Source organism: Paenibacillus sp. LHD-38 (assembly GCF_031157315.1).
GTDB lineage: Bacteria > Bacillota > Bacilli > Paenibacillales > Paenibacillaceae > Pristimantibacillus.
Window position 1 is genome coordinate 1 of record NZ_JAVIFU010000036.1, and the last position, 57,671, is coordinate 57,671.

Here is a 57,671-nt window from a genome sequence, read left to right on the forward strand (position 1 = left end):
TCACAATCACTATACCAAACCGAAGCGGTGTTTTCTATTTTGCAAGAGATTAATATTTTCTTGGTTTAGCTATACTTATCAAGGGTTTAAAGCCAATTTCGCTCTGCGAAGTTTGAGTTACAAATTAAAAACAGCCGTTCCCAAGCAAATGATTGCTTGGGAACGGCTGTTTATTTTAATATATAAGAATTTATATGTTTTCACATATAAATGTGCTTATATATCTCCGCTAAACGAGCTTTGCCGCCAAGGGCGGTGTCAGCCGTCTACGCTTATTTATAGCTAGGCAGCCAGCTGCCGTGCGCTTCGATGAGATCATCGCAAAGGGAGACGATATCATCCATAGAGAGTTCGGCAGAGGTATGAGGATCCAGAAGCGCTGCGTGATAAATATGATCGCGTTTGCCTGTAATGGCAGCTTCGATCGTGAGCAGCTGCGTATTAATGTTTGTGCGGTTTAATGCAGCCAGCTGCGGCGGCAGGTCGCCTACATAAGTAGGCGTGACGCCGTTAGCATCTACGAGGCACGGCACTTCAACACAGGCTTCCTTCGGCAGGTTAGTAATCAAGCCCGTATTCATCACATTGCCGCCGATTTTGAACGGATTGTTCGTTTCAATGGCTTCAAGAATATAGGAAGCATATTCATGGCTGCGGCAGTGCTCGAGATTGCTGTCGGTTACGAGCGAGTCGCGCATTGATTTCCAGCCTTCGATTTGATTCACGCAGCGGCGCGGATATTCATCGAGCGGGATATTGAAGCGTTCAATAAGCTCCGGATAATTGCGTTTAATGAAATACGGATGATATTCCGCGTTGTGCTCTGAGGATTCGGTTATATAGTAGCCGAATTTGAGCATGAGCTCATAGCGGACCATATCATGATGCTTTTCCTTTTGCTTCTCAGCGGCGCGCCGTTTGATTTCCGGATAAAGATCGACGCCGTCTTTGCTCGCTTCAAGCAGCCACGCCATATGGTTGATGCCTGCGATTTTGTATTTAACGCCAGTTGGATCGAGATCCAAATGTTCGAATAAATGCGGAACGCAAACCTGCACGCTATGGCATAACCCGACTGTTTTTACGCCGCCGTAGGTGTTCATCACATTGGTTAGAACAGCCATCGGATTGGTGTAATTGAGGAATAAGGCATCCGGGCAAACCTCGTTAATATCGCGGGCGAAATCGAGCATAACGGGAATGGTGCGAAGATTGCGGAAAATACCGCCGATGCCTACGGTATCCGCTATCGTTTGGCGCAAGCCGTATTTTTTGGGGATTTCAAAATCGGTAATCGTACAAGGATCGTAGCCGCCTACTTGAATGGCATTTACAATGTATTTGGCTCCTCGAAGCGCTTCTTTCCGATCGGAGTAAGCTTTAATCTGACAAGTGCTTCCGCTTGTTTTTTGGATATTGAGCAGCATCTGCTCGGAATCATGGAGACGCTCCCCATCAATATCAAATAAAGCGATTTCAAAGCCTTGAAGGGCAGGTGTCTGCATGACATCACCAAGGATATTTTTGGCGAAAACGGTGCTTCCTGCTCCGATAAAAGTAATTTTGGACATTTGACAATGGCCTCCTATTAAGTGAATGCTGGACTCCTTTAGTATAAAGAGGCTATCTATAAATGGATATGGAAGGAAGGGAGGTTTATATGGAGAAATGTAGCATCATTTAGTAAAATGAGTAGAGCTAGTTTAATGGAGGTGCAGCCATGGAAACACATCAGAGTTTCTCGCTCAGTTTAAATAGAGCTCCGCTTAAGGGAGAAATGTCTGTCTTATTCAGCGGAAAAGGAAGACCGGTTGGCGGCCATTTTATTGGACCAGCCGTTCATGATTACTTTTTAATTCATATCGTTTTGGACGGGGAGGGGACCTTCGAGACGTTGGGAAAAGCATATCCATGCAAGGCTGGCGATGCTTTCGTCATTTTCCCGGATATATTGGTTAAATATGAAGCAAGCATAAGCTGCCCTTGGTCGTATATGTGGGTGGCCTTCTCGGGCGAGATCGTAGAGTCGGCGCTCAGCTCGATCGGCATTACGCCTGATTTTTCAGTCATTAAGGGCTGTTCATTGCCTGCCATGCAAAAGCTGTTCAGAAGCATTAGAAAAAGCATGGAGAAAACGAATGTCCCTGCCCTTGGAAATATGGAGGCATCGGGCTGGCTCAGGCTACTGCTGCATGAGCTTGGAAGCATGTATCCTACTGGAAACAGCGCAGGGAGCACTCCGGAGTCTCATTCGTACCGTCAAATTGACCAAGCCGTCCGTCTGATGTCTCTCCAGTACGGACAGCAGCTGTCCATAGAAGGAATCGCTCGAACGCTCGGCTATCACCGCGCTCATCTGACTAGACTTTTCAAAGAGGCGACGGGCCTCCCGCCGATGCAGTTTTTATATAAAGTACGGATGAAGAAAGCGGAGGAGCTGCTGGAGGGGGAGCTAACGATCGCCCAAATTGCGGCTTCCGTAGGCTACAATGATCCATTGTTTTTTACGAAACAATTCCACAAATGGAGCGGCCAATCGCCTACGGATTTTCGCAGAGCGCTCCGCAGAAAAGAGTAGGTGCGGCGCTGCAGCTGCAACTGCAGCGCTGAAGCTGCATCACAGTGGCTCGGCCGGTGAGCTACAATGTACTTTATACACTGTATCTTCACCCTAACGTGCTTTTGCTCAGCTACAGTGTACTTTGTACAGCAGAAATGATCATTACTAGCTCGGAAACGGTGTTAGCGGGAGAAACTGCTGTACTTTCTGCAATGGAGCTCCACAGTTGAGTAGCTATGTTAGGTTTCTGCTGTACTTTCTGCAACGTAGGCAAGATGCTGCTCGATACTTGAAGAGTAGGTGCGGCGCTGCAGCGAAATCACGGTGGAGCAGCCATAGAGCGAGTTACAATGCACTTTATACAATGTACCTTTACCCAAACGTGCTTTTGCTCAGCTACAGTGTACTTTGTACAGCAGAAATGAGCATTACTAGCTCGGAAACGGTATTAGCGGGAGAAACTGCTGTACTTTCTGCAATGTAGCTCCACAGTTGAGTAGCTATGTTAGGTTTCTGCTGTATTTTCTGCAATGTAGGCCAACACCTCAACACCTCAACACCTCAACACCTCAACACCTCAACACCTCAACACCTCAACACCTCAACACCTCAACACCTCAACACCTCAACACCTCAACACCTCAACACCTCAACACCTCAAGGAACAATTCGTTGAAGCGACCCTAAACAAACAAGTGTGTACCAGCGGGCTGTTAATCTTTAGGTCGAGGCACGAGTCTGCATCGCACCGTCCCTTCATGCCCGTTACCTTGGCTTACTTTGCATCTTCCTCCATACTTTTTTCCTGATGCCCGGTCCTGTGCATCATCGTGGCGGTTTAAGCAAAGCCGCTGCTCACACCTCGAGGCTGCAAATCCCAAACAAAAAGACTGCTTACTTAGCCGGAATTGGCTGTAATAAGCAGTCTCTTTTTGGTTGACGGCAGTGAGCGTCGGCTAGGGTAAAGCTTTCACAGACCTGCGGATGATGAGATCGGCGGGTAGGACGATTTTTTTCCATGGCAGGACGGTTTCTCGCTCCTGAATGCGTTCAACTAGCATTTGCATGCCCATATAGCCAAATTGATAGGCCTGCTGGGCAGCAACGGTCAGGAACGGCTCTACCTCCGAATAAGGACCTAAATCGTCAAAGCAAACGATAGACATTTCATCCGGCACACTGATGCCGCGCTCGCGAAGCAGCCGCAACATTTCGACGGCAAGCACATTGTTCCCCGCAACGATTGCGGTTGGAGGCGGGTCTAACTGATCCAGCCATTGCCCCATTTCCGTCAAATCGCTCAAGGGACCGAAGCTGGTCTCGAAAACATACCTGTCGTCATATTTTAGATCATTGAGCTTCATGCCTTCTTGGTAGCCTTGCAGCCGCAGCCTTGCGCTGGAGATCGAAGGCGAGCCGTTTACAATCGCGATGCTGCGATGGCCTTTCGTAGCGAGATGCTCGACGAGTCTTTTTGCGCCGTCTTTGCTGTCACCCAGTACGATATCGCATTCGATGCCTGGAACCTCCCGATCGAGGAGCACGAACGGAACCTTATGCTTCCGCAGTGTTTCCAAATGGGGGAGCGACGGATCGCCGGCAGGAGCGACAAGGACCCCATCCACGCGCGTGGTCAAAATAGTCGTCACGTAATCGGATTCTTTCTCGATACTTTCATCACTATTACCAAACAACAGGCGGTAACCAGAGCGCTTTGCAGCATCTTCGGCACCTCGGGCAAGCGTGGTGTAAAACGGGTTCATAATATCGGTTATGAGCAGAAAGAGCAGCTTTGTTTGCTGGAGTACGAGGCTTCGGGCCGTCTGATTAGGCACATAACCAAGCTCCTCCATGACACGCTTTACCTTCGCTCTTGTTTTCTCGCTTATTTTGCCAGTGTTATTGATAACTCTGGAGACGGTCATAGCGGATACGCTTGCTTTAGCCGCTACATCATAAATCGTTACCATATTTTTGTCCCCTTATCGATAAATCATAGTTTCTATCATACAAAAAAATCATTGTTGACAGCAAGCCTTAATCTTGTTATTTTGAGGTTATCGATAACATTATTATAACCAAATGGAGGTTTTATTATGACGGATACAAGCACTCGTTTTCAAGCAGGATTTCCCAAAATCGGCATACGTCCGACGATCGACGGCAGACGGAAAGGCGTTCGCGAATCGTTAGAGGAGCAAACAATGAACATGGCAATCGCAACGGCAAAGCTGTTATCGGAGCATTTGCGGTATCCAAACGGCGAGCCAGTCGAGTGCGTAATCGCTGATTCTTGTATCGGCGGGGTGTCCGAGGCTGCGGCTTGCGCTGATAAATTTGTCAAATCCGGAGTAGGGGTATCGATAACGGTAACGCCTTGCTGGTGCTATGGCACTGAAACGATGGATATGGACCCATCCATTCCAAAAGCGGTATGGGGCTTTAACGGTACGGAACGTCCAGGAGCTGTATATCTGGCTGCGGTATTGTCGGGTTATGCTCAAAAAGGTCTTCCTGCTTTCGGTATTTACGGCGAGCATGTACAAGACTCAGGCGATACATCCATTCCGTTTGATGTGAAAGATAAGCTAATCGGCTTCGCAAAAGCGGGTCTTGCAGTTGCTTACATGCGCGGCAAATCCTACTTGTCGATGGGCTCGGTCTCCATGGGGATTGCCGGATCGATCGTTAACGATGCGTTTTTCCAGGAGTACTTGGGCATGCGTACGGAATATATCGACATGACTGAATTCGTTCGTCGTATGGAAGAAGGCATCTTTGATGGCGAGGAGTTCGAGAAAGCGCTTACGTGGGTAAAGGAAAACTGCATTGAGGGTCCGGACAACAATCCAGCTCATCTTCAAACCTCAAGAGAGCAGAAGAATGCGGACTGGGAAACGGTTGTGAAAATGACCCAAATTGCGCGTGACCTCATGGTCGGCAATCCAAGACTTGCCGAGCTTGGCTTCGGAGAGGAAGCGGGCGGCCATAACGCGATCGTTGCGGGTTTCCAAGGCCAGCGGCAATGGACGGATTATTTTCCAAACGGCGATTTCATGGAAACGCTTCTTAACTCCTCTTACGATTGGAACGGTATCCGCGCGCCTTACATGGTGGCGACGGAAAATGACAGCTTGAACGGCGTGGTGATGCTGTTTGGTTACTTGCTGACGAATACGGCTCAAATTTTCGCTGACGTCCGTACCTACTGGAGCCCGGAATCGGTCGAGCGCGTAACAGGCCACAAGCTGGCTGGCGCAGCGGAAAACGGAATTCTTCATTTGATTAATTCAGGCTCTGCGACGATGGACGGAACAGGCGAGCAAACGAAGGATGGCCAGCCGGCGATGAAGCCTTTCTGGGACATTTCCGAGGATGAAGCGCAAAAATGCCTCAATGCTACGTCGTGGCGTCCGGCTTCCGTCGAATACTTCCGCGGCGGCGGTTATTCATCGGATTACTTGACGCGCGGCGGCATGCCGATGACGATGTCCCGAATCAACCTAGTCAAAGGAATCGGTCCTGTTCTTCAAATCGCCGAAGGTTATTCGGTTGATTTGCCGCAGGATGTGCATGAAACGTTGGACAACCGTACGGACCCTACATGGCCGACGACTTGGTTTGCTCCAACGCTGACAGGCGAGGGCGCATTTCACTCCGTCTATGAAGTAATGGACAATTGGGGCGCGAATCACGGCTCCATAAGCTACGGACATATTGGAGCAGACTTGATTACGCTCGCTTCGATGCTTCGGATTCCGGTCAATATGCATAACGTTCCGGAAGAGCGCATTTTCCGTCCTAGAGCATGGGGATTGTTCGGAACCGCTAATGCGGAGAGCTCGGATTACCGCGCATGCCAAAATTTCGGTCCCATTTATAAATAAATTGGAGGTTTTACAATGAGCAGCACGGACATTCGCAACGAGCTTTGCAAATATGCGCGTAAAACGGTTACGAACAAACTGGTCGTCGGACCTGGCGGGAACATCAGCGCTAAATTCGAGGGTAAAATGTACCTTTCTCCAAGCGGTTTCGCGCTTGATGAGGTTGAACCGCATCAATGGGTAGAGGTGGATATCGAAACAGGGGAAATTACGGATATCGGTCTGCGTCCGTCCTCCGAGGTGCTGATGCATCTTTATGCTTACCGGGCTAATCCGGATATCGGTGCGATCGTCCATACGCATCCGCCGTATTGCATCGCTTTTACGCTGGTGGAACAGGAGCTTCCTATCATGTTCCCTGACCAAGCGGCGCTGGTTGGCAAAACGGTTTATGTTCCTTATGTACTGCCTACTACCGATAAGCTGGCCGATGCTTATGTGGCCAAAGTAAACGAAGCGAGCTCGGTGCTTCTCGGCAACCACGGCCTTGTTACTTCGGGACGCAATTTGCGCGAGGCTTATTACCGCACGGAGGTTGTGGAGGAGAGCACCAAAATCTACATGATTGCCAAGGCGATCCGTGAGCCAAAGGTGCTGACGAAGGAAGAATTTGAAGAGATCGCATCTCTCGAGAGCGAAGCGTACCGCATTGAATTGCTGCAAAAGATGAAATAAGCGGGCTTCAGGAGCCTTTAGGAAGGGAGGAGCGGAGCATGACGAAGCTTGCGACGGTGCTCGCTTTTGACCTTGGCGCCAGCAGCGGCAGGGCATTAATCGGCGAGCTGGTGCCGGATGAGGCAAGCGGGCAAAAACAGCTGAAGGTAACGGAGATCCATCGCTTTCCTAATCAGCCGGTCGCCGTTCAGGGGCATTTGCACTGGGATATCCTGCGCCTGCTGCAGGAGCTGAAAACGGGCATCCGCAAAGCGTTTCAGCTAGGCTACGCGCCCCAAACGTTCGGCATTGACACATGGGGCGTGGATTTCGGTCTGCTCGACGCAAATGGGGAACTGCTAGGAAATCCCTATCATTACCGCGATTCGCAGACGGAGGGAATCGTAGAGGAGCTTGATGCTCTGATAGGCAATGACCGTTTGTACGAGCAAGGTGGCCTGCAGTTTATGCCTTTTAATACGGTGAATCAGCTGTATGCCATGAAAAAGGCGGGATCGCCAAAGCTTGCAGCGGCCAGCACGCTGCTGCTAACGCCGGATTTGCTCGCTTATTTTCTGACAGGGGAGAAAATTTGCGAGTTTACGATGGCGACGACTACCCAGCTTTACCAGCCTAAGGAACAGCAGTGGAACAAGGCTTTAATGGAACAGCTTGGTATTCCAAGCAAGCTGTTTCTCGAGCCGACTCATCCTGGCACGCGGTTTGGCCGTTTAACCGATGAAGTTTGCGCGGAGCTGGATGTTCCGCCGATTGAAGCGGTCGCGGTTGGGACCCATGATACCGAATCCGCGGCTGCAGCCGTTCCCGCAAGCGGCGAGTCTTCGTTTGCCTATCTTGTGTGCGGCACTTGGTCGCTCCTCGGGACGGAGCTTGCGAGTCCGCTTGTCACCCCGGAGGCGCGAGCACTCGATTTCTCCAACGAGGGGGGAGTCGGCGGAACCTACCAGCTCCTAAAAAACATAATGGGGCTGTGGATTTTGCAGGAGTGCAAGCGGGAATGGGATGAGCAAGGCGAGCATGTATCCTTCGCCGAAATTGTCGCGCAGGCTGAAGCCGCAGAGCCTTTTCGGAGCTTTATAAATCCCGATGACGCTGCCTTTTATGCGCCATCGGGCATGATTGGCCGCATTCAAGCCTATTGCCAGGCAACCTCGCAGCCGGTCCCACAGTCAGTGGGAGAAATTGCACGGTGTATTCTGGAGAGCCTCGCGCTTAGGTATCGTCAGGCGCTTATTCAAATGGAGGCTTTGACGGAGCAGGCGTACCGCGGCTTGCATATGGTAGGCGGCGGTATTCAGAATGAACTGCTCTGCCGGTTGACCGCTGCTGCGATTGGCCGCCCCGTTTGGACAGGGCCCGTTGAAGCAAGCGCTGTAGGGAATATGCTGATGCAGCTTGTCGCGCTAGGCGAGTACAGTGGTCTAGAGGATGCGCGCCGCGTGGTGGCTGCCTCATTTCCGATTACTGAATATGCCCCGGTGCAATCGAATGATTGGAATCAAGCGTTTGAAATTTTTGAGCGCTTGCGTCCGGAAAAATAAAAGCATTTGATCAAACCGACAAAGTTGGTTTGCTGAAAGGAAGATCCTCCTATGCTGATAGGCATATCGAAACTGATTTCGCCCGAACTGCTTAAGGTGCTTAGCGAGATGGGACACAGCGACGAGATTGTTTTAGCGGATGCCAACTTTCCGGGGGCCAGCCACGCACAAAGGCTGATCCGAGTGGACGGTCATCCCATTCCCGAGCTGCTGGACGGTATATTAAGGCTGTTTCCGCTTGATCAGTATGTGGAAAAGCCAGCCGCACTAATGCAGGTCATGCCCGGAGATACGGTACAAACGCCCATCTGGGAGCAGTATCGCACCATAATTGAACAGCGCACAGGTTTGGCGGAGCCATTTGAGCAGGTAGAACGCTTCGCCTTTTATGAACGGGCGAAAAAGGCCTACGCTGTTATTGCAACAGGAGAGAGCGCGCTTTACGCCAACTTGATTTTGAAGAAGGGCGTTATTAAAGACAGTTAGTCAGGTTTGCGAATTTAGGTATATAAGCAAGGAGCTGCCGCCGCGGTTTATTATCCGGGGGCAGCTTTTTTTTGTTCGCATCTGCTTGCATACGTCAGCACCGGGCAAACCGGCGATTTGGCAGCCATGCTTCTGTAATGCACAGGCTGCTCGCGACTTGGCGCAGACTCGAATAGGATCATAAATACTGCCCGTAGACAGCGAGCGAAGCATTGATTATGATTTGAATATGAAAACGCTATCATAAATTATTCCTATTTTGTTGGCAGGAGGCAAAAGGGCTTGCGCAAATCAATTATCATTAGTTTATTTGCAGGCTGTTTAGTGATTTTATTTTTTACGCTGACCTCGATGATTAAGGTTTTCTCCTCCGATTTGAATGAGCCCGTCATGATGGCTGAGCAGCATAACAGCTATAGGCTCGTCCTCATTACGCAAGAGCTGGACACCCCTTTTTGGGCAAAGGTGGAGCGTGGCGCGAGGAAAGCGGCCGATGAGTACGGAGCGAGCATGGAGGTATGGGGCACATATGGCTCAAACCGGGATGATTTTCTGAAAAATATGGAGGTTGCGATCGCCTCCAAGGTAGACGGAATCATCGTACAGGGGCTGGATACGGACGAGTTTAAGTATTTAACGAAGGTTAAGGCAGCGGGCAGCGGAATCCCGATTATCACCGTGGCCAATGACGTTCCAATGAACGAGAGCTTGCGCCGGACTTACGTGGGCTCCAATCATTTGGAGGCCGGCAGCATGATCGCGCGGCAGCTTGTGTCGGATATGGGTTTTGCAGGACAGGTTGTGCTGATGGTTTCGGATCGCCAGGAAGATTTTCAACGCTCCCGTTTGACGGGAATCCTCGATGTGCTGAGGCCATACACCAAGATTGAGACCAAAATTGTAGCAGCAGGCGATTCGCGCGAGGAAGTGGCGGACGCAACGAACCAACTGCTAAATGAAGAGCCGGATGCGGATGCGTTCATTGCCGTTTCGGCAAAGCATGCGGGGTCTATCATACAGGAAATTAGCAAACGGATGCAGGTGGATGAATTTTATATTTATTCCTTCGACGATTCGCCGGAGACGCTAACACTGATGCAGCAAGGCCAGATCGATGCCTTGATTGCGCAATCCCCGGAGACAATGGGCGAGGAAAGCGTCACTCATATGATTAAGTGGCTGACCGGCGAGCAGGTTCCGCTGAACCCGGACGGTTATTTTACGGATATACGGGTATTAAGGGCGGAGGATGCGCAGTGAACAGCATTCAGCGAAAAATTTTGACGATGTCGATTATCATTTTGTTTATTATGGTGACCATTTGGATGGTGCTTACTTACTATAATCAGAAAACGCAGGAGCAGTACAACGAAATATTGCAGCGTTATTTAAGGATGAATGATGTGACGGATCACAGCCGCCAAACGATTATTTCGTTAAACGATTATTTGCAGAAGCCGTCGGCGCTAAAACTGGATAAGCTTAATCAGAACAAGGAAAGCATGATGATGGCAAAGCTGCAAACGGTGAGCCTGCGAAATAAGGATAATGCTTTTACACTAGCAAGCTATATTAATATGATTGACAGCTTGGTGGCCTCGGCTGATCTGTCGGTCATGTTTCTGGAGCAAGGCAGCGCGGAGCAATCGGCCGAGAAATTCGAGGAAGCTGCCCGTATCGACAAGTATATCGCCGAGACTACGATTACGCTGATTGATAAAGAAGTGAGAACCTACGATGCCTTCTACCGCGGAATTATTGAGCAGAGTTCGGAGTTGAAGCGGCTCGGCATATGGCTGCTCTCCTTAATTACGATAATAATGCTTCTATTTACCTACTGGTTCTCGCTCAGCATAACAAAACCGATCCAGAAGCTGACGATTGCCGCCAAGGAGCTGTCGCGGGGACGCTTCGATAAGCAAATAGAGATATACTCCAACGACGAAATTTCCTTCCTCGCCAAGACATTTGACCGCATGCGCGTGAATATCAACAATCTCATCTCCGAGATCCAACAGAAGGCACAGCTCGAGAGCGAGCTGCAGCAGAGCAAGCTGCTCCTTAAGGAAAGTCAGCTGATCAGCCTGCAAAGCCAAATCAACCCACATTTCTTGTTTAACACCCTAGATACCCTTTCCAAAAAAGCATACCTGGACGGCTCGGAGGAAACGAGTGATCTTATTGCAAATGTAGCAGGCTTGCTGCGATATAATCTCCGCCGCTTGGATCGTTCCGTTACGCTCGCGGAAGAGCTTTCTGTCGCAATGAAATATATAGAAATTCAAAGCGCCCGGTTTACGGATCGGCTCCGGTTTTTGCAGGAGGTGGACGAGCGCTGTCTATCGGCATGCCTTCCGTGCCTAACCCTTCAGCCGATCATCGAGAATGCGGTCATACATGCTGTCGAGCCGCTGGAGGACGGCGGTACCATTATCCTTCGCATTTATGAGAAGGAGAGCCGCGTCATGATCGAAATAGAGGATGACGGCGCCGGCATGTCAGCCGAGAAGGCAAATCATATTTTGACAGAAGGCGGCAATGCAGATGGAACCGGATACTCCACGGGCATCGGCTTCAGCAACGTTATCAAACGGCTTCGGCTGTTTGTTGGCGAGGATGATGTGATCGATATCATTAGCGCGCAGGATTGCGGCACTAAGGTGACCGTCAAAATACCAATGACAGGGAGCGCAGTAAAACATGCTTAAACTATTAATCGTAGATGATGAACAGATAGAGCGGGAAGGGCTGCAGGCTATTTTGAACAAAGGTTTTCCTTCCTGCCAATTCGAGCAGGCGCGCAATGGAGCCAGAGCGATCGAGACGGCTGCCGAATGGCAGCCTGATCTCGTACTAATGGATGTCAAGATGCCAGGCATTAATGGTTTAGAGGCGATCGAGAGAATTTCAGCACTGCTGCCCATGACCAAATTTATTATGGTGACGGCTTACGATACATTCGATTATGCGAGGCAAGCGATTAGGCTGGGTGTGAAGGACTATTTGCTTAAACCTAGCAAAGCGAGTGAAATCATCAGCATTATTGGTAAGGTGATCGAGGAAATCCGCCTGGAAAAAATCATGATCGCACAGCAGCAGGAGGAGAAATCTGAAGATGATGCCTCTCGTGGAATCCGATGTGGTCACGCAGCTTCTATTTGACCGTGTTCATGATGTCCATCTCAGCGATATGCTCCAGCTTCTTGGCGGAGAGCTGACAAGCGAGGCGTTTATTATGCTGGTCCTGCTGCCTGGCGATTCGCACAAGGAAACGATGTACAACGCGATTAAAGGCAAGGTACACCTCTCGGAAAGCGGTTGGGTAGGTGCGATGACCGGGAGGCAAATCCCGATTATTGTATTCCGTGAAGAAAGAAGATCGTATCGTTCTCAAGCGAATTCGCTTGTCCAGCAGCTTCTTATGCTCCGGCAGCGAGAATCGAGCGGGGATTTATGCATCGGAATAGGAAGGCCGTATGCGGGACTAGAAAATGTGAAGCTTTCATACCAAGAAGCGCTTCTGGCATCTGCGCAAATGGAGCAGCCTGCGAGGCATCGTTTTTACGGGGAGTCAGAGACCGGAATCCCGATTACAAACGGCAAACAGGACAAAGAATCCGAAAAACAATTTATAGAAAATATACGGCAGGGAAAGTGGGAGACGGTAAGAGAGGCGGTCATGTCGCTGCTGGACAGGCATGATCAGCATCAAACCCCGCTTCCGCATTCGGCACAGGACGTGCTAGAGCGATTATGGATTATAACCCGCGTTGCGGAGGAGATGGGGATTGAGGTTGAGAAACCGCTGTTTTCCTTTCAAGTCACGCAGCACGAGCAGCTTAGAGCCGAAACGGACGGGTTATTGAGCAAACTCATCGCCTGTATCGTAGCGTATCAAAGCAGCGTGCAGCCGGATGCTGCCCGGCAGATGAAACAGTACATCATGGAAAATTCGGATAAGGATATTACGCTTGAAGGCATGGCGCAGCGAATCGGACTAAGCCCTTTTTATATGAGTAAAATGTTCAAGGACCATGAAGGGATCAATTATATTGATTTTCTGACGGAATGCAGAATCGAGAAAGCGAAGAAGCTGATGGCTGACCCGGAGCGCAGCTTAAAAGAAATTACGTTCGAGATCGGCTATAACGATCCGAATTATTTCAGCAAGGTATTCAAAAAGGTGTGCGGCGCATCACCGTCCGATTACCGTAAAACGATTTTTGGACACTGAAATCGAATACCGCCTGCTGCCTTAAAAAAGTACAGACGATGGCAAAAGAGTACTGGAAGAACAGCGCTCTCGTCTTCCAGACGCGTGCTATATTTGAAAATGTAAGCAGTTACATTTCGAAGAATGAGGGAGCGAAGAAAATGGGGAAAAGGTTTACAAGAGGCGGGGCTGTATCGTTTGTATTAGCTTTGGTGCTCGTTTTGACGGCTTGCTCAGGGGGAAACGGCAACGGGAATGAAGTCGCGCAGTCGAACAACAAAGAAACGACGGCCGAGGCAAACGACGCTAAAGCTGGCGATGACAAGTTAGTCATCGGCTTCTCTCTCGATACGCTGCAGGAAGAACGCTGGCAGCGCGACCGTGATTTGTTCATCGCCGCGGCCGAGGCGCTTGGAGCAGAGGTTGAGGTGCAGGCAGCCAACAGCGATGATGCGAAACAAATCTCGCAAGCAGAAAACCTCATCAGCCAAGGTGTTGATGTGTTGGTCGTGGTCCCACATAATGCGGAAGCAACAGCTGCCATCGTAAAGAAGGCCCATGCTGCCGGCATTAAAGTAATCGCTTACGATCGATTGATTAAAAATTCGGATTTGGATTTGTACATTTCCTTCGACAATGAGAAGGTTGGCGAAATGCAAGCGGAGGCTATCGTTAAGCTCGCGCCAAAAGGCAAATTCGTTTACATCGGCGGCTCCGAAACGGATAACAATGCGCATTTATTCAAGAAAGGCGCCTTTAATATTTTGCAGCCGCTTATCGACAGCGGCGACATTGAGGTTGTGTTTGACCAATGGACCAAGGATTGGAATCCGGCAAATGCGCTGGCGAATATGGAAAATGCTCTTACCGCGAACGATAACAAAATCGATGCGGTTGTAGCTGCCAATGACGGTACCGCAGGCGGTGTCATTCAAGCGCTTGCCGCGCAAGGGCTATCCGGAAAAATACCGGTATCCGGCCAGGATGCCGAGCTCGCGGCAGCGCAGCGGATCGTGGAAGGCACGCAAACCATGACGGTATATAAACCGATTAAGGATTTGTCTGAAAAAGCGGCTGAGCTGGCGGTGAAGATGGCCAAAGGCGAGGAAGTCGGCGCTGACAAAACGGTCAACAACGGGAAAATCGATGTCCCATCCGTTCTGCTTGATCCTAAAGCGGTAGATAAAACAAACATTGACGCTACGGTTATCGCAGACGGCTTCCATTCCAAGGAAGATGTATACAAAAACGTGAAATAGAAGCAATTGAGCTTAGTGGGGGGAAGAAGCGATGGGGTGCCATGACGCTCTTCCCCTTTACGTTTGTCCACGGAGGTGTTCTTGAGATGACGGCGGCATTAGAGATGCGCAATATTACGAAGCAATTTCCAGGCGTCAAGGCGCTGAACAACGTTACTTTTTCAGTGAAACAGGGCGAGGTGCATGCGCTGTGCGGCGAAAACGGAGCCGGTAAATCAACTTTGATGAAGGTACTAAGCGGACTATACCCGCATGGTTCCTATGAAGGTCAAATTCTAATAAACGGTGAAGAAAGGCGCTTTGCGAAAATCAAGGATGCAGAAGAGGCTGGCATCGCCATCATCTATCAGGAGCTTGCTCTGGTCAAGGATTTGTCCATCGGCGAGAATTTGTTCCTTGGCAAGGAACCGGCTGTGTTCGGCATTATTAACTGGGAGCGCGTATTCAAGGAGAGCGAAAGATGGCTAAAGGAGGTCGGTCTGGATGACGTTAACCCAGAGCAATTAATCGGAGAGCTTGGCATCGGCAAGCAGCAGCAGATCGAAATTGCCAAGGCGCTGTCCAAGAAAGCGAATATTCTCATCTTAGACGAGCCGACCGCCGCTTTGACAGAGCAAGAGGTTGATATTTTGCTCCAAATCCTGCAAGAGTTCAAGAAACGCGGCGTCACCTGCATTTATATTTCTCATAAGCTTAACGAGGTTTTTGCGGTGGCCGACACGGTCACGGTGCTTCGTGATGGTCAGTCTGTGGGGACTTATAACATTTCAGACATCAACGAGGACAAGGTGATCTCGCTTATGGTCGGACGGGAGCTCAAGGAGCGATTCCCGCGGATGGAAGCAAATCCGGGCGACGTGGTGCTGAGGGTGAAGGATTATACGGTTATGAATCCGGAACGGCAGGGCAAGAAGGTGATCGATAATCTCAGCTTTGAGGTACGCAAAGGGGAAATACTAGGCATTGCCGGTTTGATGGGAGCGGGACGTACGGAGCTGGTGATGAGCTTATTCGGCTCGTATTCAGGTCAAAGCTATGGCACGGTCGAAATGGAAGGTAAGCCGGTGAAGCTCAAAAATACGCAGCAAGCGATAAAAGCAGGCTTTGCGCTCGTATCGGAAGACCGGAAAAAATACGGACTGGTGCTTGGAATGGATGTAAAGAGCAAAGTGAGCCTTGCAAGTCTTGGAGCGGTTTCCTTAAGCGGCATCCTTCGCCATAATGAGGAAATCGCGGCAGGCAATCAATATTTACGATCTCTTCGCGTAAAAGCAAATTCGGTCGAGACGATAGTCGGCACCTTAAGCGGCGGCAATCAACAGAAGGTAGTCCTTGGAAAATGGTTGATGACTGCTCCAAAGCTCCTTATTTTGGATGAGCCGACCCGGGGGATTGATGTCGGTGCCAAATTTGAAATTTATACGATAATGAACGACCTCATCAGACAGGGCGTATCCATCATTATGGTCTCGTCCGAGCTTCCGGAGCTGCTTGGGATGAGTCACCGTATTATTGTCATTGCCGAAGGTAGACAAACCGGGGAGTTTATGGCGGAAGAGGCAACACAAGAGCTGATTATGACCGCCGCAACGGGAGGAAAAGGAAGATGAGCATGAATCAAGAAACCGTACTCAGTCCAAGCAAAACGAAACAGCGTCCGAATTGGTTCAAATTCGATGCGCGCGCGTATACGATGATTGGAGCATTAATATCCATATGGATATTGTTTTCATTGCTGCACGAGCGGTTTTTGTCGCCGACGAATATTTCAAATTTATTTTTGCAAATGTCGGTAACGTCCATTTTGGCGATTGGAATGGTCCTTGTCATCGTTGCGGGCCAAATTGACTTGTCGGTTGGGTCGCTGGTCGGTTTGACGGGCGGGATCGCTGCGATTCTTAATGTCTGGTACGAGTGGAATACGATACCGGTTATTCTGGCTACGCTGGCCATTGGCGCTGCTATCGGATTTATACAGGGGTGGATTATTGCGTACCGGGCGGTGCCGGCTTTTATCGTTACCTTGGGCGGCATGCTTATCTTCCGCGGCATTTTGTTCGGAACGACCGGAAGCGTGACGATCGCGCCGCTTACGCCTTCCATGAAAGCGATCGGGCAATCGTATGTAGGGGATCTCATCGGATGGATCTTCGGTATTGCGGCTTTGGCGGTTGCGGGGTATATGGTTATGCGCAAGCGGGCGGCAAGGGCAAAGTTCGGGTTCGACGTTGAGCCGTTTGCGGTAAGCATTCTTCGTTTAGGCGTTATTGGCGCCCTTGTCATCGGCTTTGTTTATTTAATGAACAGTTATAAGGGAATCCCGGTACCTTTCGTTATGGTCATTGTTCTTTCGCTCATTTTTACCTTCATTGCGAAAAATACGACGTTTGGCCGCCAGGTCTACGCGATTGGCGGCAATCCGGAAGCGGCGCGGTTATCCGGAATCAACATTAAGAGGCGCATCCTGCTTGTGTTCGTGCTATGCAATACATTAGCGGCGATTGCCGCGCTCGTACTGACGGCGCGATTGAATGCAGCAACGATGAGTGCCGGTCAAAACTATGAGCTAGACGCCATCGCAGCGTGTGTAATTGGCGGCACGAGCTTGATGGGGGGCACCGGCACTATTGCGGGAGCCATCATCGGTGCGCTCGTTATGGCTAGCTTGGATAACGGTATGAGCCTGATGAATCTTGAATCTTTTTGGCAGTATATCGTTAAAGGTGGTATCCTGATCCTTGCTGTTTACGTCGATATTTATACACGGCAGCGGAAGAAGGTCTAGCTTGAGGGTGGTTACTGCTTTATTCCGGTTTCTTGCTGCGGTACTGCATCCGAAACGCTTTTGGCTTGGTATTCGCGTGCTTGGTAAAGCAACGGACGAAATAGGGAAAGGAGCCAAAGCCCGTGTCCTCGGCTATTTTGCCAACCGGCTCATCCGTATGGATGAGAAGACGCTTGGCCTGTTCGATCCGATGGCTTGTTAAATATTCGAGGGGAGTGCAGCCGAACGTTTTTTTCATGCAAATGGCAATATAGTTGGGGTGAAAATGGAGCTCCTCCGCCATCTGCTTATATTTGAGCGGGTCTTGATAATGCCTGCGCAGGTACAAAGCTGCGGCTTCGGCAATTTGCAGCTGCGGACTGTCGGAAGCGGCTCCGCTTTCCTCCAGAAGCTGCTGAAGCAGCTCGTGAAAAAGCTGCTGCTGCTTCCAGCGCGAATGAGCGGAGGGCTGCTCGCGCAGCCGGTGCAGCTCACGCATTTGGGCCTCAATGGCTTGTGGCGATTGCAGGGACCGGTGCCTTGGAAGATGAAACGGAAAATAATCAATATGAGCATAGGGCTGACTCTGTCTTGCTAATGCAAAAGGAAGTTTCTCTTGCGATTCGCTCCATTCTCCAACAGTCTGAAAGTGAAGCCAGTAAAAATGGGTTTCCTCGCTGCACGGCATCGTTGATCGGTGGGACCGGTCGGGACGCAAAATCGCGAATTGACCGGCCGAAATATGGAGCGGTATTTCTTCCTCCTCCATATATAAACAGCCCCTAGTGACGAATATGAGATCGAAGACACCGATGCGGGAACGATCGGCATGCTTGCCTTGAACAGGGTAGGTATCTTCGCCCCCATCAATGTAATGAGGCATAGGCGGACAAATGAATTGGAACATTCCCCTTCGCTCCTTGCTGCAAACTATTGGAATAATCATAAGTGATTATGGTTTTATGCGCAAAGCTATCGATGAAGTTTGATGTTGTGATTAGATAAAAAGTAGTTGGGATTAGCTATCCAAGAAAGCCCTTTCCGCATGTTATAGTCGGGTAGTAAACATTTCGGCAAAGGGAGTGAAGAATGAAGCATGAGTAAATTACACGAAGCATTTAAAGCGCTGCCGTTAGGGAGCATTAAGGCTGAAGGCTGGCTGTACAATCAGCTTCGGATACAAGCAGACGGATTAACAGGCCATTTGGAGGAGCACTGGGAAGACGTGGGGCCTAATAATGGCTGGATCGGCGGAAATGGCGAGAGCTGGGAGCGCGGGCCTTATTATGTGGACGGGCTGCTGCCGCTAGCCTATATACTGGGTGATGAGAAGCTTATTGCCAAAGCGAACCGATGGGTAGAGTGGTCGCTCGCAAGCCAACAGGAAAACGGTTCATTTGGTCCAGCTCGCATCGAAACGGTAAACAATGACGTCGATAAGCAGCATGACTGGTGGCATTTCATGATTATGCTGAAGGTGATGATGCAGTTTGAAGAGGCGACAGGAGACGAACGGATTGTCCCGTTTCTGAGCAAGTTCTTTGGATATGTACGCGCTACAATTGAAGAAATACCGCTGCGCGGGTGGGCGGAGTCGCGCGGATCAGAAATGCTGCTATGTATTCTGTGGGTGTACAAAAAAACGGGTGACAATGAGCTGCTGAAGCTGGCCGACATCGTTGCGGGCCAAACATTAGATTGGACGGATATCTTTCATGATTTCCCTTTCTGGCGTAAAGTTGAACAATGGGATTGGCGGACTCATGTCGTCAATGTGGCAATGGGAATCAAAACGCCCGGCATACTTTATGAATTATTCGGAGAAGAGCATCAGCGCGATGCGGTCCATCGCGGAATCGACAGCCTGATGACTTATCACGGGCAGGCGCATGGCATGTTCTCCGGCGATGAATGGTTATCAGGTACGCATCCGAGCCAAGGCGTCGAGCTTTGCGCGGTGGTGGAGTACATGTATTCCATGGAACAGTTGACCCGGATTTTTGGCGAAGGGCGTTTCGGTGATATTTTGGAAAAGGTGGCATTCAATGCGCTGCCGGCAACGATATCCAAGGACTGGACCTCTCATCAATATGATCAGCAGGTGAACCAAATGATGTGCAACGTAGCACCAAGAAATTGGAGTAACGGCGCAGACGCGAATTTGTTTGGCTTAGAGCCTAACTTTGGCTGCTGTACGGCAAATATGCATCAAGGCTGGCCGAAGCTGGTTTCACATCTATGGATGACGGATGCAAGCGGCGGCCTGGCTGCTGTATCTTATGCGCCTTGCCATGTAAAAACGTATGTTGCTGGCGGGGAAGCAATCGAGGTTCGCGTAAGCGGTGAGTATCCGTTTCGGGATTCGGTTGCGATTGAGCTTAGCTTGGATCGGGCTGCGACGTTTGGCATTTCACTGCGAGTGCCGGAGTGGTGTGCGGAGCCTAGCTTGCTTGTGAACGGCGAACGGGTCGTGCTGGAGCCGGTTAAAGGATATGCAAAAATTGAGCGCGAATGGAATAGCGGCGATAAGCTGCTGCTCCAGCTGCCGATGGAGGTTCGGACCGTTTCCCGCAATCTATACGCGATAAGCGTTGAACGCGGACCGCTTGTGTATGCTTTGTCAATCGCGGAAAATTGGCAGCTGCTGCGTGAGCGCGAAAGGTTCCATGATTGGGAGGTTTATCCGGCTTCTGCATGGAAATACGGTTTGCTGGCCGATACGGACTTCGAGGTTACCGTGAGCAGCGAAGCCATTCCTTATCAGCCCTTCGAAGCTTCCGCCGCACCGGTTCGCCTGAAAGCGAGAGGCAAGCTGGTGAGCGACTGGCGAATGGAAGGCAATAATGCAGGAACGCCGCCGCTCAACCCGAATACGGAGGGGCAGCCTACGAAGGAGCTTGAGCTGGTCCCTTACGGAAGCGCAAAGCTGCGCATCGGCGAATTCCCGCTGCTTGGACAGCGAAAGCCGGTTGCAAGGCATCCGTAAGAAGCCGTCAACCTTGTATGATTAAAGCAAAAGACTCCTTAGAGCCCAAAGGCTGTAAGGAGTCTTTTTTGTAAGGACACTCTATTCTTTTTTAAAGAAGCTATTGAAGATTTCAGCCGTTTTTTTCTGATCAGGCGTAATCGAGAAGAGGACAAAGTTTCCGTTTCGGATAATTTGGTAATTTTGAGCCTGCTCGTATTGGTCCTGCAAATAGGATTCAAACGCTTTTTGCACCATTTCGGCGCGTTTCTCAAAGGCAGCTTTGACATCGTCAAAGTCTTTTTCCGATTTTAGCTGTACGACCGAAAATTCACCGGCTTGGATCATCATCATCGCTTGATAAAAGCTGCCGTCGACCAGCTGTTTTTCCGGATCGATACCGTAGGTATCCTTAATTTGCTCTCCTTCTACAGGACTTAGCGGTCCTAGACCGGCATCCGTTGTTAATTTGGCGGCGATATCGGCAACCGTCACTTCAGCAGACGGATTCTCGGGGTCCGGCTTACTCGTCGGCTTTGGCGTAGGCGACGGAGTAGCAATCGGGAGCGGTGAAGGCTTTGGCGTTGCTGTCGGCTTCACGCTTGGCTTCACAGAAGGAGCTGCTGTGGCAGGCTTCTTGGTCGGCTTTGCGGCAGGCGACGGCTTTGGCGCAGCTGCCGGTTTTTTAGTCGGCTTTGCAGTCGCTTCCGGTTTCTTGTTCGTTTCATCTGACGTATTATCAGTGGCAGCCGGCTTTTCCGAGGGGGCGGCTGCCGTCGGGAGTGGTGAGGCTGTTGGCTCTTCCGTCGGAGCCGGCGTAACGGCAGCTTCAGGTTCCTCGGTAGATGCTGCCTCATGCGGCTCGTCCGTTTCACCAGCTGCATTAGATATGTTCGCTGAGCTATCGCTATTTTTCGTTTGATGGCTTGCATTGCTGCAGCTAACCGTCATAACCGCAATGGCAACAGTCAATAATGCAATGGATAAATATTTAGTTTTAAGCGTGAACATTCCATTAGCCCCTTTAGACATCGTTGTTAAGTATAGACGCTAGAATGGGAGGAAAAGTTGCTATTTTCATTATTTAAGAAAGATTACTAGCATGGAGTCGGGCTGCTATTTTCGCGCCTGTGACGGCGTCATCCCTTTATATTGCTTATACAGCTTTGTAAAATAATTCGGATTCTCGCAGCCGACCATTGCCGCGATTTCGGTTATTGTATCGTTGCACTCGCGAAGCAGACGCTCTGCCTCATTCATCCGGCTGACATTTACATATTCGACGAAGGTACGTCCTGTCAGCTTCTTGAACAGCTTGCAAAAATGATAGGGATTGAGGCTAACCTGCTTCGCGGCCTGCTCAATCGATATTTTTTCGCAAAAATCAGACTCGATTCGCTGAATAAGCTGCTTAAAGCGGTCACGGTTAACAAAGTAGGGCTCCGCCGGTTTGCCCGCGAGCTGCTGCTCGAGGAAGGTGCGGGACAGCAGCGTAAACAAAGCATGCAGCTTTGACTTTACGACAAGCTGATACGCGGGAGGTTTTGCTGCAAGCTCAGCAATCGCTTCATCAAGCAATGCGAAATAGCGCTGGCAGGTTTCTTCCTGCTCCGCTGGCTTGACGGGAAAATGAAGACGGCCTTCCAAATAGGGAGCTACATATTGCGCATGCACAGGATCATGGACCCAATCATTGAAGAGGGAAGCGTTCAGGACGACGCAATCATAATAGATATGCCCGTAGCCAAGGGAGTAGCCGACATGCAGGCCTCCGCCGGGGATGATGATCACATCCCCCTCATTGGCAATATACGGCCGGCTGTCGATATGAAACAAGGCGCTGCCTAGCCGCATGAAGATGATTTCAAAGTGCTCATGCCAATGAAGATAAAGGATGCAGTCATTCGGCTTGACATCATCACAGTGATTTTGAAATAACTGAATAGGATAGGTTTTATGCTCCAGACGGGTGTTTTCCCGCAGTTCCTTCGGATAAGACATCTTCCGTTCACCACCACAAGATTAGACTAGTATTGCGCAAGATTGTATAGAGTAATCTGCAAAGCTCCTAGCTATAATGAAGTTGTTACGAATACTATAAGCCAATATTGGAGTGATATACAAGGATGGAAAACAAATTGCGAATTGGAACACTAGTAGGCGGAGGAAACGCGGACCATGTCATTCCACAAATTGTAAAGCATGGCTTCGAATCATTTAACTTAACTTTCTGGCAAACGACGGGCAAGACAGATTTGGTTGAAATGGCGAAGCGGGTGAGAGCGCTTGCGGATGAGCATGATTTTGTTGTTCCGGCTGTAAGCGTATTCGGTAATCCGTTGACGGGCGCGGGCGATAATGCCGATACGCTGGCAAGTTGGGAGCGTCTTATCGATCATGCCCATTTATTCGGAGCTGATATTGTATCCGGTTTCACGGGTCGCATTACGAACCAGCCGATCGATGAATCGATTCCGAAGTTTAAGGAAGTGTTCGGCGAGTTGACGCGCAGAGCAGCGGACAAAGGCGTGCGGATTGCTTTTGAAAATTGCGATATGGGCGGCACATGGCAAACAGGCGATTGGAACATTGCGCATAACCAGGCGGCCTGGGAGCTTATGTTTAACGCCGTGCCGGAAGACAATATTGGCTTGGAATGGGAGCCTTGCCATCAGATGGTGAGCTTAATTGACCCCATTCCGCAGCTTCGCAAATGGGTGAATAAAGTATTCCACGTGCATGGCAAGGATGCAACCATTGCATGGGACATTGTCAAAGAGCATGGCGTGCATGGTAAGCAGCAATTTGTATGGCACCGTACACCGGGCTTTGGCGATACGAACTGGACCGATGTGATTTCGATTTTGAGACAAAATGGCTATAAAGGCACAATCGATATTGAAGGCTGGCATGATCCCGTCTATAAGGGTGAGCTGGAAATGACCGGACAGGTACATGCATTAAACTATTTGAAGCACTGCCGCGGCGGCGATTTTGTTCCAAATCCGGTCTAATAAATCAAAGCGAATGCGAGGAGAGATGAAGATGACAATAAAGCATCGGGTAGTCGTCGCCGGCTGCGGCGGCATGGCAAATACATGGGTAGATTACGCGAAACAAAGAGCGGATATTGAAATCGTCGGCCTTGTTGATATCAAAGAGGAATTTGCACAGGCAATGGCTGACCGTCAAGGGCTTGCATGTCCGGTCTTTACGGATATTAAGCAAGCGATTGCGGAGACCGGTGCCACTGTGGTATTTGATGTTACGATTCCTGCAAGTCACTATTCGATTAGCAAAGCTGCTTTAGAGGCTGGATGCCATTTATTTGGGGAGAAGCCGCTCGCCGAAACGATGAATGATTGCAACGAAATCGTTCAGTTGTCAAATGTGCTGGAGAGGACGCATGCGGTTATGCAAAACCGCAGGTTCGATCCGCGGATTCGCGCCTTCCGCCAATTGCTCACGGAGGGTGTAATCGGCAAACCAGGATTTGTTGGCGCTGATTTCTTTCTAGGCGCCCATTTCGGCGGCTTCCGCGATGCGATGGACAGTCCGCTGCTGCTCGACATGTCGATTCATACGTTTGACCAAGCGAGATTTATTGTGGGAGCAAATCCGGTATCGGTTTACTGCCATGAGTATAATCCTCCCGGCTCATGGTACGAAGGTAACGCAATGGCGATCTGTATCTTTGAAATGTCTGACGGCTCCGTGTTTAATTACCGCGGATCATGGTGCGCGGAAGGCGTAACTACCTCATGGGAGGCATCATGGCGGGTAACAGGCGAACATGGTACTGCAATTTGGGACGGGCATGGAAATCCTTATGCGGAGATTGTAGCTGCCGGTGATCAGACCGGAAAGTTTATCAGAGACTATGAGAGAGTGGAAACGCAGCTCCCAAACATGGTGAACACCGGGCATAAAGGCTGTTTGGACGATATGTTTGCTTCGCTAGCGGAAGGCCGTAAGCCTGAAACCGACTGCAGCGACAATATTTATAGTATGGCAATGGTGCTGGCATCGGTGGAGAGCGCAAAAACCGGCCGTAAGGTTCAGATTGCCGACTTCATGGAGGCAGCGGCGGCGAGGTAACGGCAGCTGCAGAGAGAGTTGTTTTAAATAGGATTAGCAGAGGGTATCTCCAAAGCGGCAAAGCCGCGGGGGATACTTTTTTTTTTGGAGAGTTAAAAGTTTTTCAATACTAACTAAATGCGTTCTCTACTCTCAATAACTGCCATCATCCTGTAATTTCCATCTGATTTTTTCTCTGATTTTTAGGGTTTTTCCAAAAATTATGACATGGTACAATCATCCCTGTATCCTATTTATGATAACGCTTTCATGAAAGGAGTGGAGCTCCAACCTGTTCGACATGCACGGCATTTTGTTTCGGAACCAAAACCTGGAGGAGGTAATTTTATTATATGCATTCATCCAAAAAGCTCATTAGCATCATCATGTCGGTAACGCTTTTGTTAGCATTGATCCTTCCATCCGCGAGCGCTGCCTCGCAAGAACGGCCCGCGATCGCCATTCCGAAGAGCAAGATTCAATCTTACGTCGAAGCAATGCAGCCTGGCTGGAATCTCGGCAATACGTTTGACGCGACAGGAGTCGACGAGACGTCCTGGGGCAATCCGCGCGTGACGAAGCAGCTCATTAAGCATATCGCTTCACAAGGCTACAAGAGCATTCGCATTCCGATAACGTGGGATCACCGGATGGGCGAGGCTCCAGACTACACGATCGATCCGGCATTCCTGGACCGGGTTGAAGAGGTCGTTGACTGGTCTCTTGACGCCGGCTTGTACGTCATGATCAACCTGCACCACGACTCTTGGCTGTGGGTTAACCGTATGGGCAGCGAACATGATGTTGTTCTAGCCCGATATAACGCAGCATGGACGCAAATCGCCGAAAAGTTCAAAAACGAATCGAAGAAGCTTTCGTTCGAAAGCATCAACGAACCTCGCTTCTCTGACGGCTGGGGTGGAAACGGCGAAGCTAACTTCGCGATGCTGCATGAATTGAATGCATCCTTCCATGAGATTGTACGTGCTTCCGGCGGCAACAACTCCGAGCGCCCGCTCGTACTGCCGACGCTTGAGACGAACGCGAACCAGGATCGGCTCGACGCGCTGGTAGATACGTTTGCCGAGCTGAACGACCCGAACCTGATTGCCACCGTTCACTATTATGGATTTTGGCCATTCAGCGTCAATATCGCCGGCTTCACCCGCTTCAATGAAGAAACAAAGAATGACATCGTTCAAACATTCGACCGCGTCTATAATACATTAGTGGCTAAGGGCATCCCCGTTATTCTGGGTGAATACGGATTGCTCGGCTTCGACAAAAACACGGGTACGATCGAACAAGGCGAGAAGCTTAAATTTTTCGAGTACTTGCTTCATTACATCCAAGAAAGAGGCATTACTCATATGCTGTGGGATAATGGACAGCATCTCGACCGCAGCCAGCTGAAATGGAACGATCCGCAGCTGCACGGCATGCTTAAAACGAGTTGGAAGGGCCGCTCGGCAACCGCGGAAACCGATTTGATTTATTTGGCCAAAGGCGAGAAAACGCAGGATGCCGTCATTCGGCTCGAATTAAACGGTAATCGCCTGACGGCTCTTCGCCATAATGGCAAGACGCTGCGCATAGGCACGGACTATTCCATAGCTGGCGATATCCTGACAGTGAAGGCAAGCTTACTCTCCAAGCTGACAGCATCAGGCGCATACGGCGAAAACGCGGAGCTTACAGCGGACTTCAACAAGGGCGAGGACTGGACGTTTGATGTAATCGTCTATTCTACGCCAGTGCTGCAGAATGCAGCCGGAACGACAAACGACTTCTCGATCCCGACAGCGTTCAACGGCGACCGGCTTGCTACGATGGAAGCTGTTTACGCTGCAGGAGGCAACGCGGGTCCGCAGAACTGGACATCCTTCAAGGAATTTGCGTATGCTTTCTCGCCGTCGTACGATACGAATGAGATTAAGCTCACGCAAAACTTCTTCAACGAAGTGAATGACGGCGAAGTTGTGCTGATCTTCCACTTTTGGAGCGGAAAAATCGTCGAATATAAGATTACGAAGACAGGAACGACCATCGTCGGAGCCGTAGCCGAATAATGAATGGAAGCCAACCGATTGTCCGGTTGGCTTCTTCACAATTTAGGTAGAAATTCCCTTTTTGTCCATGAAGATTTTCTGTATCCTTATAGAAACCCTTCATGGAGGAGATGAATTTATGAACAAACGAATCGGAATTATCGGCAGCGGTACCGCGGGACTTCAGCTTGCCTATTCCTTGAAAAATGATTTTGACGTAACACTGCTTCATTATGAGGAAGCGGATGATATTCGCCGTGAAAAAATTAGATCAACCCAGGTTCATTTTCGTCCGACACGGGATCGGGAGCATCGTTTTCATATGCCGGAAACGGATGCGGCCCCTTCCATTAAAACGATCCACTTCAACATGGGCCAGCAAAAGTTGTTTGTGGGGAGACTGACGGGCGCGGCAACGTCCGTCGATCAGCGCATGGCTTATTCCAATGCGATGGACGATTTGGCGGAGCAAGGCGTGAGCTTGCGCAAAGCCCGCGTATCCCGGAATGAGATTAAGGATTTGGCTGAATCTTATGATCTATTAATCGATGCCACCGGGAAATCGGGTCCGCTGCTGCCCTTCCCAGTTGAAGCTGGGCTTACTCCATTCGATGCTCCGCAGCGCAAATGCATCGTTGGTTATTTTACAGGGGTAGCACCTGTTGAGCCAGTGGGGATCTCGATCACGGTACTTCCCGGAGTCGGTGAAATGTTTGAAATTCCCGCATTAACCGAACAGGGAGCGGTTACCATTTTATTCATAGAGGCGCTGCCTGAGGGCATGTTGGATGCTTTTAAAGGGGTGAGGAGCGCTCAAGAATTTGAGGAACGGATGAAGAGCATGCTGCAGGAAAACTTTCCAGCGATTTACGGTCGCGTTGATCCAGATCATTTCGCACTTGTAGATGAGGCGGCTTTTCTCCAGACAGCGATTACCCCGGTTATTCGCCGGCCCTATTTGATGCTGAACGGTACTTTGGTATTAGGATGTGGTGACAGTGTTTTCCTGGCAGATCCAATTACGGGTCAAGGCTGCAATACGGCCTCCTATTGTGCGGAGCAATTATATGAGTCTCTTATGGCACACAAGGAATCTCCTTGGGATGAAGAGGTAGGAATCGACTATTGGAAACGTACCCGCCCCTATTTGGCGGCCGTGACGGAATGGACGAATGCCATGACCGGGCCAATGCCTGAACACATCGTTCAAATGCTTATGCAGGCAGCAACGGACCAACAGATTGCCGATAAAGTAGCCCATTGGTTCGAAAAACCTTCGAAAGCTCATGAAGCATTCTTTCAACAAACGTATTAAAGCTATCCCATGTCGGATAAAGCATAGAAAAAGATCATCCGATAGGGTGATCTTTTTCTTATTTCCCTTGCTGAACTTGCGAGAGCCTCATCTATATTAATGGAGATTTGCGTTCAGGTATCATTTCTTTAACTACGGTATCTTCATAAGCATGTCTTACTCCATTCATAATATCTTCCACCTTAACCGGATGACCGATCAACGCCGATTCCAGCGCGGCATAAACAATGCTAAGAGCCTCAAGCCCTCGTTCGCCGCTGGAAATCGGGACTATCCGATCAGAGATTGCTTCCCACAATTCCACATAGGAGTGAGCAAACGGATGAGCTGCTACTTCAGGTGCGTATTGCATGATTAAGTCTCCAACGGGAATGGTCTGACCATTTGCCAGAGCAATATGTTTCCCGGGACGAAAACAGCCTTTGCTGCCATATATCCAAACGCCGCCCATCGTTTCTCCATGTGCAGCAGTACTGCACATCCAATGCCCCAAACCTCCGTTATCAAAACGGAAGACGGTGACGCTTGTGTCTTCTCCTGTCGGACGGATCGTCGTATTACCGTCGCTCAATTCTTTTTCAAATATTTCCGTATAGGCAAATACTTCACGGATAGGACCGTTCACTTCTGTAAACATATGCGTGCGGTGCACGCCGTGATCGTTGATCCAGCCTGCACCAGCCCTTCCTTTAAGATGCCGCCAAGCGGTCCCGGCAAAAAAAGTCCTGTGCAAGGTAACCGTTACATAATCCATCAGTAGATTCACGGAACCGATGATTCCATCCTTAATCGCTCTGGCCATCGCCACGTTCTCTGCGCCTAAAACGCTCGGTTCGGAGACGGTTAACACCCTGCCGTATTTTTTGGCATCTGCCAGAATTTTTCGTCCATAGTATGGTGAAATGGCCAGTGGCTTTTGCATTTGTACATGGATGCCGGCGGCAAAACAATCTTCCGCCACAATGTGATGCAAATCATGATCCAACAAAACAGAAACCGCATCTAAATTTTCTTCGTCTATCATTTTTTTGTAGTCCGTATATACCGTTGGACGTTTACCAAGCCGTTCTTCCGCAGTTGCAGCAAATGCATTTGCTCTATTCTCATTTAGATCGCAGACGGCCGATAATTCAAATGTTTCCCGGTTTGCTTTCTTTAACTCTTCCAGCCCTTCTAAATGAGCAGTCGATATGACTCCACAGCCAATAAATCCAATGTTCATCGTATATCTCCCCCGAATGAGTAGCCATTCAGCCTTTTCATTTTTAATTACTGTATATAATAATAGAAATACATTTTCTTAACCAAATGGGTATCGTATAATAAAGTTCGATATTAAAGCATGATAAAAAATCCGGCATTCCAAACCAAAGGAGAGATTCGATTGGAAGAGGCAGAGAATCAAGCAGTCCATAAGCGTTGTTCAATAGAGAAATCTCTTGATATTGTTGGCGGGAAATGGTCCTTTCTTGTCATTCGGGAAATGATGTTTCATGAGAAAAAAAGATTCGGCGAATTAAAGCAAGCCGTTTGCGGGGTTAGCTCCAAATCATTGACCGATACGCTCCGCCATCTTGAAAATAATGGAGTAATTACCCGGACGGCTTATCCAACTGTTCCTATGACGGTAGAGTATGCACTTACAGAGAAGGGACATGCTTTACACGCAATTATTCACGAAATGAAGAAATGGGGAAATGATTGGTCTTAGGTGTCATTCGTGAAGAAGGTATTTAATCATTGAGATTTCCTCATCGGTGAGCGGCTTGCCTGCGGCATAGGCATTTGATTCCGCCTGACGTGCATTTTTAAATCCGGGAATGACGCAAGCATTCGGAGATTGAGCCAGAGGATACTGAATCGCAACCCGAACCAAATCCTGTACGTCATAACCGAAACGCTCTTTAATCGGCTGCAATTTAGTGCGAATCTCGAGCAATCGTTCTCTTGTGTAGGATTCATTGTTTGCGCGAATATCTCCATCGCCGAACTGGGGAGGGTGATTCGGATCAAACTTATCCAGCAGCAGCCCTTGCGCTAGCGGCCCGAAAAGCACGATCCCGAGATTTTGTTCTTCCGCCCAGCGGAACAGGTTGGTTTCAGGCAGATCAAAGTGGTTCCCGAACGCATTATAATGAAATTGCAGCACGTCTGGACGTGTGATTGGACATACTCTCATGAAATCCGCGTAACTATAGGCAGATTGGCCAATTACGCGAACCTTTCCTTCTTTTTGTAACTGGCGCATCGTTTCAGCCGCTTCTTCAAGATATTGATCATTTGAACCAAAATTCGTGTTATGAAAATAATAAATATCTAAATAATCCGTACCCAAATTAGTAAGTGACTGTTCGATCTGGTGGCGGATATGAACGGGCTGCATCGCATTAGGAGCCGTACCCTTGAACCAACCTACTTTTGAAGCAACAATAACCGATTCACGTGGAATTTCCTGCAAAAATTGACCGATTACCCTTTCAGAATGGCCATCGCCGTATACATCGGCAGTATCAAAATGATTGATTCCTAGGGCATAGGACCTGCGTAATCCCGCAAGCGATTCCTTGTCATCATTACCCGACCAACCCACCGGGCTTCCATCTCGCCAAGAGGGTCCGCCAATTGCCCAGCAACCCAAACTAACCTCACTAACCCGTAGTCCAGAACGGCCTAATACACGATATTCCATCGAAAATACCACCCATCTAATAAATGAATTTGGTTTATCTCATTGGATATTTGTCCCAGTAAGCATTGGACATAAATTCGTCAATCCACAAATACAACATAGAACAAAAAAGAATAACTGAAAAGTAGGCACATTTTGTTTACCTGATTACCTAAAGGTTACTGTTGCGATCCTATGGATCTCAAATTTAATAATCCAGTTTAATAGAAGGAGATAACTAATGGAGGATCAGTGGAGGATATCGAAATACGATCCGGAATGGGAAAATCTATTTCATGATCTCGCTATAAAATTAAGAGAATCATTAGGAGATTTGGCAAGTCGTATAGATCATGTCGGCTCAACATCGGTAATTGGTTTGGATGCAAAGCCAATTATAGATATTCAAATATCCGTTTTAAATTACGATAACGTTTTAAACTACAAAACTAAGATTGAAGAAGCGGGTTTTGTGCTGCGCAACGAAAATCCGGATAAAACGAAGAGGTATTTTCGAGAATTGCCGGGAAACCGAAGAACCCATATTCACGTTAGGCAGGCTGGCAGTTTTTCAGAACAAATCACTTTGCTGTTTAGAGATTATTTAAGGGCACATCCTGCGGATTGTTTGAGGTACGCTCAGGAAAAACACCGGCTAATGGAGCTTTATAAAAATGAACGCCCAAAATATGTGGAAGGAAAAGGGCCGATCGTATGGAATATTATTCAGAAAGCCCATACTTGGTCGCAAGAAGTAGGTTGGCAGCCAGGTAAGTCAAATAGGTAAAGCAATGGAGGAGCAAGATGTTTGGTTTATCTAAGCTACCCAAAAACGCGCGCGGCTGTTTGCTGTACGAGCCTTTTTTTCTAATCCCATACAGCATGTTCAGCACGTATGCCACGATTTATATGTTTGAGATGGGGATGGATGAAACGGCGATCGGCTGGATTACGACGCTGACTCTGCTCGTGCAGGTATTCTCATCCTTCATCAGCGGCTATTTAACCGACAAGCTCGGCAGAAAATGGGCGCTGCTTTATTTTGACGTGTTAAGCTGGACGGTGGGTACCCTGTTGTGGGCGGTATCGCAAAATATTTGGTTTTTTATAGCGGCGGCAATCGTGAACGGCTTTCAGAGGGTTCCGCATACCGCGTTTTACTGCTTGCTTGTTGAGGACACCGCGCCAAAGGACAGGACGTACGTGTTCTCAGTTCTTCAGTTTGTTGGCATGCTTGGAGGCTTATTCGCACCGCTGGGAGGGCTGCTGGTCGCCCATTATGGCCTGATTCCCGGTACGCGGATCATGTATATCCTCGCTTGCATCTGTATGACCATCCAATTTATCGGCCGCCATTTTGCTACCCGGGAAACGGAAATTGGGCTTCGCAAAATGGAGGAAACCCGCAGCGTAGGCTTGATGGCTGGAGTGCGGGAATACAAAGGGGTTATCCGCGAGATGTTAGGGAATGGACCGCTGCTGCTGATTTTCGGGGTCTACATTCTGTTCCAGTTCCAGCTCACACTCAAGAGCACTTATTTATCGCTCTTTTTTGTCGATCATCTTCATTTGGACAGCGGTCTTGTGTCGATCTTTCCGGCTGTAACCTCTTTGTTCATGCTGCTCTCTATGTGGCTTCTGCTGCCCCGTCTGGGAGATGACAGGATCCATACGATTATGCTCTGGGGTTTCTTCATCTCGCTTTTGTCTAATCTGGTGCTGATCATCCACCTTCCCGGTATGATGTTTTGGCTGATCACCAGTACGATTCTTGCAGCGGTAGGTACGATGATGACCTATCCCTATTTAGAGGCGGCAGTAGCGAACGCGATCGACGACGAGAACCGCGCAAGCGTATTTGCCATGTTATCCGTACTGATTTTGCTTGTCATTTCTCCGTCTGGCATTATTGGGGGATGGGCATATAAATGGGATCCGGCGATGCCATTTCTGTTGATTGTCCTTTCGTTCGCTGCAAGCATAGCTCTGCTGTTCATGTATAAGAGGAGCGCTGGACGTGTGGAGGAGATCCGTTGATTTTGCGGATCAAGATGAGAGGGGGGATAACTAATTTGGAAATTCGACGTTTAGGAAATGAAGAAATTGCTGATCTGAATGCACTCATGGTTGACGTGATGTCTCGGCTCCCGTCTCAAGAACTTTTTGCGATGGATGATGAGGATTATTTTCACGACTATGTCCTCGAAAATGGCGAAATATATGGAGCATATCTTGCTGGGAAGCTTGTTGCTTATTCCGTTTTGACGTTTCCTAAACAGACCGAAAATAACCTCGGAAGGGAATTCGGTGTACCCGAAAAAGAATTATCTGACGTAGGATTTCTGGAGGCAACCGTTGTCCACGAATCAGCTCGCGGTCTGGGTTTACAACGGCATTTCCATCGGCTGCGTGAGAAACGTGCTAGGGAGAACGGCTGCCGTTACCTTTATTCAACGGTGCATCCTGACAATCATGCAAGCATAAGCAACTTAGAGTCTGAAGGGTTTAATCTTTCATTTACCCGTCTTATGTACAAAGGGAAACTCAGGCATTGTTATATAAAGCGTTTACTATAATATTGAAGATATAATTATAAGCCCCTCGTTAAAAATTACATAATGAATCAAGTTTGCAGCGGCAGTCCAAGGACTTTATTTACGAGTCCGAGACTTCCGCTGCTTTTTTGTGCTGCTCCTTTCCCCAAACCCGTTCATTCTTCTAAATGTCCGAAATGTTAAAAAAAAGACCTATATTTCTAAATACGTACAGGTGCCGTTTTTTCTACAATTGGAGGTGAAACTGGAAAGAGGTGAAGGTCAATGGGCACAGATTACGTGCTGCATATGAGAGGAATAAGTAAATCGTTTCCTGGCGTTAAGGCGCTGTCGAATGTTGATTTTGGACTGAGGAAGGGTGAGATTCATGCCCTGATGGGAGAAAACGGTGCCGGGAAATCAACATTAATTAAAGTCGCGACCGGCGTACACAAGTGGGATTCAGGAGAGGTAAAACTGGCTGGCAGGCCAATCTCGCCCAAGTCTCCGCTTGAAGCACAGCAGCTTGGGATCAGTACGGTGTATCAAGAGGTTAATTTATGCGCCAATCTAAGCGTTGCGGAAAATATTTATATCGGACGTCACCCGCGAAAACGGGGATTAATCGATTGGGACAAAATGTACCAAGAGAGCGAGCGGCTGCTGGAGCGGCTTGACCTTGCCATTGATGTGAAGCAGCCCTTATCGCATTACTCGGTTGCCATTCAGCAAATGGTAGCCATTGCAAGAGCGGTTGATATTTCAAACGGCATTCTTATTTTGGATGAGCCGACCTCAAGCCTTGATGCAAATGAAGTGAAGCAGTTGTTCAAGGTCATGCGCAAACTGAAGCAAGAGGGGATGGGTATCGTATTTGTAACCCATTTTCTCGATCAGGTATATGAGGTGACTGACAGAATAACCGTGCTTCGGAACGGTACGCTCGTTGGAGAGTACGTGACGAAGGATTTATCCAAAACAGAGCTGGTGTCGCATATGATTGGACGCGAATGGTGCACCGAGGAAGCCGCTGGAAAACGAGCAGTGGAACGCATAGCCGGCGAAAACTTCCTAAAGGCCAGCTCGCTTGGCAAACGCGGCAGCATCAATCCGATTGATCTTCAAATCGGCAAAGGCGAGGTGCTGGGGCTTGCAGGGCTTCTTGGCTCGGGCAGAACCGAAATCGCAAAGCTGATTTTTGGCATCGACAAAGCGGATGAAGGCACACTGACCATTGACGGTGAGCATATTTCGTCGATGTTCCCTCAGAAGGCAATTCAGAAAGGGCTCGGCTTCACGCCGGAGGACCGCAAGGTTGCCGGGATCGTAGGAGAGCTGACCATCCGTGAGAATATCGTATTAGCGCTGCAAGCGCGCAAGGGACTGTTCTCGTTCATTCCGCTGCGCAAGCAAAAGGAAATCGCGAATAAGTATATCGAGCTGCTCAAGATAAAGACCCCAAGCGCAGAGCAGAAGATTGAAAATCTGAGCGGCGGCAATCAGCAAAAGGTGATTTTGGCGAGATGGCTTGCGACACAGCCAAAGCTGCTCATTCTGGACGAGCCGACGCGCGGCATTGATGTTGGCTCGAAGATGGAAATACGCAAGCTTATTCTCGAGTTAGCGGCTACCGGCATTTCCATTCTTATTATTTCCGCAGAACTCGAGGAAATCGTGCAATGCTGCAATCGAATCGTCGTACTGCGGGACCGTATTAAGATCGGCGAGGTTACGGGTGCGAATATGCGCGAGAATGTCATCATGGAAATGATTGCGAAAGGAGCGGAAATGTATGGCGGGTCTGACGGGATTGGCGCTTAATTTAGGCAAGCAGAAAATCATTTGGCCGATCCTTGCGATCGTTGTTTTATTTTTGTTTAACTTGATAGTCATTCCTGATTTTTTCAGGATGGAATGGAAGGACGGCCATTTATTCGGTAATCTCATCGATATTTTGAAGAACGGTTCACCGCTCATCATCATCGCGATTGGGATGACCTTAGTTATTGCGAAAGAGGGCATCGATATATCGGTCGGTTCGGTGCTAGCCATTTCGGGGGCTATCGCGGTATTTATGCTCGATGGGTATCCGCTCTGGCTTGTTGTTCTGGTTGGTATCGGCGCTGGTTTAATATGCGGTTTATGGAACGGCATGCTGGTGGCTATTCTTGGTATTCAGCCAATGGTTGCTACCTTGATCCTATTGACGATAGGACGCGGGATCGCTCAGCTTATTACGGGAGGGCAGGTACTTACGACGAGCGACAAAGCCTTCCAGTTCATCGGGAAAGGGCATTTGCTTGGTCTTCCGTTCCCGCTATTTCTGGCAATGGGCGTGTTCTTAATTGTGTATCTCTTCAAAACGCGTACCGCATTCGGATTATTTCTCGAGGCGGCAGGCGGCAACAAAACAGCAAGCAGCTATGCGGGTATTCGTCCGAAGGTAATCTTTATGACGGCGTATACCATTACCGGAGTTTGCGCCGGGATCGCGGGCATTATCATTAGCGCTAACGTAGCGAGTGCTGATGCGAACAATGCGGGATTATGGATAGAACTTGATGCCATTTTGGCAGTCGTAATCGGCGGGACGTCGATGCGCGGCGGACGCTTTTATCTAGGCGGAACAATCGTCGGCGCCTTGTTTATCCAAAGTTTGACAACTACGATTTATTCCTTGGGCGTTGAGCCTTCCAGTATTTTACTCGTGAAGGCCGTTGTTGTCATTATCGTATGTTTGATTCAATCCGACATGTTCAGACAATCATTTAAATTGGCGAAAAAGAAGGTGGCAGCACAATGAAACAGGTATCTCTAAAAATCAGTCACAACAACATTATCGTTTTGGCGACGCTGCTGCTCTTATTCATTTTGTACGGATCAGGGGCTGCCCTTTACACTGGTTTTTTCTCGATGCAGGTGTTCTTAAATCTTTTTATTGATAATGCCTATCTGATCATCGTCGCAACGGGAATGGCTTTTGTCATTATAAAAGGTGGCATCGATTTATCCGTAGCATCGGTTGTGGCGCTCATCAGCATGGTTTCCGCCGGGTTGTTCGAGCAGGGAGCGAACGCGTTGGTCGTAACGATCGTTGCGTTGTTAATCGGCACGCTGTTTGGCGCAGGCCAAGGCTATTTGATCCAGCGGTTTCAGCTTCACCCCTGGATCGTAACGCTTGCGGGCATGTTTCTTGCCAGGGGGATCAGCTTTCTGATCAGCACGGAGAGTATCGTCATCAGCAATCCGACCTACGTTAAGCTGTCCCAGTACAAGATTCATTTGTGGGGCGATAACTTTATTACGATTAGTGTCCTCGTTGCTGCAGCTGTGGTCATAGCCGCTATATTGATCGGCCGTTATTCCTCCTTCGGAAGAGCGGTCTACGCCATTGGCGGCAGTGAAAAATCATCGGTATTAATGGGATTGCCCGTTGCGAAAACTACGATTCTCGTTTATACCTTAAGCGGCTTGTTCTCGGCGATCGGCGGCGTTGTGTTCACGCTCTATATGCTGTCCGGTTATTCGCTTCATCTGATGGGAATGGAAATGGATGCGATTGCGGCATGCGTGATCGGCGGAATTTTATTAACAGGCGGCTTCGGTTATATGGTTGGGCCGACACTAGGGGTGCTGTGCACGGGCATCATTCAAACAATTATTATGTTTCAAGGAACGTTAAGCTCCTGGTGGACGAAGATTACTATTGGATTTTTATTATTTCTTTTCATGGCATTTCAACGAATTATTGTGATGAGAAAAGAAAAAAGTGCATTGCCATCTTCCAAAAATAAACCGAAATTTGAAAATAAAGTCGTTAATTTGTAAATACAGACCGATTGTAAAATTTGTATATTAAATGTGTAGCCATTACAAGTTCGAAAGGGAGGAAGTAAGGATGAACAGAAAGAAACCGTTTTTCATGACCATGCTTGCTACAATTATGCTGGTAGGTTTAATCGCTGGCTGTGGCAACAACAGCAACAATGGGGGTAACAAACCGGCAAGCGGAAATGCGACAAACGAGCCGAAAACAGAAAATGCGGCTACGGAGGCACCACCTGCAGCTGATAAGAAGCTTGTTGTCGGCTTTGCCCAAATCGGAGCTGAAAGCGGCTGGCGCGATGCGGAAACGGATTCGGTTAAAGCAACATTTGGCGAGGATCCTGGCTTTGAACTAAAGTTTTCTGATGCGCAGCAAAAACAAGAAAACCAAATTAAAGCCATTCGTACCTTCATCGCTCAGAAAGTAGACGCAATCGGGCTTGCGCCTGTTGTAGAATCAGGCTGGGAAACGGTTTTGAAGGAAGCGAAGGATGCCAACATCCCGGTATTCTTGCTGGACCGCGGCATTACGAAAGGTAACGAAGATCTGTATGTATCCTTCATCGGCTCTGACTTTATCCTAGAAGGTCAAAATGCTGCAAAATGGATGATCGAGGAATTCGGCACAGGCGCACAAGTGAACATCGTTCAGCTTGAAGGTACTGTTGGAGCAAGCGCAGCGAATGACCGTAAAAAAGGCTTTGAGGATGCAATCGCTGGCGAAGCCGGTTACAAAATCGTTTATTCCCAAACAGGTGAATTTACCCGTGCCAAAGGCAAAGAGGTTATGGAAGCTTATCTGAAAAAGGATAAAAACATCCAAGTCGTATACGCTCACAATGACGATATGGCACTAGGCGCTATTCAAGCGATTGAAGAAGCAGGCTTGAAACCAGGCACTGATATTAAAATCATCGGCGTAGACGGAATCAAAGCCGCTTTCGAAGCAATTGCAGAAGGAAAAATGAATGTTACTGTTGAATGTAATCCATTGCTCGGACCACAATTGAAGCAAGCGATCCTTGATTACAAAGCGGGCGCCACACTTGAAAAATGGATCAAATCCGATGAGGATGTATATTTTGGCCAAAAAGCAATTGATGCTTTGCCTAATCGCAAATATTAATTTATAAGTTAATGGAAAAGTAAGGTAAAAAACGAAACTACTTAAGAGAAATTTCTCTTTTGTAGTTTCGTTTTTTGGATTAATATATAATATAGAACATTATTTTATAAGGACGGATTAGATGTCTATGCTAAGCGGTTTATTTGCGAATAGAAGTATCCGTTTCAAGCTTTTGTTTTATTTCGTCATCATTACTTTATTTTCAATTTTGGCGCTCAGCTTTTTGGGCAGCACGCTGTATAAGAATGCCATCGAAGAGGAAACGAATGCACACACGGTGCAGATGATGAATCAGGTTAAAAATCATATCGAAGTATACATACAAGAAATGGACAACATTATTTATTACCTGTCGCAGGATACGTCGGTCATTCAGTTTATGAGGTGGTCCAATACGGATTCCGTTCATCTCAATAGCTTGGAAGCCAAGGTGCGGAAGATTCAGGGGGTATATATTGAGAAGCATGTTGAAATCGCGGGAGCGATGATTGTAAGCGGTAACAACCAATTCGCCAGCAGCGGATTGGAGCAAATAACTAGAGATCCCATGACGGAGGAGCAGTGGTATAAGAAAGCGGTAATTCAACCGGACCATATTCATCTGTACAGCCACCCGATCGGCAGAAATATTAGAGCAGCGCAAAATTTAAGCGCCGATCAGGTATTATCGTTCGTTAGAGCCGTGAAGGATCCGGTGACCGGCAAAGTGCTTGGGGTTATTTTGATCGATATGAAGTTAGACATCATTCAGGATATCGTCGAATCCGCTTCGCTTGGCAAGAGCGGCTTTATCTTTATTATGGATGAAAATGGCGGGGTCGTTTATTCGCCTGTTAACAAGGTCGTATACCGCATATCAGGAAAATGGTTGGAAGGACGCTCGGGCAAAGTTTTCCGCTATATCGATAATCTGGAATACCAGATGGTCTATAATACTTTTCCTGAATTTGATTGGCGCATTGTCGGTGTATTCCCGCTGAAGGAATCACTGCAGGTCGTTGCCGATATTCAATTTTATACGGTTATTATTGCGCTTGTTACCTTGCTTCTTGCCTTTTTGGCTTCCTTATACTTTACGAATTCAATCGTTCGCCCCCTTGGCAAGCTGCGCAGTTTAATGAAAAAAGTGGAAGAGGGCGAGCTGCATCTGCGTTTTCCGAGCAAGACCAAAGATGAAATCGGGCAGCTGGGCAACAGCTTTAATAATATGGTGCAGGAAATCGACAATTTGATTCATCTGGTTTATTTGGAGCAAAAGGAAAAACGCGAGGCGGAGCTGAAAATTTTACAAGCGCAAATTAAGCCTCATTTCCTCTACAATACGCTGGATACGATACAGTGGATGGCACAGGACCGTGATGCGGACGATATCGTTGATATTGTCGTTGCACTCACTCATTTGTTTCGAATCAGTCTCAGCAAGGGCCGGGAGGTCATTCCGCTCAGCGATGAGATGCAGCATGTCGAGAGCTATCTGATCATTCAAATGGCCAGATATGAGGATAAACTGTCTTATCATATCGATATTCCGAAGGAGCTGGAGTCGCAAAACGTACTTAAAATTATTTTGCAGCCGCTTGTCGAGAATGCGATTTATCATGGCATCAAGGCGAAGCTTGGTGTAGGAAAAATTCAGATTTCAGGCTACAAGGAAGACAATAAGCTTGTGCTCGTTGTCGCGGATGACGGGATCGGCTTCGAGTCCGAAAGGTTGACCCAGATGAATGAATCATTCCATGCCATCAGGCAGAGCAGCGAGGATCGCGGCTATGGCTTATATAACGTAAACGAGAGAATTAAGCTATCGCATGGGTCTGGTTACGGCCTTACGATCGAGAGCGAACGGGGACTGGGATCAAAAATCATTGTTAGACTTCCATTAATGCTTGGATAACTTTGAATGGCGGGTGGTAATAACATGTGGAAGCTGCTTATAGCAGATGATGAGCCAAAGATACGAAGAGGGCTCGCAAAGGTACTGCCTTGGGATGAACTTGGTATCGAGCTTGTTGGCGAAGCCGAGAACGGTTTAGAAGCGCTTGAGCTCGCAGCAGAACGAAAGCCGGATATTCTGTTCGTCGATATTTGCATGCCATTCGTCGACGGACTAGAGTTCATCGAGAGACTGCGGCAAACGTTGGAACGTTGCATCGTCATTGTCATCTCGGGACATGATGAATTCCGGTATGCGCAGCAGGCGGTAAAGCTTCATGTCTTTGAGTATATGCTTAAGCCTGTCGTGAAGGCCAAGCTGGAAAGCGTCGTTCGGAAAGCGATCGGCGAGCTCGAGCAAGAACGGGATAAGGAGCGGAAAATGGTATGGATGGACCAGCAGCTCAAAACAAATTCCATCGCCATTCGAGATACGTTTTTACTAAAATGGCTGGATGGCATCGTAGCTCCGGAGGAAATTCATAATCAAACAACATTTTTAAAGCTAGGCTGGACAGGGGCTGTCGGAATGATTGCGTTTAAGGTCATTCAGAACGTGGAATCCGGCAAATCTATGCGTGTATGGGACCGGGATTTGCTAGAGTTTGCGTTAAAAAATATAACGGAGGACCTGCTCGCAGCCGAAGGGGCAAGGAGTCACGTGGTTCTCAATGATAAGAAAGGCCATATTATCGTGCTGGGCCGTATTGATAACTATTCAGAATGGCTGCTGCTCGGTACGAAGATTCAAGACAAGATGGAGTCGCTGCTGGAGAAGACCATTATCGTTGAGCAGCAGGCAGTAGAATCAGTCGAGGAGCTACCTAGTTTGCACCGAACCTTGATGAGGGAGCTCAGCAATAAAGGAAGCCTGTCGCCAATCGTTATTTTGACCAAAAAATTTATTGACCGGAACTATGGCATGCCAACGCTAACGCTCGGGGATGTTGCAGAGGGCGTGCAGGTTAGCCCTACTTATCTAAGCAAGCAGCTTAAGCGTGAGCTTGGCCTATCATTTATTGATTATTTGACGGAGGTGCGAATTCGCAAAGCGATACAGCTTATGAGCGATCCGTTGTATAAGGTTTACGAAATTGCGGAGAAGGTTGGGTACAGCAGCCAGCATTATTTTAGCAGCGCCTTTAAGAAGGTGACCGGAACCTCTCCAATGGTTTACAAGAAGGGAATACGGTCATGATCGGAAGGAATGCTTTAAGGATTGTTATCCTATTTGCTCAGTTTATTGCCGCGGTTTTTCTCCTGCGCTCCTGTATTCTGAATCCGGAGGGGTCTGGCAAGGATAGCGACATCGGTTACAAGTATTTGATCGGTGTTTCGCAGCCCAATTTGAGTGAGCCCTGGCGCGTTGCGATGAATGAAGAGATTGAGCAGGAAGTCGGGAAGCACGGAGATATGCGGGTCATCTTTACCGATGCAGCGCAAAGCAGCGATCAGCAAGCGCAAGATGTAAAGAAGCTGGTGGGCTACGGCATAGATCTGCTTATTATTTCGCTTGATGATCCGGTCGCGCTAACGCAAACGGTAAGCTCCGTTTACAAGGATATTCCTGTAATTGTGCTCGGACGGGGTGTCGCGGGTTATGATTATACGCTTTACGTCGGCACGGATGATGAAATGATCGGCAGAAAAGCAGGCGAATTTGCAAGAGAGACGTTAGGGGCATCCGGCGGAAAAATAGTTGAAATGCAAGGCTTAGCAGGCTCGCCTACCGTTGAGGAACGAAGCAAGGGTTTCCGTGAAGCGATCGAGGATTCTAAGCTGAGCATTGTTAAGACGATGAATGGGGATTGGCAGCGTGACTTATCTGAGGATTTGTTAGTCGGCTGGTTAAAGGACAATCAAGACGTAGATCTAATATTTGCCCAAAACGAGGCTATGGCGCTGGGCGCCTACCGAGCGCTGCAGAAGCTTGGCTTGAATCATGTCAATATTATCGGCATCGATGGGGTCAACTCCGAGAATGGCAGCCTGCAGCTCGTATCTAAGAACAAGCTGACCGGCACTTTTACGAGTCCGCCAGGCGGCAAGGAAGCGATACAGTATGCGATTGATATTTTGAATAAGGAAAAGGGCATTCCGAAGAAGGTTATTTTGCGAAGCCAGAAAATAACAGAAAAATGGGCGGTAAGCAGCGAGCCGCGCATTTCGCCTTTGCCTAATCCTACGCCGGATCAAACGGAAACTCCGCTAGTTTTAGGGTTTGCGCAGGTAGGGATGGAGAGCGGATGGCGGATCGCGCATACGAAGTCGGTTATTGATGCCGCGAAGGAGGCTGGCGTCGAGCTGCTCTATGAGAATGCTGAACAATCGCAGGATAAACAAATTGAACTTATTCGTCAGTTTATTAAGCAGAAGGTTGATGTTATTGCGTTCTCTCCTAAGACGGAGTCCGGCTGGGATGAGGTGCTGAGCGAGGCAAAGGACGCGGGGATTCCGGTAATTTTGTCGGACCGTGAGGTAAACGTCAGCGATGATACGCTGTGGACCGCATATATCGGATCGGATTTTCACGAAGAGGGACGACGCGCGGCAAGATGGCTTATTCAACAGGCAGAAGAAGGAGAAAGCTATCCAATCGTAGAGCTTCAAGGCACGCAGCATTCTGCTCCAGCTGTCGGGCGCAAGCAAGGGTTTAGGGAGGTTATCCAGACTGATAAAAACTTTACAATGCTGGAGTCGCTGCAGGGGGATTTCACGAAGAAACAGGGCAAGGTGCTGATGGCAGACGCATTAAAGCGGCAGGGCTCTAAAATCAAAGTCGTGTATTCCCATAATGACGATATGGCGCTGGGGGCCATTGAGGCCATAGAAGATTTTGGCCTGCGGCCAGGAAAGGATATTATAATCATTTCCGTTGATGCGACCAAATCAGCGCTTAAAGCGCTCAGCATTGGCAAGCTGAGCTTTGCAGTAGAGTGCAATGCGCTGCTTGGGCCTCAACTGATGAAAGCCGTGAAGGATTTGTCGGAGGGCAAGGAGCTACCCATGAAGATTATTACGGCTGAAGGCGTGTTCACGCAAGAATCCGCCAAAACAGCGCTCGCAGGCAGAGAATATTAATGGAGAGGACTTTGGCAAAGCCCCTCGCATAGGTTGACAAGCTGAGCATCGCAAGAGCAGAATAAAGCGATACCCCTAAGGAAAAGAGGCGTTGCGATGTCATCCTTGATCGAAAGAGTCAAACAAATCGCCGCAGGCTTTGACGACGAAGCTCTGCGATCGATTGAAATAAATCCTTTGCTAGTTGAAGCAGGCGCCATCGAGCAGGTTGCTCCTTATTTGAAGGAACGGCAGTACGCTCAGGTTATTGTCGCAGCAGATGCGATTACTTATGGGATCGCTGGTAAGACGCTTGAGGAAGCGATAGCTGCGCTCGGCATTTCCGTCCAGGTCACGCTCATTAAGCCTGATCGCCAAGGCGACGTTATTGCGGACGAAGCCTCAATCGTACAGCTGCTGCTGGATATCCAGCAGAAAAATGCGCAGGTTGTCGTTGCCGCCGGCTCGGGAACGATCCACGATATTTCCAGATATGCCGTCTATACGGCGGGCATTCCTTTCGTATCGGTACCGACAGCACCGTCTGTCGACGGCTTTAATTCCAAAGGTGCCCCGATCATCATCCGCGGTGAGAAGAAGACCATTGCCGCGATTGGACCCGATGCGATATTCGCTGACCTGGACATTCTATCTAAGGCTCCGGCTGCAATGGTCGCAGCAGGATTTAGTGATATGCTGGGAAAATACACCTCACTGTTCGATTGGAGCTTTGGCGCATCGGAGGGCGGTGAACCGTATTCCGAGGAGGTAGCCGAAATTACGCGAATCGCGCTTCATAAATGCGTAGAACATGTCGAGCAAATTGCCAGCCGCGACCAAGCTGGCATTCGCATATTAATAGAAGCTCTTATTGAATCCGGACTCGCGATGCTTTTGTTCGGCCAATCGCATTCGGCATCGGGTGCCGAGCATCATCTTTCGCATTATTGGGAGATGGAATATATTCGCCTTGGCAAAAGACAGCTGCTTCACGGCGCAAAAGTCGGCGTAGCATGCGCCGAAATTTCCAAGCTCTACCACCGTCTTGCGGCAGAGGAAGCAGGACTTGCCTTTACAGCTAACCCAGAGAAAGTGCGAGAAGCGATTGCGGCTCTTCCGGATGAAACGATGATTAGAGCATGGCTGAAGCAGGTCGGCGGGCCGTCGACGACAGAGGAGCTGGGTGTAGATGCCGAGCTGCTTATGCGAAGCTTGCAGGAAGCCCATCAGGTAAGACCGAATCGCTACACGCTATTGCGCGCCTTGAATGCAATTTAATCTATAGCAGTAAATAAAAACGGCTCCGTCCTGCTTGTAAGGACGGAGCCGTTCTGAAGTTCAGCTGGACCCTATGATTTGGAGAATCAAGGTCAGCGGTGTATTAATATAGAAACCTACGAATGGATATAGAACCATGTTGTTACAGTTAGGAGGAGTAGTATGGGTACCAGTGTGATCGTTGTCGAGTTGATCCTAGTTGGGTTCCGTTGTTTGAAGAGTTACGAGGCTTCGTACTTCCTGTTTTAAGCGATCTCGTAATCACAATAGAACATGTTGGGAGTACATCCGTCCCAGTATAACGCAATTACATTGCTATTTTAGGCATTGTCACAAATGGGATCCGTTAATCGTCATGTATGCATCAGACCGGAAAGGATTGATATACATGATTGAGAATCATTATGAGCAGACATGGGACGTTGTCATTATTGGAGCCGGCATCGCCGGATTAACCGCTTCGATTTATTTGGCACGGGCAGGCCAGACCGTATTGTTGCTTGACAAAGGAACGCAGCTCGGAGGCCGCGCCGCTTCAACCGAAATCGCGGCTTCGCGCGTAAACTTGGGAGCTCATGCTCTCTATAAGAGCGCGCTTCCTATTTTGCAGGAGGTTGGCGTTACACCAACTGGATTGATGCCGAAGCCAACATGCACGTTTGTGTTCAAAGGAACAAACGGCAGCAACGAAGCGCTTCCCCTCGGACAGCTATTGCTCGGTTCATTCCTGAAGTGGCACGAGAAAACCCAATTGCTTCGCTTCTACAGCCGCCTCCGCAAGACAGACACTTCCGCTCTGCATAAGGTTAGTCTGCAAGCTTATTTGGAATCTCAAATCTCCAGCCCGCGCGTACGCAATGTCGTGCTTGCGCTCGTTCGCGTATCCACCTACTGCGATGCCCCCGACCTGCTAAGCGCAGGTGCCGTAATTGAGCAGCTCAAACATGGTCAAGTGCTGTATGTGGACGGAGGCTGGCAAGCCCTCGTGAGCCAGTTGACGGAACAAGCGCTGCAGGCGGGCGTGTCGATCCGCGTGAGCACGCCCGTACGAGAAATTGCCGGCAGCTTTCCTCAAATGACAGTCAAACTAAAGGATGGAACAATGCTGACAACCAGTCATGTGCTATCCACTGCCGGACCGGCGGATACGCTAGCTCTCCTCAATCCAGCTCTTTCCCCTACAGAAGCCGCAGTCTATGAGCAGATGATTCCTGTTCGCGCAGCATGCCTGGATCTTGTCGTTACCGGGATGCCAGAGCCAAAAACGAAATTTGTATTAGGCGCCGATTATCCTTGGTATTACTCCAACCATTCCGCTTTCGCCTCATTGTCCGATAATCAGGAATATGCGGTCGTGCATGTCATGAAATATTTGTCGGCTTCGACCTATTCGGAACCCCTGCAAGATGAACGCGAGCTGGAAGGCTTTCTCGACTTGATTCAGCCTGGTTGGCGCAAGCATATTATTCGGCATCGCTTCCTGCCGCGAATGATAGTCTCACATGCTATAGTAACCGCCGGGAACGGCGGACTGTCGGGCAGACCCGGACCTGCGGTTGAAGGGCGGCCCGGACTGTATGTCGCCGGCGATTGGGTCGGATCTTCGGGTATGCTGCTGAACGCATCATTGGCTAGCGCGAAAGAGGCAGCCCGGAGTATAATTGCCGGTAAAGAACAAGAAAAAGAAGGGATTCATCGTGGAGCTTGATTCCGTGTACCGGATGTACAGACCGCTTCTTCTTTCCATCGCTTATCGCATGTTAGGGTCTGTTACGCATGCCGAGGATTTGGTGCAAGACGCATTCGTAACGGTGCAACAACAGGAAATCAACAAGGAGGGCGGTCCCGTCCGCAACCTGAAAGCGTACTTATGCAAGATCGTTACGAACCGTTGTCTCGATTACATGAAATCCGCGCGTAAAAAAAGAGAGGTGTACGTCGGGCCGTGGCTGCCGGAGCCTCTCGTGCAAGAGTATGCGGTCGTGGCAGGTTCGGACTTCGCCGCGGGACAGGATCCGCTTCAAATAATCGTGCTGGAGGATACGATTTCGTACGCTCTCCTCGTCTTACTCGAACGGCTTACCCCCATTGAGCGCGCGATATTCATTCTTCGGGAAGCCTTCGAATACGACTATCGCAATATTGCAGAGTTCGTTAACAAGACGGAGCTTGGATGCCGAAAGATTTACAGCCGTCTTAAACGAAAAATCCAAGATGAGCCGCCCGCCGAACTGATCCCCAGCGCGCAGTCCGAGCAACTCGTGCTGAGCTTCCTCCATGCGACGTCTACGGGCGATATGGAAGGGCTCTTCGCGATGCTCTCCGAGGACATTGTGCTGTACAGCGACGGAGGCGGTAAAGTCATGGCGGCGATTAATCCTATTACATCGAGCAAGCGTGTCCTCGCATTTATTCAAGGGCTTGCGTCCAAGGGCGACAGCGAAGGAGTCGTGCGCCTCGTCAAAGTCAACGGCCAGCTAGGCTTTGTTCTAAGCAGTCCCACTGATTCTTATCCCACCGTCGTCAGCCTGGAGTTTAAAGATGAGCGCATTCAGCGGATTTATCTCATGCGCAACCCTGATAAGCTGCGGCATTTGAATTTGGGTTGAGTAAGAGCGTTAAACGTTGATCGCTATTCGATATTCAATGGGAGAAAGGTTGGATAAAAACGAGTCTCTACATCTTTGACTTACGGCAATTCACTTGTAACATTTGGTTGCTTCGGATCGTTTAATCATTATTGAGCTGTTTATGCCGTCGGTGTTAGAAGGGGGGGGAGCTAATGAGAAAAACGATATATTCGCTTTTACTGTCATGTTTAGTTGTAAGTATCATGACGATCTTTATTCCCTCGGCTGTCTATGCATGTTCATGTGCTCAACACCAAACTGTCGAAGCAGAATACAGTCGTTCTGAAGCCGTTTTTGCCGGTCGTGTCCTTGAAGTCAAGGAGCAAAGAAACTTGGACGGAAGTATGACGAAAGCTGCACTATTCGAAGTTAGCCAAATATGGAAAGGCGGATCTGAATCTCAAATCATTATTCACACAGGAAGCGGTGGAGGTGATTGTGGATTTTATTTTGAAAAAGATAAGGAATATTTAATATATGCCCACCCATCTACCATGTATGGAGACAAAGAGCTTCTAATTACCATAATTTGCGATCGGACAAATATATTAACTCAAGCGCAAGAGGATCTAGCTATACTAGGTGAAGGTAAAGTGCCAACTGATCAAGTTAATCTTGAAGGCGAACTCTACCGTATACATCCTTTTGTCTGGTTTACGGGGATTGGGATTGCAGTAATAGTAATGATGATATTATTTGTTAGGCGAAAAGTGAGAAAGTAACTATAGTTCAATAAAACAGCGGCAGTCTAGGACTTATTTTATCGTCCAGGACTGCCGCTGTTTCACTGACAAATAGATCTTCACTCATTTTTTATTATTTTCGTTGTACCATGGATTTAAATGAACCAGAACCTCTTCGACAATAGGATTTTGTTCTCTAATGACCTGCTTTATTTTCTTACTAATGTCATGGCCCTCTTGAACGCTTAACTCAGCCGGAATCCCCACTCTTACATCAACAATCATGTAGTGGCCATGCTCCCTAGCCCGAATTCTGTCAATTCTCTTTACTTCCGGGATGGACTGAACCAGCTGTAAAATTTTCTCAATTCGATCGTCATCAATGTTTTTCTCCATTAATACATCAACTGAGGTCCGTCCCATGTGAATCGCTAACTTTAGCACAAAATAGGCCACGATGATGCCCGCGAAGGGATCTCCGTATTTCAGAAAATGAATATTATAGCGTTCTCCAAGCATGGAAAGAGCGATACCGACGACTGCAGCGAGGGACGCGTATACATCAGCTAAATGATCATAAGCGGTTGCAATTAAACCGCTGCTATTGGCATTTTTGCCGACACGCATGGTGTAGACATAAAGCCACTGTTTCCATATCAGTGAGATTCCAGCTGCGATGAGTACTAGTAGTGTTGCTTTATGTGGAGGCTCCCTCAGTGCCATGACCGAGTGGTACCCCATGTAGACAGCTGCAAGGACCAGTACAACGGCTACTATACCAGCACCGATGACCTCCGCTTTACCATGCCCATAGGGGTGGTCTTTGTCTGGTGGTCGTTTTGAAATCATCATTGAAATTAATGCGGCTGCAGTTGCAAAAACGTCTCCTGCGTTATGAACGCCATCTGCAATGAGCACCTGGCTGCCAAAAAGCAGACCAATAATAAGTTTCATGGCAGTTAAAAGTATATTGCTAATTAAGCTAGTCCAAATTGCAAAAGCAGATTGTCTGTTTGTTGATTCCATTTGAGTAGTTAGGCCTCCAGCATTCTTAAAAGGTACCGTGTCATTATACAAAACGAGTTTCATGTGGGTCTAGAGAAACAATCTTGCCCCGTGTTAGAAATCTTACTGGACACCAATAGAGTTTGTATAAGCTAATTATGTTGCTCATGCGCAAAACAAGTAACCCATGCTAGAAGCGAAACCCTTCAAGCAAAACGAAGCAGGTAAGAGGAGAAACTGAGTGGAAAATGTAGACTGAGAAATTAAGGTCTTAGACTGAATGGATATAAGCATGACAAAATAAGTACCTTAAACGGACAAAATAAGTCATGTACAAAGATTCAAAATGTGGATAGTATTATTGATATCAATTATCATTATCACTAAAGGTATTCTCATTTTGAATCATTTTACAGGAGGAAGATCATGAAAAGGTTTAAATTGCTGCTGGTGCTCATGCTTTCCATTGCGATTGCGGGTTGCGGTACAAACGGATCAAACGAATCAAACGGGGCTGCTAACAATGGTGGAGCAGCGGGTGCTGCCGAAACCGAGACGCCAGCGGCGGCGAATAACGATGCGGCAGGCACATCCAGAACGATTGAACACGCGATGGGCACCGTTACATTAGAGAAAAAGCCGGAGCGCGTCGTCGTTTTGTTTAACGGAATGGTTGATATAACCGTAGCACTTGGCGTGAAGCCGGTAGGCGCGGTGGAATCATGGGATCAGAAGCCTTGGTACGAGTTTTTGCGCGATAAAATGACGGGAGTCGAAAACCTGGGAGATGAGAACCAGCCCAATATAGAGGCGATTATCGCGCTCAAGCCGGATCTGATTATCGGTACGAAAACGCGCGACGAGAAAATTTATCCTCAGCTTGAAGCTATTGCGCCTACCATCATTACGGAAGAGGTATTTGACTGGAAGGAAAATATGAAGCTTTCGGCGCAAGCGTTGTACATGGAGGAGGAAGCAGATAAGCTGCTTGCCGATTGGGATCAGAGAGTTGCTGATTTCAAACAAAAGGCAGGCGATCGGCTTGCTTCTACGGAGGCATCCGTCATTCGATTTGAGAAGGACGGCAGCGCACGCTTCTATGCGACCGGTTTTGCGGGCACGATCTTCAAAGAGCTTGGCATCGGAAGACCGCAGGCTCAGATAGTTGAAGGGAAGGCCGTCGTGAATATAACCTCGAAGGAACAAATGGAGCAATTGGACGGCGATTATATTTTCGATATTACCCAAATCAAGGAAGATGAGCCTAGCAGAGCTGCAGCCCAGACGGAGTGGACCTCGCATCCGCTGTGGGCTAGCCTGAAGGGCGTGAAGAACGGCAAATATATGAAGGTGGACGTAGTAACGTGGAACCTGAGCGCGGGAGTGCTGGCGGCCAACTCCATGCTGGATGATTTATATGAGTATTTTGAGCTCAAATAGACGTTATAAATTATAAAATGCCGGGAATGAGCAGCATGCTCATTCCTTTACGCTTGCTAAGGAGAATGTTGACATGCGCTTTACCCGATTGAACGGATGGAGAGCTGCTGGGCTTGCGATCGGCACAGTAATGCTCCTTATTTGCCTTATGGCGAGCCTTCTCTTCGGAGCCAAAAATTATTCCTGGCCGACGGTATGGGAATCGCTTGTTCATTATGATGAGCAATCGAAGGATCAAATCATTATTCGCACGACGCGATTACCGAGAGCGCTGATCGCCGCCGCCATTGGCGCGAGCTTGGCTGTCGCGGGAGCTCTTATGCAGACGCTGACCCGTAACCCGCTCGCTTCGCCGAGTGTCTTCGGGGTGAATGCGGGAGCCAGCTTTTTTGTCGTTTGCGCTGCCATACTGCTCTCGGTCTCCAATATGCATGCACTTATGTGGATATCGTTCTTGGGGGCGGCGATTGCCGCCGTTATCGTATACGTTCTAGGATCGGCGGGCAGAGGCGGCTTAACGCCCTTGAAAATGATATTGGCCGGCGCGGCCATGACTGCCCTATTCGCTTCCTTTACGCAAGGCATTCTCGCGCTGGATAAGCAGGGCCTGAGCACGGTCTTGTATTGGCTGACGGGAACGATTGCCGGAAGATCCCCCGAAATGCTGGAGACCATATTTCCCTATATGGCGGGTGCCTGGGCGGCAGCCTGGCTGCTGGCAAAGGGATTAAATGTATTGACTCTCGGGGAGGACACGGCAAAAGGACTTGGGCAGCGAACGATATTGCTTAAATTAGCGGTAGGAGCAATCGTGGTCGTACTAGCGGGAGGTTCGGTAGCGATTGCGGGCCCGATCGGGTTCATCGGTATCGTCGTTCCTCATTTGTCGCGCTATATCGCAGGCATCGACCACCGCTGGCTCATTCCTTATTGCGCGGTTTGTGGAGCAATTCTGCTGCTTGCTGCCGACATATGCGCCCGCTTCATTATGATTCCGGAAGAAATGCCAGTCGGCGTTATGACGGCTGTCATAGGAGCCCCATTCTTTATGTATATCGCTCGAAGGGGATTATTGAAGTGAAGAAGAAATCATGGATAGCTTATTCTCTCGCCGCGGCATGCGTTGCAACTGCCGTCATTAGCGTATGCTTGGGCGACACGTACATCTCCCCCTTTCAAGTCTTTCAGAGCTTCGCGGGCAAGGGCTCTGACACGAATTCGATGATTATTGAAATGCTGCGTCTGCCGCGCATTACGACAGCACTGCTGGTAGGCGCTTCATTAGCTGTGGCGGGCTCGATACTGCAAGGCATCGTTCGAAATCCGATGGCTTCTCCTGAAATGTTGGGCGTAACGGGAGGAGCCTCTGCGGCAGCGGTTGCCTTTCTGACCTTCGCGGCTGGAACGGTCAGCATTAGGTGGCTGCCTGTATCGGCACTTGCGGGAGCTGGCGCCGTATCGCTAGTCTTGTATTTATTCGCTTGGAAACGAGGCGTCACTTCGATGAGACTGATCTTGATAGGGGTCGGGATGTCGGCGCTAATGTCCGGAGCGACAACGATGATGATTGTATTTAATCCGAAAAATGATGCCGGTCAGGCCTATACATGGCTGACCGGCTCGGTCTACGCTGCCAATTGGGAAAATGTTCTTCTGTTGCTGCCGTGGACGATTATTCTTATGCCGCTTACGATGCTCATGACGCGGCATGTCAATATCGCACAGCTCGGCGATGATATCGCAACGAGCAGCGGCAGCCGCGTACAGCTTAACCGGTTCATTTTGCTAATGATCAGCGTTGCGTTAGCCGGTTCAGCGGTTTCGGTGGGAGGCGGCATCGGCTTTGTCGGGCTGCTTGCTCCCCATATGGCACGCAAGCTGATTGGCGCTAATTTCAAGTGGGTGATGCCAGTTTCCGCTATGCTCGGAGCGATCATCGTTATGCTTGCCGATCTTATAGGACGGACCGCGTTTCTCCCGCTTGACGTACCAGCTGGCGTATTTACGGCGGCTATCGGGGCTCCCTTCTTTATTTATTTGCTATATGCAAGACGTAACGAAAGCTAAAGCTGCAGGAGGTAGAAACGATTGAATAACGTGGAGAGCAAGAATATAGGAACGTTAGCGGATTTAATAAAAGAAAGACGGACGATCCGGTTATTTAAGGATGAGCCAGTTGAAAGGGAGAAAATCATAGAACTGCTGAACGTAGCGGTATGGGCGCCCAATCACGGAAACAGACAGCCATGGCGCTTCATGCTGTTTATGGGCGATGGACGAACGGCATTCGCGGAAGCGATGGTTCAAACCTATTCAGCTGATGACCGCGAAAAATATGGGAAGCTAAAGTACGAATATTTAGCCAATGTGCCGGCTCATTTGGTTATTGTCCAGCTGGAGGATTCAAGATTTAAGGAGCGGGAGGAAGATTACGCTGCCGTATGCTGCCTGATTCAAAATTTCCAACTGGCCGCTTGGGAGCAGGGACTGGGCGTTGTTTGGAAAACGAACAATTACAATAATAATCCGAAGTTTCGAGCAACGTTCGGCGTAATGCCCGGCGAAAAAATTGTAGGTGTCCTTCATGTCGGCTACGCCAAGGCGGTTCCGCCCGGAATAGTACGCACACCTGCCGAAAAACTTTTAACCGTATTCGATACGAAGATCCTTTCCAAATAATCCATTCCGATTTATAATGGTGATAATCATTATCAATTAGGATTATAAGAAGAAGGTGAATGTATGCAGACGCAGAGGCTGAATGTCGGAGGACAGCTTCCGATATTACTGTTATCTTCTATCCGCATGCGCAAGATGCGGAAGCGGCATGCCGTGCAAGTGATCGACAAGAATACTTTTGCACTATGCGCAGTTACGGCTGGCAGCGGCTTGCTGCATATAAACGAATGCTCGCTCCGGTTTCATCCGGGCGAGCTGTTTTTCTTTACGCCAGGAACTAAACTGGATACGGAGCTGCATTCGGAATCAGCCCAATATACGCTCCTGCTATTCCGCCAAATGACGGTTAGCCGAACGAAAGGGAAATGGGCGGCAGTCCCGTCGGATGCCGTGGTTTCCTTTATCCCTTCAGGCAAGCTTCGGGATGAGCAATCGGCAGAGTGTATGGGACATGTCGCCCGCTTGTACGCGGATAGCCGATCTTCACGGACTCAACCTGCTGCGCTTCAGCTGCAGGCTCTCGGTCTATTGCATGCGCTTCTCGAAGCGGGGACAAGTCAGAAGATCGAGGAAGAGGCAAGCAGCGGGATGGATGAGAGCATTGCATACATGTACAAGCACTATGATAAGAAGCTGAACCTGGAAACGTTGTCTGCAATCGCGGGCTTGACGCCTACCTCGTACTCAAGAAGCTTTAAGCGCAGCCAATGCGTATCTCCAATCGAATTTTTGAATCAAATCCGAATCGAGCGTGCTAAGGAACAGCTTTCGCAGCCAGACAATACGGTTAAGAACGTCTCCGCTTTGGTCGGGTTCGGCAATGAATTTTATTTCAGCAGATTATTTAAGCGGTCTGTCGGAATAACTCCGACTCTGTTCATAAAGAGGAAGGAACTGTCTGTCGCCGTTGTTTCTAACTATCAGTATCATGAAAATCTGTATTCCCTTGGTGCAAGCTGCGTCTATGCGATGAATGGCTTCAAATATGTCGAGCAGACGGAGGAGTTTATCAAAAGCTTCATCAAAAAGCAGCTTCAGGAGCTGCGCCAAGCTTCACCGGATATTATTATCGTGGACCATAGGCATCAATTTCTGCAGGAGCAGCTATCAGCGATCGCGCCTACGGTATCAATGGAATTCACACTTGATTGGCGGAAGAACCACATCAGAATTGCTGAGCTCGTCGGGAGGGAAAGCGAAGCACGTCAAAACTTTGCTCATTTGGAAAATCAAGCGAAATTCGTCCGACAATGGCTATCGGGCGCGATTGGCAATGAAAGCGTGGCGCTATTGAGGTTATTCAAGAGAAAGGTACGGGTTCAAGGCATGGTGAACCATCCTCTTAATGAACTATTATATTCTGAGCTTGGATTAAAACCTGGAAGCTGCGTACCGTTAACCGAGCGCAACCATGAGTTCACGCTGACAAGCTTGCCGGTCATTGAAACCGATAACTTACTTATTCACAATCATAACGTTATGCAGAAAGAAGAAAAGCTGGCCAGATTCCAGCAAACGAATGCTTGGAAAGCGATTAGTGCTGTCCCGCATACAAAAACCTTGTTTATCCCCAATTGGATCGGCATGAGCTGGGCCCCGAACGGTAGGGAACGAATCATGAACGAGCTGCTGGACTGGAGCTCATCACGTTAGCTTGCCCCAATGCAGTACCCTGTACAACTAATAGGCGGCGCCCCGCAGACGGCTCCTATTGATTCAATCAAGAAACATTGCGAAATAAAAAAAAGACCGATTTTTATATCGGTCATGTAGAAACGCTCTTTAGACGAAAAACGAATTTGCTGATCTGTGGATAATACTTCCGTCAGACATACGAACGGAATCATCGTTATATCCTGTAATGGTAGAAGCTGGTCTAATTTGCATACCGTTTTGCATGGCTTTGATTATAGCTTTCTCAGCAATCGCTACTTCAAAATCTTTGTTCGTAATTAATCTTTGACCTTCTTGAAGTTTAATTTTCTCTGGCATTTAAACATACCCTCCACGTTTTTATTTTTTTTTATTCTAAGGTCAAATAATACATTAATATCTTCATACAAAGCAATGGTAGCGTATGTAATTGAAAAGCCGCGCTTCGATTTGTCACAATTATTACACAACTAATTTGAATTTTAACCAAATAATTCAAGTAATATAAGCGTGAAAGGGATTACATTGTTGGAGGGATTAAAATGGTCCATTATTCAATTAACCCTGAAAGATCCACATTGCACGGCTCTTTTTCACGCGATTTTGAACCTATATTAACTATTGATTCTGGGGATGTCGTTCGATACAGTACTCTTGACGCAGGATGGGGACTGGAACCATTTTTAGCTCCGGGGGTACGTAAAAGGTTCGAACCAAGGGAACGCCCTCGCGATGGTGGTCACGCTCTTTGTGGACCAATCGCAATTCGAGGAGCTGAGCCTGGTACTGTGCTTGAAATAAAAATTAATGAAATTCATCCTGGTTCATGGGGATGGAATAGTGCAGGTGGATTCCCGAGTCCTATAAATAAAAGCTTAGGTATTGCAGATGGTGAGGAATTTCATCTTAACTGGAAGTTAGACGCAACATCCATGATCGGAATAAGCGATAAGGGACACAAGGTATCATTACGTCCCTTTATGGGAGTAATGGGGATGCCTCCTGATGAACCTGGAATTCATTCAACATTCCCACCTCGCTCATGTGGCGGAAATATCGATTGCAAAGAATTGACCGCAGGAAGCACCTTATATCTTCCAGTCCCTGTATCAGGGGGGTTATTTTCAGTTGGTGATGGACATGCCATACAAGGTGATGGAGAAGTCGGAAGTCCTGCCTTGGAGTGCCCGATGGAATTGTTGGACCTTACTTTCTCTGTTCGAAAAGATATTTCTTTAACTATGCCACGAGCAAAAACTCTTACGGCGTGGCTAACTATGGGCTTTCATGAAGATTTAAACGAAGCAACCATTATCGCTCTTGTAGGCATGTTAGACCTTATGAAAGAAATTTTTGGATTTGAACGTAAAGAAGCTCTAGCTTTAGCTAGTCTAGTCGTTGATTTAAGGATTACACAGATAGTTAATGGAGTTCGAGGTGTACATGCTGTACTTCCACATGGTGCGATCGAACACCTCTATTGCTTGAACGAATTATCAATTGGGAGCGAGAGTTTGCCTGTGAAGTAGAGTATGCTCCCTTTCTTTATTTTGCTAACATGCTGTTTAATGCAGGATGATATCATTTACTAAGCCCAAGGTAATCCAAACTGTGATACGTTTGAAGTAGCTCCCCGGTAAATGTTATCGGGGAGACAGTCTGATGTCGTGGGATTTCTAGTGATTGTTCAATTACTGTAAAACCGCAGGTAATTTCACGCCTATCAGCTTGCCGGGCGTCTGTATGATGAGGAATCCATCTTCTTTAAGCAGATTATCATATTGACGCGCGCCCGTTTTCACCCGGAACAGCGGTTTGCCTGAATCAAAATCGATCGCGTGAAGGATGCCATCGGTTTGGGCAAGATAGACACCTTTTCCATAGATTACAGTCTTTGCGGACGGGTTATCCCCAGTCCAGCTCATTTGTTGTCCGTTTACCTTTTTTATACTGGAGAGCGAACCATTCTGCCAGTTTCCGAACAAAATGCGACCGCGATGAACTTGATTAAGAGGGTGTGAATCCCTATCATAGGTGGGCTCACTGTAAGTCTGCATAGGTTTGCCATCCGGTTTATAATTTTTAAAATCATACCTCGCTATAATACCATTCTGATGGATATAAAAATCATTTCCATCCAAGTAGGTTGGTACATTGGCAATATATTCATCGCCCGAAACCACATTTACATTCCATCGATAAACACGACTGCCTTTTACTTCACCCGTTTTCACATTGATGACGGAAACCGTAATGCTGCGATCAGGATTTTCAACTATCTGTTGATTATTATGTTTAATAGAGTACGCCAGCCCGCCTTCGATCTTGAACGGGACGTCTTGGTTGGTCTTGCCCCAAAGCTTCTTTCCCGTTTTCTTATCGATGGCATTAAGTTGACTAGTGGTTTGTGTTTCTTCATGCATTGTGATGGTGCGTAATACGATATCTCCTGCGTCCATGATTCCCGAACCGGTGTAATAAGTTGCTTGGGGATCGGTGTTTACCCAAAGCTGCTTTCCTGTCTTCAAATGGACTGCAATGGTATAATTGTCTATCAGGGCATACAACGTGTCCCCGAAAACTTCGATGGCGTTTGGTTTTTCAATCCTGACGCTCGACTGCCACAGCTTCTTCCCGCTTGAAGCAGAAAGGGAAAAGAGGCTCCCGTCACTTAAAGCTCCGTAAATATTTCCCTCCTGATAGACGAACATGGACTGTACATCATCTTCAAAAGTCCAAATGGTTTTGCCTGTTTGAGCGTTCAAAGCGATTAATCTTTTATCTCTTAACGTGAAAACCTTGCCCTCACCCGTCACTGTAAAGTTAGAAGTAAGATAGTCTTCCCAATTATCGACTTTTGCGGACCAAGCAGGCTGGACAATCGGTGTCTGAATCCCTGGGTTTCCTATACCGAAGGATATAACAGGATTCTCGGCATACACTTGGCTCATTCCAATATTGTCCGCTGTCTGTCCTATGTGGATGGCAATGAGCAAAGCAGAAGCTGTAAGTATTGTTCGAAACATCAATTTTCTTTGCATGGATGATCCTCCACTAATTTCCATATATTCACTTTACCACTTTATAAACGTATTGTTTCAGAAAATGTTGCCACGGTTCATACGTCCAGTGTTTTGGTTCAAAAATGTTTAATAGAGATGTTCCATCAACCCGTTTATGTTTTTGACTGAACAAGGAATGGAAAATACTTGAACAACTCGGTGAAAAGTATAATATGGATATGAAGCTATATTTAAATAGATTTAATAGTTTGACCCTGAAAGGCTGCCTGCGTACACTAGCCTACTAAAGTAAGGTTAGTGGAGAATGAAGAACATAGGCTCTGCACGCAGAATGCTGGTTCGGTA

Annotated in this window: 49 protein-coding genes; 39 read left to right on the forward strand and 10 right to left on the reverse strand. The window is 48.4% G+C overall.

Annotation, left to right across the window (positions count from 1 at the left end):
- Positions 1 to 272 precede the first annotated feature (272 nt).
- A complete protein-coding gene (gene melA / locus RCO25_RS24620) occupies positions 273 to 1,571 on the reverse strand; it encodes an alpha-glucosidase/alpha-galactosidase (protein WP_308998755.1) in 1,299 nt (432 codons plus the stop codon).
- A 149-nt stretch (positions 1,572 to 1,720) separates the two neighbouring features.
- Between melA and RCO25_RS24625 the strand changes: the two genes are divergently transcribed.
- Positions 1,721 to 2,578, forward strand: a complete 858-nt coding sequence (locus RCO25_RS24625; protein ID WP_308998756.1) for an AraC family transcriptional regulator — start codon at positions 1,721 to 1,723, stop codon at positions 2,576 to 2,578.
- A 938-nt stretch (positions 2,579 to 3,516) separates the two neighbouring features.
- Here RCO25_RS24625 and RCO25_RS24630 read toward each other — a convergent pair.
- Positions 3,517 to 4,530, reverse strand: coding sequence for a LacI family DNA-binding transcriptional regulator (locus RCO25_RS24630; RefSeq protein WP_308998757.1), 1,014 nt, complete (start codon positions 4,528 to 4,530; stop codon positions 3,517 to 3,519).
- Between the two features lie 126 nt (positions 4,531 to 4,656).
- Between RCO25_RS24630 and RCO25_RS24635 the strand changes: the two genes are divergently transcribed.
- The 11 genes from RCO25_RS24635 to RCO25_RS24685 all read left to right on the forward strand — a co-directional run bounded on the left by RCO25_RS24635 (position 4,657) and on the right by RCO25_RS24685 (position 17,406).
- Positions 4,657 to 6,447, forward strand: a complete 1,791-nt coding sequence (locus RCO25_RS24635; RefSeq protein ID WP_308998758.1) for an L-fucose isomerase — start codon at positions 4,657 to 4,659, stop codon at positions 6,445 to 6,447.
- 15 nt (positions 6,448 to 6,462) lie between these two features.
- Entirely contained in the window at positions 6,463 to 7,122 is a 660-nt protein-coding gene (locus tag RCO25_RS24640; RefSeq protein WP_308998759.1) for a class II aldolase/adducin family protein, read from the forward strand.
- Positions 7,123 to 7,160: 38 nt separating this feature from the next.
- Positions 7,161 to 8,663 (forward strand): rhamnulokinase, encoded by a 1,503-nt coding sequence (locus RCO25_RS24645; RefSeq protein ID WP_308998760.1) that lies wholly within the window; start codon positions 7,161 to 7,163, stop codon positions 8,661 to 8,663.
- Positions 8,664 to 8,714: 51 nt separating this feature from the next.
- Positions 8,715 to 9,149 carry an L-fucose mutarotase gene (gene fucU, locus RCO25_RS24650; protein WP_308998761.1) on the forward strand — a complete coding sequence of 145 codons (435 nt, stop codon included), beginning with the start codon at positions 8,715 to 8,717 and terminating at the stop codon, positions 9,147 to 9,149.
- Between the two features lie 282 nt (positions 9,150 to 9,431).
- Positions 9,432 to 10,409: a substrate-binding domain-containing protein gene (locus tag RCO25_RS24655; protein ID WP_308998762.1), complete on the forward strand. Its 978-nt coding sequence runs from the start codon at positions 9,432 to 9,434 to the stop codon at positions 10,407 to 10,409.
- Complete coding sequence (locus RCO25_RS24660) at positions 10,406 to 11,857, forward strand: sensor histidine kinase (protein ID WP_308998763.1); 1,452 nt, start codon at positions 10,406 to 10,408, stop codon at positions 11,855 to 11,857. The genes RCO25_RS24655 and RCO25_RS24660 overlap by 4 nt, the downstream gene beginning before the upstream one ends.
- Entirely contained in the window at positions 11,850 to 12,311 is a 462-nt protein-coding gene (locus RCO25_RS24665) for a response regulator (RefSeq protein ID WP_308998764.1), read from the forward strand. The genes RCO25_RS24660 and RCO25_RS24665 overlap by 8 nt, the downstream gene beginning before the upstream one ends.
- Entirely contained in the window at positions 12,265 to 13,383 is a 1,119-nt protein-coding gene (locus tag RCO25_RS24670) for a helix-turn-helix domain-containing protein (protein WP_308998765.1), read from the forward strand. The genes RCO25_RS24665 and RCO25_RS24670 overlap by 47 nt, the downstream gene beginning before the upstream one ends.
- A 140-nt stretch (positions 13,384 to 13,523) precedes the next feature.
- Positions 13,524 to 14,621, forward strand: coding sequence for a D-xylose ABC transporter substrate-binding protein (gene xylF / locus RCO25_RS24675; RefSeq protein WP_308998766.1), 1,098 nt, complete (start codon positions 13,524 to 13,526; stop codon positions 14,619 to 14,621).
- A gap of 86 nt (positions 14,622 to 14,707) precedes the next feature.
- Positions 14,708 to 16,231: a xylose ABC transporter ATP-binding protein gene (locus RCO25_RS24680; protein WP_308998767.1), complete on the forward strand. Its 1,524-nt coding sequence runs from the start codon at positions 14,708 to 14,710 to the stop codon at positions 16,229 to 16,231.
- Between the two features lie 2 nt (positions 16,232 to 16,233).
- On the forward strand, positions 16,234 to 17,406 hold the full coding sequence (locus RCO25_RS24685) for a sugar ABC transporter permease (protein ID WP_308998808.1): 1,173 nt from the start codon (positions 16,234 to 16,236) through the stop codon (positions 17,404 to 17,406).
- A 19-nt stretch (positions 17,407 to 17,425) separates the two neighbouring features.
- Here the strand turns inward: RCO25_RS24685 and RCO25_RS24690 are convergent, their stop codons facing one another.
- Positions 17,426 to 18,292, reverse strand: a complete 867-nt coding sequence (locus tag RCO25_RS24690) for a helix-turn-helix transcriptional regulator (RefSeq protein ID WP_308998768.1) — start codon at positions 18,290 to 18,292, stop codon at positions 17,426 to 17,428.
- 189 nt (positions 18,293 to 18,481) lie between these two features.
- Here RCO25_RS24690 and RCO25_RS24695 point away from each other — a divergent pair, with 189 nt between their 5' ends.
- A complete protein-coding gene (locus RCO25_RS24695; RefSeq protein ID WP_308998769.1) occupies positions 18,482 to 20,371 on the forward strand; it encodes a beta-L-arabinofuranosidase domain-containing protein in 1,890 nt (629 codons plus the stop codon).
- An 81-nt stretch (positions 20,372 to 20,452) separates the two neighbouring features.
- Here the strand turns inward: RCO25_RS24695 and RCO25_RS24700 are convergent, their stop codons facing one another.
- Both RCO25_RS24700 and RCO25_RS24705 read right to left on the reverse strand, forming a co-directional pair.
- Positions 20,453 to 21,361, reverse strand: coding sequence for a DUF4358 domain-containing protein (locus RCO25_RS24700; RefSeq protein ID WP_308998770.1), 909 nt, complete (start codon positions 21,359 to 21,361; stop codon positions 20,453 to 20,455).
- A 105-nt stretch (positions 21,362 to 21,466) separates the two neighbouring features.
- Positions 21,467 to 22,351, reverse strand: coding sequence for a helix-turn-helix transcriptional regulator (locus RCO25_RS24705; RefSeq protein ID WP_308998771.1), 885 nt, complete (start codon positions 22,349 to 22,351; stop codon positions 21,467 to 21,469).
- A gap of 125 nt (positions 22,352 to 22,476) precedes the next feature.
- On the opposite strand from RCO25_RS24705, the gene RCO25_RS24710 reads away from it, so the two are divergent.
- The 4 genes from RCO25_RS24710 to RCO25_RS24725 all read left to right on the forward strand — a co-directional run bounded on the left by RCO25_RS24710 (position 22,477) and on the right by RCO25_RS24725 (position 27,790).
- Complete coding sequence (locus tag RCO25_RS24710; RefSeq protein ID WP_308998772.1) at positions 22,477 to 23,364, forward strand: sugar phosphate isomerase/epimerase family protein; 888 nt, start codon at positions 22,477 to 22,479, stop codon at positions 23,362 to 23,364.
- Positions 23,365 to 23,395: 31 nt separating this feature from the next.
- A complete protein-coding gene (locus RCO25_RS24715; protein ID WP_308998773.1) occupies positions 23,396 to 24,448 on the forward strand; it encodes a Gfo/Idh/MocA family protein in 1,053 nt (350 codons plus the stop codon).
- Positions 24,449 to 24,780: 332 nt separating this feature from the next.
- Complete coding sequence (locus RCO25_RS24720; protein ID WP_308998774.1) at positions 24,781 to 26,496, forward strand: cellulase family glycosylhydrolase; 1,716 nt, start codon at positions 24,781 to 24,783, stop codon at positions 26,494 to 26,496.
- Positions 26,497 to 26,614: 118 nt separating this feature from the next.
- Positions 26,615 to 27,790: a styrene monooxygenase/indole monooxygenase family protein gene (locus RCO25_RS24725; RefSeq protein WP_308998775.1), complete on the forward strand. Its 1,176-nt coding sequence runs from the start codon at positions 26,615 to 26,617 to the stop codon at positions 27,788 to 27,790.
- A gap of 91 nt (positions 27,791 to 27,881) precedes the next feature.
- On the opposite strand, the gene RCO25_RS24730 is transcribed toward RCO25_RS24725, so the two are convergent.
- Complete coding sequence (locus tag RCO25_RS24730) at positions 27,882 to 29,012, reverse strand: Gfo/Idh/MocA family protein (protein ID WP_308998776.1); 1,131 nt, start codon at positions 29,010 to 29,012, stop codon at positions 27,882 to 27,884.
- A 162-nt stretch (positions 29,013 to 29,174) separates the two neighbouring features.
- Between RCO25_RS24730 and RCO25_RS24735 the strand changes: the two genes are divergently transcribed.
- Complete coding sequence (locus RCO25_RS24735; RefSeq protein WP_308998777.1) at positions 29,175 to 29,501, forward strand: winged helix-turn-helix transcriptional regulator; 327 nt, start codon at positions 29,175 to 29,177, stop codon at positions 29,499 to 29,501.
- Between the two features lie 3 nt (positions 29,502 to 29,504).
- Here the strand turns inward: RCO25_RS24735 and RCO25_RS24740 are convergent, their stop codons facing one another.
- Positions 29,505 to 30,479 (reverse strand): aldo/keto reductase, encoded by a 975-nt coding sequence (locus tag RCO25_RS24740; RefSeq protein WP_308998778.1) that lies wholly within the window; start codon positions 30,477 to 30,479, stop codon positions 29,505 to 29,507.
- A 220-nt stretch (positions 30,480 to 30,699) separates the two neighbouring features.
- On the opposite strand from RCO25_RS24740, the gene RCO25_RS24745 reads away from it, so the two are divergent.
- The 15 genes from RCO25_RS24745 (at position 30,700) to RCO25_RS24810 (ending at position 47,565) form a co-directional block, all read left to right on the forward strand.
- Positions 30,700 to 31,245, forward strand: coding sequence for a GrpB family protein (locus RCO25_RS24745; RefSeq protein WP_308998779.1), 546 nt, complete (start codon positions 30,700 to 30,702; stop codon positions 31,243 to 31,245).
- A 17-nt stretch (positions 31,246 to 31,262) separates the two neighbouring features.
- Positions 31,263 to 32,495, forward strand: coding sequence for an MFS transporter (locus tag RCO25_RS24750; RefSeq protein WP_308998780.1), 1,233 nt, complete (start codon positions 31,263 to 31,265; stop codon positions 32,493 to 32,495).
- Between the two features lie 35 nt (positions 32,496 to 32,530).
- Positions 32,531 to 33,034 (forward strand): GNAT family N-acetyltransferase, encoded by a 504-nt coding sequence (locus RCO25_RS24755; protein WP_308998781.1) that lies wholly within the window; start codon positions 32,531 to 32,533, stop codon positions 33,032 to 33,034.
- A 243-nt stretch (positions 33,035 to 33,277) separates the two neighbouring features.
- Positions 33,278 to 34,813 (forward strand): sugar ABC transporter ATP-binding protein, encoded by a 1,536-nt coding sequence (locus tag RCO25_RS24760; RefSeq protein ID WP_308998782.1) that lies wholly within the window; start codon positions 33,278 to 33,280, stop codon positions 34,811 to 34,813.
- Positions 34,785 to 35,795: an ABC transporter permease gene (locus tag RCO25_RS24765; RefSeq protein WP_308998783.1), complete on the forward strand. Its 1,011-nt coding sequence runs from the start codon at positions 34,785 to 34,787 to the stop codon at positions 35,793 to 35,795. Before RCO25_RS24760 ends, RCO25_RS24765 begins: the two co-directional genes overlap by 29 nt.
- On the forward strand, positions 35,792 to 36,820 hold the full coding sequence (gene yjfF / locus RCO25_RS24770) for a galactofuranose ABC transporter, permease protein YjfF (RefSeq protein ID WP_308998784.1): 1,029 nt from the start codon (positions 35,792 to 35,794) through the stop codon (positions 36,818 to 36,820). Before RCO25_RS24765 ends, yjfF begins: the two co-directional genes overlap by 4 nt.
- 70 nt (positions 36,821 to 36,890) lie before the next feature.
- Positions 36,891 to 37,943, forward strand: coding sequence for an ABC transporter substrate-binding protein (locus RCO25_RS24775; RefSeq protein ID WP_308998785.1), 1,053 nt, complete (start codon positions 36,891 to 36,893; stop codon positions 37,941 to 37,943).
- A gap of 121 nt (positions 37,944 to 38,064) precedes the next feature.
- On the forward strand, positions 38,065 to 39,837 hold the full coding sequence (locus tag RCO25_RS24780; RefSeq protein ID WP_308998786.1) for a cache domain-containing sensor histidine kinase: 1,773 nt from the start codon (positions 38,065 to 38,067) through the stop codon (positions 39,835 to 39,837).
- 24 nt (positions 39,838 to 39,861) lie between these two features.
- Positions 39,862 to 41,073, forward strand: coding sequence for a response regulator transcription factor (locus tag RCO25_RS24785; RefSeq protein ID WP_308998787.1), 1,212 nt, complete (start codon positions 39,862 to 39,864; stop codon positions 41,071 to 41,073).
- Positions 41,070 to 42,956, forward strand: coding sequence for a substrate-binding domain-containing protein (locus RCO25_RS24790; RefSeq protein WP_308998788.1), 1,887 nt, complete (start codon positions 41,070 to 41,072; stop codon positions 42,954 to 42,956). Before RCO25_RS24785 ends, RCO25_RS24790 begins: the two co-directional genes overlap by 4 nt.
- A gap of 96 nt (positions 42,957 to 43,052) precedes the next feature.
- Positions 43,053 to 44,213: a sn-glycerol-1-phosphate dehydrogenase gene (locus RCO25_RS24795; RefSeq protein WP_308998789.1), complete on the forward strand. Its 1,161-nt coding sequence runs from the start codon at positions 43,053 to 43,055 to the stop codon at positions 44,211 to 44,213.
- 209 nt (positions 44,214 to 44,422) lie between these two features.
- Positions 44,423 to 44,515, forward strand: a complete 93-nt coding sequence (locus RCO25_RS34910; RefSeq protein WP_374992160.1) for a hypothetical protein — start codon at positions 44,423 to 44,425, stop codon at positions 44,513 to 44,515.
- A gap of 86 nt (positions 44,516 to 44,601) precedes the next feature.
- Complete coding sequence (locus RCO25_RS24800) at positions 44,602 to 45,921, forward strand: phytoene desaturase family protein (RefSeq protein WP_308998790.1); 1,320 nt, start codon at positions 44,602 to 44,604, stop codon at positions 45,919 to 45,921.
- Entirely contained in the window at positions 45,911 to 46,822 is a 912-nt protein-coding gene (locus RCO25_RS24805) for an RNA polymerase sigma-70 factor (protein ID WP_308998791.1), read from the forward strand. The genes RCO25_RS24800 and RCO25_RS24805 overlap by 11 nt, the downstream gene beginning before the upstream one ends.
- Before the next feature lie 173 nt (positions 46,823 to 46,995).
- Positions 46,996 to 47,565 carry a hypothetical protein gene (locus tag RCO25_RS24810; RefSeq protein WP_308998792.1) on the forward strand — a complete coding sequence of 190 codons (570 nt, stop codon included), beginning with the start codon at positions 46,996 to 46,998 and terminating at the stop codon, positions 47,563 to 47,565.
- A gap of 84 nt (positions 47,566 to 47,649) precedes the next feature.
- On the opposite strand, the gene RCO25_RS24815 is transcribed toward RCO25_RS24810, so the two are convergent.
- Positions 47,650 to 48,552: a cation diffusion facilitator family transporter gene (locus RCO25_RS24815; protein ID WP_308998793.1), complete on the reverse strand. Its 903-nt coding sequence runs from the start codon at positions 48,550 to 48,552 to the stop codon at positions 47,650 to 47,652.
- A gap of 405 nt (positions 48,553 to 48,957) precedes the next feature.
- On the opposite strand from RCO25_RS24815, the gene RCO25_RS24820 reads away from it, so the two are divergent.
- From RCO25_RS24820 to RCO25_RS24840, 5 genes are all read left to right on the forward strand, one after another.
- On the forward strand, positions 48,958 to 49,971 hold the full coding sequence (locus RCO25_RS24820; protein WP_308998794.1) for an ABC transporter substrate-binding protein: 1,014 nt from the start codon (positions 48,958 to 48,960) through the stop codon (positions 49,969 to 49,971).
- A 73-nt stretch (positions 49,972 to 50,044) separates the two neighbouring features.
- On the forward strand, positions 50,045 to 51,052 hold the full coding sequence (locus RCO25_RS24825) for a FecCD family ABC transporter permease (RefSeq protein ID WP_308998795.1): 1,008 nt from the start codon (positions 50,045 to 50,047) through the stop codon (positions 51,050 to 51,052).
- A complete protein-coding gene (locus tag RCO25_RS24830) occupies positions 51,049 to 52,038 on the forward strand; it encodes a FecCD family ABC transporter permease (protein WP_308998796.1) in 990 nt (329 codons plus the stop codon). Before RCO25_RS24825 ends, RCO25_RS24830 begins: the two co-directional genes overlap by 4 nt.
- Positions 52,039 to 52,068: 30 nt before the next feature.
- The gene (locus RCO25_RS24835) at positions 52,069 to 52,650 is read left to right on the forward strand and encodes a nitroreductase family protein (protein ID WP_308998809.1); all 582 of its coding nucleotides are present in this window, start codon (positions 52,069 to 52,071) and stop codon (positions 52,648 to 52,650) included.
- Between the two features lie 63 nt (positions 52,651 to 52,713).
- The gene (locus tag RCO25_RS24840; protein ID WP_308998797.1) at positions 52,714 to 54,303 is read left to right on the forward strand and encodes a helix-turn-helix domain-containing protein; all 1,590 of its coding nucleotides are present in this window, start codon (positions 52,714 to 52,716) and stop codon (positions 54,301 to 54,303) included.
- 129 nt (positions 54,304 to 54,432) lie between these two features.
- Here RCO25_RS24840 and RCO25_RS24845 read toward each other — a convergent pair whose 3' ends face one another.
- The gene (locus tag RCO25_RS24845) at positions 54,433 to 54,642 is read right to left on the reverse strand and encodes a hypothetical protein (protein WP_308998798.1); all 210 of its coding nucleotides are present in this window, start codon (positions 54,640 to 54,642) and stop codon (positions 54,433 to 54,435) included.
- 203 nt (positions 54,643 to 54,845) lie between these two features.
- Here RCO25_RS24845 and RCO25_RS24850 point away from each other — a divergent pair, with 203 nt between their 5' ends.
- Positions 54,846 to 55,832 carry an acetamidase/formamidase family protein gene (locus tag RCO25_RS24850; RefSeq protein ID WP_308998799.1) on the forward strand — a complete coding sequence of 329 codons (987 nt, stop codon included), beginning with the start codon at positions 54,846 to 54,848 and terminating at the stop codon, positions 55,830 to 55,832.
- A gap of 162 nt (positions 55,833 to 55,994) precedes the next feature.
- On the opposite strand, the gene RCO25_RS24855 is transcribed toward RCO25_RS24850, so the two are convergent.
- On the reverse strand, positions 55,995 to 57,344 hold the full coding sequence (locus RCO25_RS24855; protein ID WP_308998800.1) for an outer membrane protein assembly factor BamB family protein: 1,350 nt from the start codon (positions 57,342 to 57,344) through the stop codon (positions 55,995 to 55,997).
- Between the last annotated feature and the right edge of the window lie 327 nt (positions 57,345 to 57,671).

Coding starts and splice junctions, on each gene's coding strand:
- RCO25_RS24720 (WP_308998774.1), top strand. CDS start 24,781: ATGCATTCATCCAAAAAGCTCATTAGCATCATCATGTCGGTAACGCTT.
- RCO25_RS24850 (WP_308998799.1), top strand. CDS start 54,846: ATGGTCCATTATTCAATTAACCCTGAAAGATCCACATTGCACGGCTCT.
- yjfF (WP_308998784.1), top strand. CDS start 35,792: ATGAAACAGGTATCTCTAAAAATCAGTCACAACAACATTATCGTTTTG.
- RCO25_RS24800 (WP_308998790.1), top strand. CDS start 44,602: ATGATTGAGAATCATTATGAGCAGACATGGGACGTTGTCATTATTGGA.
- RCO25_RS24715 (WP_308998773.1), top strand. CDS start 23,396: ATGACAATAAAGCATCGGGTAGTCGTCGCCGGCTGCGGCGGCATGGCA.
- RCO25_RS24725 (WP_308998775.1), top strand. CDS start 26,615: ATGAACAAACGAATCGGAATTATCGGCAGCGGTACCGCGGGACTTCAG.
- RCO25_RS24815 (WP_308998793.1), bottom strand. CDS start 48,552: ATGGAATCAACAAACAGACAATCTGCTTTTGCAATTTGGACTAGCTTA.
- RCO25_RS24810 (WP_308998792.1), top strand. CDS start 46,996: ATGAGAAAAACGATATATTCGCTTTTACTGTCATGTTTAGTTGTAAGT.
- fucU (WP_308998761.1), top strand. CDS start 8,715: ATGCTGATAGGCATATCGAAACTGATTTCGCCCGAACTGCTTAAGGTG.
- RCO25_RS24710 (WP_308998772.1), top strand. CDS start 22,477: ATGGAAAACAAATTGCGAATTGGAACACTAGTAGGCGGAGGAAACGCG.
- RCO25_RS24690 (WP_308998768.1), bottom strand. CDS start 18,292: ATGTTCCAATTCATTTGTCCGCCTATGCCTCATTACATTGATGGGGGC.
- RCO25_RS24635 (WP_308998758.1), top strand. CDS start 4,657: ATGACGGATACAAGCACTCGTTTTCAAGCAGGATTTCCCAAAATCGGC.
- RCO25_RS24700 (WP_308998770.1), bottom strand. CDS start 21,361: ATGTTCACGCTTAAAACTAAATATTTATCCATTGCATTATTGACTGTT.
- RCO25_RS24820 (WP_308998794.1), top strand. CDS start 48,958: ATGAAAAGGTTTAAATTGCTGCTGGTGCTCATGCTTTCCATTGCGATT.
- RCO25_RS24785 (WP_308998787.1), top strand. CDS start 39,862: ATGTGGAAGCTGCTTATAGCAGATGATGAGCCAAAGATACGAAGAGGG.
- RCO25_RS24730 (WP_308998776.1), bottom strand. CDS start 29,012: ATGAACATTGGATTTATTGGCTGTGGAGTCATATCGACTGCTCATTTA.
- RCO25_RS24685 (WP_308998808.1), top strand. CDS start 16,234: ATGAATCAAGAAACCGTACTCAGTCCAAGCAAAACGAAACAGCGTCCG.
- RCO25_RS24855 (WP_308998800.1), bottom strand. CDS start 57,344: ATGCAAAGAAAATTGATGTTTCGAACAATACTTACAGCTTCTGCTTTG.
- xylF (WP_308998766.1), top strand. CDS start 13,524: ATGGGGAAAAGGTTTACAAGAGGCGGGGCTGTATCGTTTGTATTAGCT.
- RCO25_RS24695 (WP_308998769.1), top strand. CDS start 18,482: ATGAGTAAATTACACGAAGCATTTAAAGCGCTGCCGTTAGGGAGCATT.
- RCO25_RS24775 (WP_308998785.1), top strand. CDS start 36,891: ATGAACAGAAAGAAACCGTTTTTCATGACCATGCTTGCTACAATTATG.
- RCO25_RS24840 (WP_308998797.1), top strand. CDS start 52,714: ATGCAGACGCAGAGGCTGAATGTCGGAGGACAGCTTCCGATATTACTG.
- RCO25_RS24790 (WP_308998788.1), top strand. CDS start 41,070: ATGATCGGAAGGAATGCTTTAAGGATTGTTATCCTATTTGCTCAGTTT.
- RCO25_RS24765 (WP_308998783.1), top strand. CDS start 34,785: ATGGCGGGTCTGACGGGATTGGCGCTTAATTTAGGCAAGCAGAAAATC.
- RCO25_RS24640 (WP_308998759.1), top strand. CDS start 6,463: ATGAGCAGCACGGACATTCGCAACGAGCTTTGCAAATATGCGCGTAAA.
- RCO25_RS24625 (WP_308998756.1), top strand. CDS start 1,721: ATGGAAACACATCAGAGTTTCTCGCTCAGTTTAAATAGAGCTCCGCTT.
- RCO25_RS24645 (WP_308998760.1), top strand. CDS start 7,161: ATGACGAAGCTTGCGACGGTGCTCGCTTTTGACCTTGGCGCCAGCAGC.
- RCO25_RS24780 (WP_308998786.1), top strand. CDS start 38,065: ATGTCTATGCTAAGCGGTTTATTTGCGAATAGAAGTATCCGTTTCAAG.
- RCO25_RS24630 (WP_308998757.1), bottom strand. CDS start 4,530: ATGGTAACGATTTATGATGTAGCGGCTAAAGCAAGCGTATCCGCTATG.
- RCO25_RS24795 (WP_308998789.1), top strand. CDS start 43,053: ATGTCATCCTTGATCGAAAGAGTCAAACAAATCGCCGCAGGCTTTGAC.
- RCO25_RS24705 (WP_308998771.1), bottom strand. CDS start 22,351: ATGTCTTATCCGAAGGAACTGCGGGAAAACACCCGTCTGGAGCATAAA.
- RCO25_RS24750 (WP_308998780.1), top strand. CDS start 31,263: ATGTTTGGTTTATCTAAGCTACCCAAAAACGCGCGCGGCTGTTTGCTG.
- RCO25_RS24825 (WP_308998795.1), top strand. CDS start 50,045: ATGCGCTTTACCCGATTGAACGGATGGAGAGCTGCTGGGCTTGCGATC.
- RCO25_RS24665 (WP_308998764.1), top strand. CDS start 11,850: ATGCTTAAACTATTAATCGTAGATGATGAACAGATAGAGCGGGAAGGG.
- RCO25_RS24670 (WP_308998765.1), top strand. CDS start 12,265: ATGATGCCTCTCGTGGAATCCGATGTGGTCACGCAGCTTCTATTTGAC.
- melA (WP_308998755.1), bottom strand. CDS start 1,571: ATGTCCAAAATTACTTTTATCGGAGCAGGAAGCACCGTTTTCGCCAAA.
- RCO25_RS24745 (WP_308998779.1), top strand. CDS start 30,700: ATGGAGGATCAGTGGAGGATATCGAAATACGATCCGGAATGGGAAAAT.
- RCO25_RS24845 (WP_308998798.1), bottom strand. CDS start 54,642: ATGCCAGAGAAAATTAAACTTCAAGAAGGTCAAAGATTAATTACGAAC.
- RCO25_RS24760 (WP_308998782.1), top strand. CDS start 33,278: ATGGGCACAGATTACGTGCTGCATATGAGAGGAATAAGTAAATCGTTT.
- RCO25_RS24740 (WP_308998778.1), bottom strand. CDS start 30,479: ATGGAATATCGTGTATTAGGCCGTTCTGGACTACGGGTTAGTGAGGTT.
- RCO25_RS24680 (WP_308998767.1), top strand. CDS start 14,708: ATGACGGCGGCATTAGAGATGCGCAATATTACGAAGCAATTTCCAGGC.